General features: G+C 72.5%; 40 protein-coding genes, 2 tRNA genes and 1 pseudogene. 19 read left to right on the forward strand and 24 right to left on the reverse strand.

Translation table 11 applies throughout. The features are described from left to right. Together mobF and QM641_RS04390 are read left to right on the forward strand one after the other, a co-directional pair. A pseudogene (mobF, locus tag QM641_RS04385) lies at positions 1–3,069 on the forward strand (MobF family relaxase); the annotation flags it as partial. Positions 3,070–3,229: 160 nt separating this feature from the next. Then, a complete protein-coding gene (locus QM641_RS04390; protein WP_415113919.1) occupies positions 3,230–3,601 on the forward strand; it encodes a sulfate permease in 372 nt (123 codons plus the stop codon). A gap of 299 nt (positions 3,602–3,900) precedes the next feature. Here QM641_RS04390 and QM641_RS04395 read toward each other — a convergent pair whose 3' ends face one another. Continuing rightward, positions 3,901–4,461 (reverse strand): PadR family transcriptional regulator, encoded by a 561-nt coding sequence (locus tag QM641_RS04395; protein ID WP_415113839.1) that lies wholly within the window; start codon positions 4,459–4,461, stop codon positions 3,901–3,903. Between the two features lie 63 nt (positions 4,462–4,524). Here QM641_RS04395 and QM641_RS04400 point away from each other — a divergent pair, with 63 nt between their 5' ends. Beyond that, the gene (locus tag QM641_RS04400; protein WP_415113841.1) at positions 4,525–5,649 is read left to right on the forward strand and encodes an FAD-dependent monooxygenase; all 1,125 of its coding nucleotides are present in this window, start codon (positions 4,525–4,527) and stop codon (positions 5,647–5,649) included. A 48-nt stretch (positions 5,650–5,697) separates the two neighbouring features. On the opposite strand, the gene QM641_RS04405 is transcribed toward QM641_RS04400, so the two are convergent. Both QM641_RS04405 and QM641_RS04410 read right to left on the reverse strand, forming a co-directional pair. Then, complete coding sequence (locus QM641_RS04405; protein ID WP_415113843.1) at positions 5,698–6,366, reverse strand: ATPase, T2SS/T4P/T4SS family; 669 nt, start codon at positions 6,364–6,366, stop codon at positions 5,698–5,700. Positions 6,367–6,502: 136 nt separating this feature from the next. Continuing rightward, positions 6,503–6,874: a hypothetical protein gene (locus QM641_RS04410; RefSeq protein ID WP_415113845.1), complete on the reverse strand. Its 372-nt coding sequence runs from the start codon at positions 6,872–6,874 to the stop codon at positions 6,503–6,505. A gap of 102 nt (positions 6,875–6,976) precedes the next feature. Between QM641_RS04410 and QM641_RS04415 the strand changes: the two genes are divergently transcribed. Next, positions 6,977–7,058 (forward strand) — tRNA-Leu (locus QM641_RS04415). Positions 7,059–7,116: 58 nt separating this feature from the next. After that, the gene (locus QM641_RS04420; RefSeq protein ID WP_415113847.1) at positions 7,117–7,827 is read left to right on the forward strand and encodes a DedA family protein; all 711 of its coding nucleotides are present in this window, start codon (positions 7,117–7,119) and stop codon (positions 7,825–7,827) included. 3 nt (positions 7,828–7,830) lie between these two features. Here QM641_RS04420 and QM641_RS04425 read toward each other — a convergent pair whose 3' ends face one another. Further along, positions 7,831–8,715 (reverse strand): Ku protein, encoded by an 885-nt coding sequence (locus QM641_RS04425; protein WP_415113849.1) that lies wholly within the window; start codon positions 8,713–8,715, stop codon positions 7,831–7,833. A gap of 157 nt (positions 8,716–8,872) precedes the next feature. Here QM641_RS04425 and QM641_RS04430 point away from each other — a divergent pair, with 157 nt between their 5' ends. Next, positions 8,873–11,299, forward strand: a complete 2,427-nt coding sequence (locus QM641_RS04430) for an ATP-dependent DNA ligase (protein ID WP_415113851.1) — start codon at positions 8,873–8,875, stop codon at positions 11,297–11,299. 6 nt (positions 11,300–11,305) lie between these two features. Here the strand turns inward: QM641_RS04430 and QM641_RS04435 are convergent, their stop codons facing one another. Genes QM641_RS04435 through murI form a run of 4 tightly spaced genes read right to left on the reverse strand, consistent with a single transcriptional unit; the run spans position 11,306 to position 14,194 of the window. After that, positions 11,306–11,968 carry a cation diffusion facilitator family transporter gene (locus tag QM641_RS04435; RefSeq protein WP_415113853.1) on the reverse strand — a complete coding sequence of 221 codons (663 nt, stop codon included), beginning with the start codon at positions 11,966–11,968 and terminating at the stop codon, positions 11,306–11,308. A 47-nt stretch (positions 11,969–12,015) separates the two neighbouring features. Then, positions 12,016–12,675, reverse strand: a complete 660-nt coding sequence (rdgB, locus tag QM641_RS04440; RefSeq protein ID WP_415113855.1) for an RdgB/HAM1 family non-canonical purine NTP pyrophosphatase — start codon at positions 12,673–12,675, stop codon at positions 12,016–12,018. Beyond that, positions 12,624–13,364 (reverse strand): ribonuclease PH, encoded by a 741-nt coding sequence (gene rph, locus QM641_RS04445; protein ID WP_415113858.1) that lies wholly within the window; start codon positions 13,362–13,364, stop codon positions 12,624–12,626. The genes rdgB and rph overlap by 52 nt, the downstream gene beginning before the upstream one ends. Continuing rightward, entirely contained in the window at positions 13,361–14,194 is an 834-nt protein-coding gene (gene murI, locus QM641_RS04450) for a glutamate racemase (protein ID WP_415113860.1), read from the reverse strand. Before murI ends, rph begins: the two co-directional genes overlap by 4 nt. A 61-nt stretch (positions 14,195–14,255) precedes the next feature. Between murI and QM641_RS04455 the strand changes: the two genes are divergently transcribed. After that, positions 14,256–15,578, forward strand: coding sequence for a nicotinate phosphoribosyltransferase (locus QM641_RS04455; RefSeq protein WP_415113862.1), 1,323 nt, complete (start codon positions 14,256–14,258; stop codon positions 15,576–15,578). A gap of 39 nt (positions 15,579–15,617) precedes the next feature. On the opposite strand, the gene QM641_RS04460 is transcribed toward QM641_RS04455, so the two are convergent. The 3 genes from QM641_RS04460 to QM641_RS04470 are packed head-to-tail and all read right to left on the reverse strand — an operon-like array spanning position 15,618 to position 18,761. Next, positions 15,618–15,884, reverse strand: coding sequence for a DUF3039 domain-containing protein (locus tag QM641_RS04460; RefSeq protein ID WP_415113864.1), 267 nt, complete (start codon positions 15,882–15,884; stop codon positions 15,618–15,620). Positions 15,885–15,924: 40 nt separating this feature from the next. Continuing rightward, the gene (locus QM641_RS04465; RefSeq protein ID WP_415113866.1) at positions 15,925–17,466 is read right to left on the reverse strand and encodes a hypothetical protein; all 1,542 of its coding nucleotides are present in this window, start codon (positions 17,464–17,466) and stop codon (positions 15,925–15,927) included. Then, on the reverse strand, positions 17,442–18,761 hold the full coding sequence (locus QM641_RS04470; RefSeq protein ID WP_415113868.1) for an ABC transporter ATP-binding protein: 1,320 nt from the start codon (positions 18,759–18,761) through the stop codon (positions 17,442–17,444). The genes QM641_RS04465 and QM641_RS04470 overlap by 25 nt, the downstream gene beginning before the upstream one ends. A gap of 197 nt (positions 18,762–18,958) precedes the next feature. Between QM641_RS04470 and QM641_RS04475 the strand changes: the two genes are divergently transcribed. Together QM641_RS04475 and QM641_RS04480 are read left to right on the forward strand one after the other, a co-directional pair. After that, entirely contained in the window at positions 18,959–19,651 is a 693-nt protein-coding gene (locus QM641_RS04475) for an NTP transferase domain-containing protein (RefSeq protein WP_415113870.1), read from the forward strand. 39 nt (positions 19,652–19,690) lie between these two features. Beyond that, positions 19,691–20,719, forward strand: coding sequence for a hypothetical protein (locus QM641_RS04480; protein WP_415113872.1), 1,029 nt, complete (start codon positions 19,691–19,693; stop codon positions 20,717–20,719). A gap of 109 nt (positions 20,720–20,828) precedes the next feature. Here QM641_RS04480 and QM641_RS04485 read toward each other — a convergent pair whose 3' ends face one another. Both QM641_RS04485 and QM641_RS04490 read right to left on the reverse strand, forming a co-directional pair. After that, the gene (locus QM641_RS04485) at positions 20,829–22,280 is read right to left on the reverse strand and encodes a DUF222 domain-containing protein (protein WP_415113874.1); all 1,452 of its coding nucleotides are present in this window, start codon (positions 22,278–22,280) and stop codon (positions 20,829–20,831) included. 327 nt (positions 22,281–22,607) lie between these two features. After that, positions 22,608–22,814 (reverse strand): hypothetical protein, encoded by a 207-nt coding sequence (locus tag QM641_RS04490; protein ID WP_415113876.1) that lies wholly within the window; start codon positions 22,812–22,814, stop codon positions 22,608–22,610. 145 nt (positions 22,815–22,959) lie between these two features. Between QM641_RS04490 and QM641_RS04495 the strand changes: the two genes are divergently transcribed. Both QM641_RS04495 and QM641_RS04500 read left to right on the forward strand, forming a co-directional pair. Next, positions 22,960–24,441: a hypothetical protein gene (locus QM641_RS04495; RefSeq protein ID WP_415113878.1), complete on the forward strand. Its 1,482-nt coding sequence runs from the start codon at positions 22,960–22,962 to the stop codon at positions 24,439–24,441. 164 nt (positions 24,442–24,605) lie between these two features. Next, positions 24,606–25,955 carry a maltokinase N-terminal cap-like domain-containing protein gene (locus tag QM641_RS04500; RefSeq protein ID WP_415113880.1) on the forward strand — a complete coding sequence of 450 codons (1,350 nt, stop codon included), beginning with the start codon at positions 24,606–24,608 and terminating at the stop codon, positions 25,953–25,955. An 18-nt stretch (positions 25,956–25,973) separates the two neighbouring features. Here QM641_RS04500 and QM641_RS04505 read toward each other — a convergent pair whose 3' ends face one another. After that, positions 25,974–27,209 carry a hypothetical protein gene (locus QM641_RS04505; protein WP_415113882.1) on the reverse strand — a complete coding sequence of 412 codons (1,236 nt, stop codon included), beginning with the start codon at positions 27,207–27,209 and terminating at the stop codon, positions 25,974–25,976. 55 nt (positions 27,210–27,264) lie between these two features. Here QM641_RS04505 and QM641_RS04510 point away from each other — a divergent pair, with 55 nt between their 5' ends. Then, positions 27,265–28,356 (forward strand): glycosyltransferase family 2 protein, encoded by a 1,092-nt coding sequence (locus QM641_RS04510; RefSeq protein WP_415113884.1) that lies wholly within the window; start codon positions 27,265–27,267, stop codon positions 28,354–28,356. Positions 28,357–28,677: 321 nt separating this feature from the next. On the opposite strand, the gene QM641_RS04515 is transcribed toward QM641_RS04510, so the two are convergent. Genes QM641_RS04515 through QM641_RS04525 form a run of 3 tightly spaced genes read right to left on the reverse strand, consistent with a single transcriptional unit; the run spans position 28,678 to position 32,761 of the window. Then, the gene (locus QM641_RS04515) at positions 28,678–30,132 is read right to left on the reverse strand and encodes a CDP-glycerol glycerophosphotransferase family protein (protein WP_415113886.1); all 1,455 of its coding nucleotides are present in this window, start codon (positions 30,130–30,132) and stop codon (positions 28,678–28,680) included. Beyond that, positions 30,129–31,409: a CDP-glycerol glycerophosphotransferase family protein gene (locus tag QM641_RS04520; protein ID WP_415113888.1), complete on the reverse strand. Its 1,281-nt coding sequence runs from the start codon at positions 31,407–31,409 to the stop codon at positions 30,129–30,131. Before QM641_RS04520 ends, QM641_RS04515 begins: the two co-directional genes overlap by 4 nt. A 44-nt stretch (positions 31,410–31,453) precedes the next feature. After that, entirely contained in the window at positions 31,454–32,761 is a 1,308-nt protein-coding gene (locus tag QM641_RS04525; RefSeq protein ID WP_415113890.1) for a S1C family serine protease, read from the reverse strand. Here QM641_RS04525 and QM641_RS04530 point away from each other — a divergent pair. Together QM641_RS04530 and QM641_RS04535 are read left to right on the forward strand one after the other, a co-directional pair. Beyond that, positions 32,754–32,945: a hypothetical protein gene (locus tag QM641_RS04530; RefSeq protein ID WP_415113892.1), complete on the forward strand. Its 192-nt coding sequence runs from the start codon at positions 32,754–32,756 to the stop codon at positions 32,943–32,945. The two genes, QM641_RS04525 and QM641_RS04530, sit on opposite strands and share 8 nt — an antisense overlap. 138 nt (positions 32,946–33,083) lie before the next feature. After that, positions 33,084–34,292 carry an aminotransferase class I/II-fold pyridoxal phosphate-dependent enzyme gene (locus QM641_RS04535; RefSeq protein WP_415113895.1) on the forward strand — a complete coding sequence of 403 codons (1,209 nt, stop codon included), beginning with the start codon at positions 33,084–33,086 and terminating at the stop codon, positions 34,290–34,292. 237 nt (positions 34,293–34,529) lie between these two features. Here the strand turns inward: QM641_RS04535 and QM641_RS04540 are convergent, their stop codons facing one another. Then, positions 34,530–35,342 (reverse strand): carbon-nitrogen hydrolase family protein, encoded by an 813-nt coding sequence (locus QM641_RS04540; RefSeq protein ID WP_415113897.1) that lies wholly within the window; start codon positions 35,340–35,342, stop codon positions 34,530–34,532. A 207-nt stretch (positions 35,343–35,549) separates the two neighbouring features. Here QM641_RS04540 and QM641_RS04545 point away from each other — a divergent pair. After that, a tRNA-Met gene (locus QM641_RS04545) sits at positions 35,550–35,623 on the forward strand. A 232-nt stretch (positions 35,624–35,855) separates the two neighbouring features. Here the strand turns inward: QM641_RS04545 and QM641_RS04550 are convergent. Both QM641_RS04550 and QM641_RS04555 read right to left on the reverse strand, forming a co-directional pair. After that, positions 35,856–38,747, reverse strand: a complete 2,892-nt coding sequence (locus tag QM641_RS04550) for a UPF0182 family protein (protein ID WP_415113899.1) — start codon at positions 38,745–38,747, stop codon at positions 35,856–35,858. Positions 38,748–38,790: 43 nt separating this feature from the next. Then, positions 38,791–39,915 carry a PDZ domain-containing protein gene (locus QM641_RS04555; protein WP_415113901.1) on the reverse strand — a complete coding sequence of 375 codons (1,125 nt, stop codon included), beginning with the start codon at positions 39,913–39,915 and terminating at the stop codon, positions 38,791–38,793. 125 nt (positions 39,916–40,040) lie between these two features. On the opposite strand from QM641_RS04555, the gene QM641_RS04560 reads away from it, so the two are divergent. Further along, a complete protein-coding gene (locus tag QM641_RS04560; protein WP_415113903.1) occupies positions 40,041–41,423 on the forward strand; it encodes a zinc-dependent metalloprotease in 1,383 nt (460 codons plus the stop codon). A gap of 807 nt (positions 41,424–42,230) precedes the next feature. Here the strand turns inward: QM641_RS04560 and QM641_RS04565 are convergent. Together QM641_RS04565 and nudC are read right to left on the reverse strand one after the other, a co-directional pair. Continuing rightward, complete coding sequence (locus QM641_RS04565) at positions 42,231–43,994, reverse strand: ATP-dependent helicase (RefSeq protein ID WP_415113905.1); 1,764 nt, start codon at positions 43,992–43,994, stop codon at positions 42,231–42,233. Continuing rightward, a complete protein-coding gene (gene nudC / locus QM641_RS04570) occupies positions 43,991–44,896 on the reverse strand; it encodes an NAD(+) diphosphatase (protein ID WP_415113907.1) in 906 nt (301 codons plus the stop codon). The genes QM641_RS04565 and nudC overlap by 4 nt, the downstream gene beginning before the upstream one ends. A 65-nt stretch (positions 44,897–44,961) precedes the next feature. On the opposite strand from nudC, the gene QM641_RS04575 reads away from it, so the two are divergent. Then, positions 44,962–46,167 carry a phosphotransferase gene (locus QM641_RS04575; protein ID WP_415113909.1) on the forward strand — a complete coding sequence of 402 codons (1,206 nt, stop codon included), beginning with the start codon at positions 44,962–44,964 and terminating at the stop codon, positions 46,165–46,167. Positions 46,168–46,197: 30 nt separating this feature from the next. On the opposite strand, the gene QM641_RS04580 is transcribed toward QM641_RS04575, so the two are convergent. Beyond that, entirely contained in the window at positions 46,198–49,497 is a 3,300-nt protein-coding gene (locus QM641_RS04580) for a UvrD-helicase domain-containing protein (protein ID WP_415113911.1), read from the reverse strand. Then, complete coding sequence (locus QM641_RS04585) at positions 49,494–52,667, reverse strand: ATP-dependent helicase (protein WP_415113913.1); 3,174 nt, start codon at positions 52,665–52,667, stop codon at positions 49,494–49,496. The genes QM641_RS04580 and QM641_RS04585 overlap by 4 nt, the downstream gene beginning before the upstream one ends. Before the next feature lie 130 nt (positions 52,668–52,797). Between QM641_RS04585 and QM641_RS04590 the strand changes: the two genes are divergently transcribed. Continuing rightward, entirely contained in the window at positions 52,798–53,022 is a 225-nt protein-coding gene (locus QM641_RS04590; RefSeq protein WP_415113915.1) for a DUF3107 domain-containing protein, read from the forward strand. 8 nt (positions 53,023–53,030) lie between these two features. Continuing rightward, positions 53,031–53,318, forward strand: a complete 288-nt coding sequence (locus tag QM641_RS04595; RefSeq protein ID WP_415113917.1) for a hypothetical protein — start codon at positions 53,031–53,033, stop codon at positions 53,316–53,318. Positions 53,319–53,493 lie beyond the last annotated feature (175 nt).

The following is a 53,493-nucleotide window of genomic DNA, read 5'->3' on the forward strand; positions in this document are numbered from 1 at the left end:
CCCTGATCGGGCAGGCGCATCATGCGGCGGTTGCGGAGGTGGTTGCGTTCATGGAACGGGAGGTTGCGGCCACCCGCACGGGCGCAACCGGCCGCAACGGCGCGGTTGCACAGGTCGACGTTCACGGGCTGATCGCCACCGCCTACGACCACTACGACTCTCGGGCGGGTGACCCGCACTTGCACACGCATGTCGTCATCTCGAACAAGGTGCAGACCGTCCTCGACGGCAAATGGCGCTCCCTCGACGGTCGTCCGATGCACGCGGCGACGGTCGCCTTGTCGGAGCTGCACGAGGCGGTGTTCGCCGACCACCTGACCCGGATGTTCGGCGTGGAGTGGGAGGCCCGCGAGATGGGACGGGACCGGAATCCGGCGTGGGCGATCGCCGGGGTGCCGGAGGAGCTGGTGGCCGAGTTCTCCACCCGGTCACGGCACATCGACGCCGAGACCGATCGCCTCATCGAGCAGTACGTCACCGAGCACGGACGCAGGCCCTCGCCGGCGACGATCGTGAAGCTCCGCGCCCAGGCCACCCTCACCACGCGACCGGAGAAGGAGGTCCACTCCCTCGCCGACCTCACCGCCGATTGGCGGCAACGCGCCGGCCGCATCCTCGGAGCAGACGCGACCTCCTGGGCGCGCGGGGTTGCGGCGAAAGAGGAGCCGCTGCTGCTGCGCGCCGACGACATCCCCTTGGACGTGATCGCATCCCTGGGGCAGTCCGTGATCGAGACGGTCGGCGAGAAGCGCTCCACCTGGCGGCGGTGGAACCTGACCGCCGAGGCGGCCCGGCAGACGATGAGCTACCGATTCGCCTCAACCGAGGATCGGGAGACGATCGTCGGCCTGGTCGTGGACGCGGCCGAGGCCGACTCGTTGCGGCTGACCCCGCCCGAACTCGCATCCAGTCAGGCGGTGTTCCAGCGGCCAGACGGAACCTCGGTGTTCCGGCCGAAGCACTCGACCGTGTTCTCCTCCGAGGTCCTGCTGGCCGCCGAAGACCGCCTCCTCGAGCGCGCACGCACCACGACCGGCCCGACCGTCCCCCTCGCGGTGGTCGAGCGGATCGCAACGCGGCCCGACCGGAAGGGGCACACGCTTGGCGACGACCAAGCAGGAGCGTTGGCGAAGATCGCCGTCTCCGGCCGCATCGTCGATGTCCTGGTCGGCCCCGCCGGGGCGGGCAAGACGACGGCCATGTCGGCGCTGCGCCGGGCGTGGGAGCACGAGCACGGCCCCGGAAGCGTAGTCGGGCTCGCGCCGTCCGCAGTCGCGGCGCAGGTCTTGGCCGACGACCTCGGCATTCAGACCGAGAACACGGCGAAGTGGTGGGAGGTCCACGAGCGCACCGGCGCCACCTTCCACACGGGGCAGCTCGTCATCGTGGACGAGGCATCCCTGGCCGGAACGCTCTCCCTCGACCGCATCACGAATCTCGCGGCCGAGGCCGGGGCGAAGGTGCTGCTCGTCGGAGACTACGGCCAGCTCCAGTCCCCGACCGCCTCCGGCGCGTTCTCGCTCCTCGTTCACGACCGGAGCGACGCACCCGAGCTGGTCGACATCCACCGCTTCACGAACCCGTGGGAGAAAACCGCCTCCCTCGGCCTTCGCCACGGCCGCACCGAGGTCATCGACACCTACATGAAGCACGGCCGGGTTACCAGCGGGGACACCGAGGCGATGATCGACGCCGCCTACGCCGCATGGCGGGCCGACTGGCTCGCTGGACGAGCGACGGTCCTGGTCACCGACTCCAACGAATCCGTCCTCACGCTGAACCAGCGCGCCCGCACTGACCTGATCCTCGACGGCACAGTGAACGCGCTGCGCGAGGTCGAACTGCACGACGGCACCAGAGCCGCAGCCGGGGGATTCGGTCATCACTCGGCACAACGACCGGCGCCTGCGCGCCGGCCGCGGCTGGGTCCGCAACGGCGACAGGTGGACAGTCACAGAGGTCCGCGACGACGGCTCCCTCACGCTCCGCCGGGCAACCCGCAAGCGGGGTGGGTCGGTCGTCCTCCCGGCCGACTACGTGGCCGAACACCTCGACCTCGGCTACGCCGTCACCTCCTACCGAGCGCAGGGCATCACCATCGACCACTCGCACGTCCTGGTCGACGCGGCCATGACCAGGGAGAACCTGTACGTGGCCCTCACTCGCGGCCGCGACGCGAACCTGGCATACGTCGCCGTCGACAAGCCCGACGATTCGCACGAGGGACCGCACCCCGGCGACAACAGCGAAGCCACCGCCCGATCCGTGCTGTACGGGGTGCTCCAGCACGTCGGCGCCGAGCTCTCCGCCCACGAGACAATCACCGCCGAACAAGACACCTGGGGGTCGATCGCCCAGCTCGCCGCCGAGTACGAGACCATCGCCGCCGCTGCTCAGCACGACCGCTGGGCGAGCCTCGTCCAAGCCTCCGGGCTCACCGAGGACGAGGCGGAGGCCGCGATCAGCTCCCCGGCGTTCGGTGCGCTGACCGCCGAGCTGCGCCGGGCCGAGGCCAACCACCACGACATCGACCTGCTGCTACCGCGCCTCGTCGCCGCACGCGGGTTCACCGACGCCGACGACATCGCCGCCGTCCTCCACTACCGCGTCGCCAAGGCCACACAGCGGCCCGCCGGCTCCGGGCGCGCCCGCAAGACGTCGCGACTTATCGCCGGGCTGATCCCCGAAGCGACCGGCACCATGAGCGCCGAGCTCCGGCAGGCGCTCTCCGAGCGGCGCGACCTCATCGAAGCCCGCGCCGCCGCGCTCCTCGACGCCGCACTCACCCAGGGCCAGACTTGGACGACGACGCTTGGGGCTCAACCGAAGCAGACCCGTACCGCGGCTGCCTGGCGACAGGCCGCGCACACGGTCGCTGCCTACCGCGATCGCTACAACGTCACCGATGCCTCGCCGCTCGGAGCACCGGCCGAGGGCGACGCACAGAAGATTGACGCCGCCCGAGCCCGTGCGGCCCTCGACCGAGCTCGGAGCCTTGCCGACGCCGAACGGCAGTCACAGGAACCGAGCCGTCGCACCGGGCCAGAGCGGGTCGGGCCGGCCCTGTAGGCGCAGCCGGCGCACCTCTTACGAATGTCGCCATCAAGTCGTACCCTTGAAGCAGAGGCAGCGTTCCAATCTCTGCGGGTCCTTCGGGACAGTCCCTTCGGGGCCACTCATCATGTTCTGCCTCCTCGACGGAGAGACACGTCTGATGAGAGGCCCGACCATGCTTCGACTGCTCTGGGCGGCAAGCGTCCACACCCGCTACTTCCTTCGCCGCTACATGCCGACGAACATCCTGCTCGACCTGATCCGCACACGCCGCGGCCTCAAATGGGGCGTCCCGGCGATGCTCCTGGCTGTCCCGTACCTGCTCACCGCGAGCATCTGCACCAACGTCATCACAGATGGAGGCCCTGGCTGGCTCAATCTGCTCGTGATCCTGTTCATCTGGAACGCACTCAAGTTCCTCATCATGGGGCCGGTCAGCCTCATCCTCCTACTCCGCGTCCGCATCCATGAGGCCGGCGAGCGACGCCGCGTGCGCCGACAAAGCGAGGCCATGAAGTCGGCTCGCTACGAGGCCATCGGAGCGTAGACGCAACAGCATGACTGAGGGGGTGGGCGGCGTAGCCGCCCACCCCCTCAGTCATGTCCGGCGAGGTCACCCACTCGCTCTCGCAACGGTCATGCCCTGTGCGTCAGAGATTCCATGTGGTATTGCCAGTTTGTGATCCCTGACAGCATGCGGTTCAGTCCTGCGCGTGATGTGACGCGTTTGCCGGCCTTCGCTCGCCGGCTATGACGGCACGCCGACTGCGCCCGGCGAGATTCGCCGCGCGGCCGCCGGCCGCAACTTGCCACCCGGACCGTTGGCGCGTCGCTTCGGGGCCGGACTCACTGCGGCCAGTCCAGCGTGCCGCTGTCGAGCTCAGCGAGGAAGCCGGCAAGCCAGTCGCGCTCGGCACGCCGGCGGGCAAGCTGGTATCGGTGCTCTGAGACGAAGATGGGGTTGACGGATACCGCGCAGGTCAGTGCGCGTTCGTCGGCGTCGATGGCCTCGGTCATCCGCTGCTCGCGGGCCCGGAGCACCGTGACAGCGCGGTCGCGGCCGAGCGAGTACATAAACGACAGCGCGGCGGGAAGGCCGTCCGGGTCGGCATCGTCGGCAAGCGTGTGCTCGATCCAGCTCAGCAGCGCCTCCAGGCCCGCCGGGGTGATGGCGAACGTAGTGCGCTCCGGACGGTTGCCGGTACGCGCGGGCTCATTCGCGCGGATGAGGTCCTCGACGGCGAGGCGGCGCACGACGTCATAGAGCGAGCTCACCTTCACTCCGGGCAGCCGGTCATAGGCGCGCTCCTCGATCCGCCTCCGCATCGCATACGGGTGCAGCTGCTCTTCGCTCACCATCCCGAGAACGACGACGGAGAGCGCAGTGCGAAGATGCGCGGCTTGCATCCGGCCATCATATCTGCGCATAGTTGAATTCAACTGGTTGAATTCAACTAATCGAGGTCACCCATGCAATCGCTCCGTACTGCGCTCATCGTCGGCGGCGGCATCGCCGGCCCCGCTGCCGCATTGGCCCTGGCAAGGATCGGAGTCCGTTCCACGATCGTCGAATCGCATCCGGGCCCCGCGGACGGCGTCGGCGCGATCCTCACCCTTGCCGCCAACGGCCTCGACGTGCTGCGGACGCTGGGCGCCGAAACCCCGGTCACGGATGCCGCCCAGCTCATCACCGAGGTCCAGATGGCCGACGCGGCCGGCCAGGTGTTCGCCCGGCATCCGGGAGGCGGATACGTGCTGCCGCGGGACCTGCTCGCTCGCATCCTGTCCGAGCACGCCGCCTCCACCGGTGCCGAGATCCGGTACGGCGCCGCCGTGACGGACATCTCCAGCTCGGCGCACGCGGTCACGGCCCGGCTCGCGGACGGCTCCGTCCGGGAGGCGGACCTGCTCATCGGCGCCGACGGGATCCACTCGACCATCCGGACCCTCATCGACCCGGATGCCCCGGCCCCGGTATTCGAAGGCGTGCTCGGCTTCGGCGCGGCGACCGACCCCGACGGGGTGCACGCCGAACCCGGGGTCATGCACTTCGCCTTCGGCCAGCGGTTCCTCGGCTACTGGCGACTGCCGGACGGCCGTATCTGCTGGTACGCCGCACTCGCGAGCGAAGCGCTCACGTCGAGAGAGATCGCCGCCATCCCCACCGCCGAATGGCTCGCCCGGCTCCGCGCCGACTACGCCGGAGATGCCCCGGCTGCGACGCTGCTCGCCCGCACATCGCTCGATGACCTCATCAGCACCGGGCCCACCCTCAGGATGCCCCCGGTCCCGCACTGGCATCGCGACCGCGTCGTCCTGGTCGGCGACGCCGTGCACGCCCCGTCCTCCACCTCGGGCCAGGGTGCCTCCCTCGCTCTGGAGAGCGCAATCGAGCTCGCCCGAGCCTTGCGCGACCTTCCTGATATCGCCGATGCCTTCACCGCCTACGAGCAGATCCGCCGGCCCCGCGTCGAAGCCATCGCAGCCATGGCCGCCGCCGCCAACAACCGGAAAGCCGGACGGGCTCCCGAGGCGGGGGTGCCGGCCTTCGATCCCACCGAACACCGCATCGACTTCGACCGGACCATCGAGTGACGGAGTCAGAGTCCGATTGGCCGACAGAGCGGTCGCCGATCGCTAGTGTCAGAGATTCCATGTGGTATTTCCGGCGTGGGTCGGGCCCGACACCAGGATGCTGCGGCCCTGGGCCATCGCGTCGCGCAGGAGTGCGGCCGCCTCCGCGTCGAGCGCGCCGATGCGCACGAGGTCGTCGAGCGTGCGATACGCGGTGAGGAAGCGGCGGACGTTGACGGCCCAGTGGGTGCGGGTGATGTCCGGGATCACGACGTGCAGGCGGCTCCCGTCCGGCAGCGACGCGTCGACGAACGGCTGGCTGAGGTCGATCCGCCGGCCGGTGGCGTGCAGCATCCGCTCGACGAGGTCGCGCACCTGTGCAGCGGTCAGCGTCAGCGGGATCCGTTCGCTCCGGCCCTGCCGGGCGACGAAGATCCGGTCGGGCGCGTTGATCCACAGCTCCTCGACTGTCGGATCGTCGAGGTAGGCCTGCAGCGGCCCGTAGCCGGCGACGCTCGCGATCACCTCCCGCACGCACGCGGCCTCGTCGTCGACGAGCTCAAGGCCACGCGCCAGAGCGAAGTCGTTGTGCCTGCGCACCTCGTCACGCGCGACCTGCGCCGCGCGGTCGGGGTCGCGCGCGGGGTCGGCCTGTTCCGCGCGCAGCCGTTCGCGCACGCGCGCCGCCACGCGGTCGGTCGCCGTCATCACCGGGTCGGACGCGTACGCGAGGCTCACGTCAGGCATCCTGCCCGGTACGGCGGAGGCGGCTCAGAAGTTATCCACAGGCAGGCGAAGACGAGCGCCGTCAGCGCGCTCCCACCCCCGGTTCACTTGTCCTGGATGTACGCCGACCGCACCCCTGCGCGTACATCTAGGACCAGTGAACCCGGGGATCGAGGGGACGCAGGCCGACCTGAAGCGGCAGCTCGAACTCCCACCGCTGGAGGTCGCGCGCATCGACGTTCTGCGCGGCGCCGAAGTCGTCGTCGACGACCACGACGCGCGCGGGCGAGACCTCCACGACGCGCACGCGCCGCGGCGGCTCCAGCTGCAGCACGAGCGGCTCGGCCAGCCACGACAGCCCACGCTCCTCCACCGCGGCCTCGGCCTCGTCCCACTCCACCGGACCTGCGAGCGGTCGGCCGAGCAGGTCGTGCGGCACGAAGAGGTCGCCGTCGAAGACGATGAAGCCGACGGTCTCCCCGTCGGCGCGGCGATGCGGCATCCAGCTGTCCGGGATCATCGCTCCACGCTAGACCCGACGCCCACGAAGCTGGCAAGTCGCCGGGACGGAGCCCACGCAGCCGGGAGCGGTCGGCGGGCCCTCGGTAGACTGAAGCGGCCCGCGGGAGTGGTGGAATTGGCAGACACGCAGGATTTAGGTTCCTGTGCCTCACGGCGTGTGGGTTCAAGTCCCACCTTCCGCACGATGCCCGCTTCGCGGCATCCCCATCCGCCGACCCAATCGCGACCGACGGGACCCCTGTGCACTCGCTAGCTCTCATCCCCTGGCTCGACCCGGAGACCATCATCGGTGCCGCCGGCCCCTGGGCGCTGCTCGTGGTGTGCTTCATCGTGTTCGCCGAAACCGGGCTCCTGGTGGGGTTCCTGCTGCCCGGAGACACGCTCCTGGTGATCTCCGGTCTCCTCTCCCACCCGCAGGCCTACGCCCCGGGCGGCGTCTTCGGGCTCAACGTCTGGGTGGTCGCTCTCCTGATCGGCCTGTCCGCGTTCCTCGGCGGTGAGGTCGGCTTCTACCTCGGCCACAAGGGCGGTCCCGCGGTGTTCGAACGGCGCGAGTCCGGGCTGTTCAGCCGCAAGAACGTCGAGCGCACCAACAGGTTCTTCGAGCGCTACGGCGGGTTGACGATCATCCTGGCGCGATTCGTGCCGATCGTCCGCACCTTCGCCCCGGTGGCCGCCGGCGTCGGGCACATGCACAAGGGCAAATACACGTTGTACAACCTGGTCGGGGCGATCCTGTGGGGCTTCGGACTCACGATCTTCGGCTACCTCATCGGATATATTCCGCCGGTGGCATGGTTCGTGCAGAAGTACATCGACCTGATCCTCCTCGCCGCCGTCGGCGGCACCGCGCTTGTGACGGTGTGGCACTACTTCCGCGAGCGCGCGAAGGCCAAGCGCGAGGCGGCTGCCGGTGAGGCCCCCGTCGCCCCGATCACCGAGATCGACTGACCCTCACGACGCCTTCCGACCCTTCTTCGGACTTTTGACGGCGGGCTCGTCCTTCGCCGATCCCGAGTCCGGCCCATCCGCATCGGAGCCGGCCGCCCGTGCCGCGCGGCTGCGCTCGACGCTCGCCCGAAGCGCCGCCATGAGGTCGATCACCTCGCCGCCGGCGGCATCGTCCTCCGGAGCACCGAAGGTCTCCGCGGTGTCGACCGCCTCGCCCTTGTCGAGCTTGGCCTCGATGAGGGTGCGCAGCTCCTCCTGGTACTCGTCGGCATACTCCGACGGGTCGAAGTCGCTGGAGAAGCTCTCCACAAGGGTCGCCGACAGCTCCAGCTCCTTGTCGGAGATCCGCACCGGGTCGTCCAGGGCCGCGAACGCCGCCTCGCGGACCTCGTCCGCCCATAGCAGCGTCTGCAGCACGAGCACGTCGTCGCGCACGCGCAGGGCCGCCAGCCGCGTCTTCTGCCGCAGCGAGAAGCGCACGATCGCGGTGCGATCGGTCTCCTCCAGCGTGCGCCGCAGCAGGACGTAGGCCTTCGGCGAGGAGGAGTCCGGCTCGAGGTAGTAGGCCCGGTCGAGCGTGAGCGGATCGATCTGGTCGCTCGGGACGAACTCCACGACCTCGATCTCGCGGCTGCGCTCGGCCGGCAGGGCCGCGATGTCGTCGGCCGTGAGCACGACCGTGCGCTCCCCGTCGTCGTACGCCTTGTCGATGTCGGCGAAGGGCACGACCTCGCCGCACACCTCGCACGTACGCCGGTAGCGGATGCGGCCGCCGTCGGCTCCGTGCACCTGGTGCAGAGGCACGTCGTGGTCCTCGGTGGCCGAATAGACCTTCACCGGGACGTTGACGAGGCCGAAGGTCAGGGCGCCTTTCCAGATCGCTCTCATCACCCCAGTACACACCCGTCACACCCGCGCCGACCAGTCTCGGCGAAATCCGTCCCGCTTACAGGGCCGATCGGGCCGGTGGCGCCCCGGGACGCCAGGAACGGGCGATCCGCCCTGTAAGCGGGACACGAACCGGCCCGGACGGCAGGATGGAGGCATGGCCGAGGGCGAGCAACTGGTGCGCGTCGACGGTCGGCGGCTGCGCCTGACCAACCTCGACAAGGTCCTCTACCCCGAGACGGGCACCACCAAGGGCGAGGTCATCGACTACTACACCCGCATCGCGCCGCTGCTGGTCCCGCACGCCGCCGGGCGCCCGGTCACCCGCATACGGTGGCCCGAGGGCGTGGAGCGTCCGCCGTTCTTCGCGAAGGACCTCGAGCCCGGGGCGCCGGCGTGGGTGCCGCGCCGCCCGATCGACCACGCCGGCGGGGCGAAGGACTACCCGCTGGTCGATGATGTGCCGACCCTCGTCTACCTCGCCCAGGCCGCGAGCCTGGAGCTGCACGTGCCGCAGTGGCGCTTCACGCCGCGCGGCGACCGCGCGAACCCCGACCGGCTCGTCCTCGACCTCGACCCCGGGCCCGGCACCGGGCTTGCCGAGTGCGCCCAGGTCGCGCGGTGGGCGCGCGAGATCCTCCAGGGCATGGGCATGGACCCCGTGCCGGTGACCAGCGGCAGCAAGGGCATCCACCTCTACGCGCGCCTCGACGGGACCCAGACGAGCGACGACGCCTCGGCGTTCGCGCACGAGCTCGCCCGGCTCATCGAGGCCGACCACCCGGAGCTCGTCGTCAGTCAGATGGCCAAGCGGCTGCGGGCGGATAAGGTGTTCCTCGACTGGAGCCAGAACAACGGCGCGAAGACCACGATCGCGCCGTACTCGCTGCGCGGACGCCCCGAGCCCACCGTCGCCGCGCCCCGCACGTGGGACGAGCTCGACGACCCGGCGCTGCGCCACCTGCTGCTGGGCGAGATGCTGGAGCGGACCGAGACCCTCGGCGACCTGTTCGCGCCGCTGCGGCCGGATGCCGCCGCGCACGGCCCCCTCGCCGCCTACCTGGCCAAGCGCGCCGCCGGGCGTACCCCCGAGCCGATGCCCGACTCCCCCGCACCAGCTCCCCCGCCGCGCGCCGAGGAGCTGCCGCGCTTCGTCATCCAGGAGCATCACGCCAGCCGCCTGCACTGGGACCTGCGGCTGGAACACGGCGGGGTGCTGGTGAGCTGGGCGGTTCCCCGCGGCATCCCGGACTCGCCCGATCGCAACCACCTCGCGGTCATGACCGAGGACCACCCGCTGTCGTACGCGACGTTCGAAGGCGAGATCCCGCGCGGCCAGTACGGCGCGGGGATCATGACGATCTGGGATGCCGGCGTGTACGAGCCGGAGAAGTGGCGCGACGACGAGATCATCGTGACCGCGACCGGGAGGGCGGGCGGGCCGCTGGGCCGCGCACGGCTCGCCCTCATCCGCACCGACGGCGCGGGCGAGAAGTCGACCTGGCTGCTGCATCGCATGAGGACGGTCTCCACGGGCGGCCCGCCCGCCGCGGCGTCAGACCCGGAGAGCCCGGGGACCCCGGTCCGGCCCCGCGCGGCGCCGTCGACTCGCGCCGCGCCCGGCCCCATGCTCGCGACCGCCGCCACCCCGGCGCTCGCCCGGGAGGCTGCAGCGCGCTGGGGACGCGCGTGGGCGGAGGTCAAGTGGGACGGCATCCGCGCGCTCGGCGTGTGGGACGGCTCGGCGCTTCGCCTGTACGCGCGCAGCGGCACTGACGTCACGGCGCGCTACCCCGAGCTGACCGCCGGTGACCCCGGGTTCGGGTCTGAGCCGGCCGTCGTCGACGGCGAGCTCGTGGCGCTCGACGCGCAGGGCCTGCCGAGCTTCACGCGCCTGCAGAACCGCATGCATCTGACGAAGCCGCGCGAGATCGCGCACGAGGCGCCACGCACGCCTGTGCGCTACCACCTGTTCGACGTGGTGTCGCAAGCGGGTCGGGATGCCGCCTCCCTCCCGCTCGCGCAGCGCCGCGAGATCCTCGAATTCCTCGCCCGGAACACGATCGCCGCCATCGAGCTGCCGCCGGTCTTCGACGACGTCGACCACGCCCTCGCGATGAGCCGCCGGTTCGGGCTGGAGGGGATCGTCGTCAAGAACCCCGCATCGCGCTACCGGCCGGGCGCGCGCTCGGCGGACTGGCTCAAGGTCAAGCTCACACACGCGCAGGAGGTCGTCATCGGCGGCATCCGTCCGGGAAGGGGTGGGCGCGCCGGCACGATCGGGTCGCTGCTGGTGGGCATTCCCGGCGCCGATGGACTGCGGTACGCGGGCCGCGTCGGGACGGGCTTCAGCGACGTCGCGCTGCGCCGGCTCGACGCACTGCTGCAGCCGCTGCGCACCGACGAGAACCCGTTCGTGGGCGTGCCGGATGCCGACGCCTCGGACGCGCTGTGGGTGCGACCCGAGCTCGTGGGAGAGGTGGAGTTCGGCGAGCTGACCCCGGCCGGGATCCTGCGTCATTCCCGCTGGCGGGGCCTGCGCCCGGACAAGTCGCCCGCCGACGTCGAGCCGTCGCCGGACTGACACGCTCTAGGCGTGTTCGCGGCGGCGGCGCGCGGGCTCGCCGAGCGCCGAGAACCCCTGCGCCAGCAGGACGAGCGCGCGAGGCAGGATCATCGCGGCGAGCACGAGCGAGGCGAACGCATCGGCCGGTGCCCACCCGGTGGCCCAGACCAGCACGGCCGCGGCGATCACGATCACGAAGCCGTACAGGTCACCCACGACCTCCCGTTGCGCGCCGCGCACAGTCCGGCTGCCGCGGCGCGGCGGTGTCGAAAGGCGCCTCGCGATGCCGGTCGCGACCAGGCCCACGACCGCGATGAGCAGCATGCGCCCGCCGTCGACCGGGTGCTCCGCGGGAGCCCCCAGTCGCCGGATGCCCTCGCCGGCGATCCACACCGACAGTCCGGTGAGCACGACCGCGCTCCCCAGGGTGGCGTGCACCTCCGCGCGCCGGTGCCGCGCAGCGGTGCGCTCCTCGACGGGCCGGGAAGCGGCGATGCCGGACACCAGCGCTATGGCGGGCGCCGAGGCCTCGGCGAGCAGGAGCGCGGCGGCGGCGAGGAGCGCGAGGGATCCGCTCATGCCCGCCCCCACCGCCGGCACGACGATGGCGGCGGCGGTCAGGCTCAGCGCGATCGCGAGCAGCCGGCGGTCGCTCGGGTCGCCGAGGCTGTGCGCGTCATCGTGCATGACTTCATGCTAGGCGGCACAGGGGCCGGTGGCGGCGACGCCAGACGCTACAGTGCGGCCAGGAGCGGGGCGAGCGCGACGAATGCACGGGCGCGGTGGGATGCCGCGTTCTTCTCGGTCACGGACCACTGCGCCACGGTGCGCTCCGCTCCCGCGACCTGCCCGTCCGGGATGAAGACCGGGTCGTAGCCGAAGCCGCCTGCGCCTGCGGGCGCCGTCGCCAGACGTCCTGGCCACACGCCCTCCACGACGTGCTCGGCACCACCGGGGAGCACGAGCGCGATGGTGGAGACGAACCGGGCCGTGCGGTGCGGGTCGGCGACATCGGAGAGCTGGTCGAGCAGCAGCGACCGGTTGGCGACGGCATCCTTCGCGTGCCCGGCCCAGTACGCGGAGAACACGCCGGGCGCTCCGCCGAGGACGTCCACGCAGATGCCGGAGTCGTCGGCCAGCGCCGGGAGCCCCGTGTGCGCGGCGGCGGCGCGCGCCTTGATGAGCGCGTTCTCGGCGAACGTGACGCCGTCCTCGACCGGCTCGGGGCCGTCGTAGCCGACGACCGTCAGGTCGGGCCTGGTCGCCGCGACGATGCCGTGGAACTCTTCGACCTTGTGCGCGTTGTGGGTGGCGAGAACGATGCGACCCGCCCCCGACCCGCTCACCGCACCCCCGCCAGCGCGGCGGACTGCAGCTCGCGCAGCGACGCACATCCGGCGACGCCGAGGTCGAGCAGGGCGTCGAGCTCGCTCTTGTCGAACGGAGCCCCCTCGGCGGTGCCCTGCACCTCGACGAACTGCCCGCGACCGGTGACGACGATGTTCATATCGGTCTCTGCGCGCACGTCCTCGACGTAGGCCAGATCGAGCAGTGGCACCCCGTCGACGATCCCGACCGAGACCGCGGCGACCGAGTCGAGGAGAGGCGTCGCACGCTGCCCGATGAACCGCTTGCCCCGTCCCCACTCGATCGCGTCGGCGAGTGCGACATAGGCGCCCGTGATCGCCGCGGTCCGCGTGCCGCCGTCGGCCTGCAGCACGTCGCAGTCGATCACGATCGTGTTCTCGCCGAGCGCCTTGGTGTCCACGACAGCCCGCAACGCGCGCCCGATGAGGCGTGAGATCTCGTGCGTGCGACCGCCGATGCGTCCCTTGACCGCCTCGCGGTCGTTGCGAGAGTTGGTCGCGCGCGGCAGCATCGCGTACTCCGCGGTGACCCAGCCCTTGCCTTTGCCGGCGAGCCAGCGCGGCACGCCGCCGGTGAACGACGCCATGCAGAGCACCTTCGTGCCACCGAACGAGATCAGCGCGGAGCCCTCGGCGTGCGCGCTCCAGCCCCGTTCGATCGTGACCGGCCGGAGCTCGTCGGGGGCGCGCCCGTCGGCACGGGTGAGGTCTGTCATCGTGGGTCCTCTCGAAGGGGAAGGTCGATCGCGCCGGTGTTCACGAGCTGCACCTCGCGCACCTCCGGCCCGAGCAGGCGCTGCGCGAGCCGGACGAAGTCGTCGGATGAGGAGCCGGTGGCCTCGTAGACGCGCGTGCCGACGGCATCCGCGTCGGCCAGCAGACGCCGGCTCACGAGCTGCCGGTAGACGTCGTTGGCGGTCTCGGTGTCGCTGGAGACGAGGGAGACCTCGGGGCCCATGACGTAGCTGATCGCACCCTTGAGGAACGGGTAGTGCGTGCAGCCGAGCACGAGCGTGTCGACGCCGGCGTGGCGCAGCGGCGCGAGGTACGCCTCGGCGGCCTCGAGCAGCTCGGGCGAGTCGGTGACGCCGGCCTCGACGTACTCCACGAAACGCGGGCAGGCGGCCGTGAAGACGGTGAGCCGCTCGTTGACGCCGAGCATGTCCTGGTAGGCGCCGGACCCGATGGTCCCCTCGGTGCCGATCACCCCGATCCGCCCGTTGCGGGTGGTGGACATCGCCGTGCGCACCGCAGGGCCGATGACCTCGACGACCGGCACGTCGTAGCGTTCGCGCGCGTCGCGCAGCATGGCGGCCGAGGCCGTGTTGCACGCGATCACGAGCATCTTGACGCCCTGGTCGACGAGCGTGTCGAGCACCTCGAGCGCGTAGCGGCGGACGTCCGCGATGGGCTTGGGCCCGTAGGGCGAGTGCGCGGTGTCGCCGACGTAGAGGAGCGACTCGCGCGGCAGCTGATCGCCGATCGCACGGGCCACGGTGAGCCCCCCGACCCCGGAGTCGAAGATGCCGATGGGAGCGCGGTTCACGATGCCCCAGCCTACGACAGACGTGCCGGGTCGACGCGGCACGGACGGCTAGAGTGACGACATGCCCGCCTCGTCCCTGCTCACCGACCGCTATGAGCTCACGATGCTCGATGCGGCGCTGCGCGACGGCACCGCGCAGCGCCACTGCGTCTTCGAGCTGTTCGGCAGGCGCCTGTCCGGCGGCCGGCGGTTCGGCGTCGTCGCAGGCACCGGGCGGCTGCTGAGCCTCATCCGCGACTTCCGATTCGGCGACGACGAGCTGCGGTTCCTGCGCGACGAGCGGGTGGTGGATGCCGAGACCCTGGCCTTCCTGGAGGGCTACCGCTTCAGCGGCACGATCACGGGCTACCGCGAGGGGGAGCTGTACTTCCCCGGCTCGCCGATCCTCACTGTCGAGGGCACGTTCGCCGAGGCCGTGGTGCTGGAGACCCTCGCCTTGAGCGTCCTCAACCACGACTCGGCGATCGCGACCGCCGCCGCGCGCATGGCGATCGCCGCGGGAGACCGGCCGCTGGCCGAGATGGGGTCGCGCCGCGCGGCGGAGGAGTCCGCGGTCGCCGCGGCGCGCGCGGCGTACATCACCGGGTTCGCGGCAACGAGCAACCTCGAGGCGGGCCGCAGCTGGGGCATCCCCACGATGGGCACCGCCGCGCACGCGTGGACGCTGCTCCACGACAACGAGGAGGACGCGTTCCGCAGCCAGGTCGACGCCCTCGGGGTGGGCACGACGCTCCTCGTGGACACCTACGACATCGTCGAGGGCGTCACAACCGCGATCCGCGTCGCCGGGACCGGCCTCGGCGGGGTCCGCATCGACTCCGGCGACCTGCCCACCGTCGCCGCGCAGGTGCGCGCGCAGCTGGACGAGCTCGGGGCCACGGGAACCCGCATCACGGTCACCAGCGACCTCGACGAGTTCGCGATCGCAGCGCTCGCGGCATCCCCCGTCGACGCGTACGGGGTCGGCACGTCGGTCGTGACCGGCTCGGGAACCCCGACGGCCGGCATGGTCTACAAGCTCGTCGCACGGCAGGCCGGCGACGGCTCGTGGGTCGCGGTCGCGAAGGCGTCCACCGACAAGGGCTCGAAGGGCGGGCGCAAGGCCGCGTTCCGCACCCTCGACCATGGCGTCGCGACCAGCGAGCTCATCGCGGTCGCGGAGGGCTTCGAGCGCGTGCCGGGCGCCGCCGATCATCCCGATGCCCGACCCCTGCAGGTGACGCTGGTGGATCACGGCGAACCGGATGCCGCGGCCGAGCGACCAGCCGGTGTGGCGTCCGCGCGCGCCCATCATCTGCGCGTGCGCGAGGAGCTTCCGGTGCGTGCGCTCGCCCTCAGCCGTTCGGATCCTGCGATCCCGACCGTCTACGTCGACGTCGACTGACGCGACCGCCGTCGGCGGCGCGGTCGCACCGCCCGCGCGTCACCACATCATGCGGTCGTAGATCTCTTTGCAGGTCGGGCACACCGGGAACTTCTCCGGGTCGCGACCCGGCGTCCACTTCTTGCCGCACAGAGCGCGCACGGGTTTGCCGGTGATCGCCGACTCGAGGATCTTGTCCTTCTTGACGTAGTGCGAGAACCGCTCATGATCTCCTGGCTCGAGCTGCTCCTCGCGCAGCAGCTCTTCGAGTTCGCGGTCGAGGGTCGCCAGGCCCCCCTGATCCGGGCTGTCGAGTGGGGTGCTCATGTGGCCGAGTCTAGCGGCGCCGCCGACATCGAGGACCGTCTCAGGCCGACTCGGCGAACTCCATGAGGCGGCTCCCGTGACGATCGAACACCCGGCCGCCCACGGCGATCCCTGCCCCGCACACGAGGAGGCCGATCCCGAGCCCCAGCGACAGGGTGAGCCATGCGAACTGCCCGGGGCGCTCGACGCTGAGCCAGCCCCACCACACCACCGGTGCGCTCAGCACCAGCGCCCCCAGCAGCACGCCCGCGGCGGCGAAGCTCCCGCCGGTGCGCTGGGGCTGCCGGAAGGGGTTCTCGCCGGGTGGGGTGACGGCGTAGGGCGCCAACACCGACGACACCGACGAGAGCCCGAAGCCGCACAGCAGCAGGCACAGCGAGACGCCCACGAGCGCCGGCGCGATCGCGCCGTCGCGATGCAGCCAGCTCGTGATCGGCACCAGCACACCCAGCAACGCGACCGCGACCAGCGCCGGCGGCACGAGCCGGCCCCAGCGATCGACCGTGCCGCGCACGCCGCCGGCCAGCTGTATCCACAGCGCCGTCGAATCGTAGGCGAGGTCGTTGTGCGGTATCCAGCCGAGGAACAGGCACAGCATCGGCGCACACAGCAGCGCAGCCGTCGACAGCGGCACCCCTACGACCACCAGAGGGACCACGGCGACGACGGCCGCCACCGGTACGACGACGAGGTTCGCGAGATAGCGCGGGTCGTGGGACCAGACGACGAGGCTCCGGGCGGCGATCGCGCCGCCCTGCGTGGCCGGGGTGAGGGCGAACCACCCCCGCCCGCGCCGGGTACGAGCGGATGCCGGGCGCTCCACCGTCGTCAGGAGCAGGTCGACGAGCCGGAACCACGCGAGCACGAGGGCGGCCACCACGAGGAGGGCCGCCACAAGCGCACCGGCGCCCGAGTCCGGCACGGACCACGCCGCGCCGAAGGGGGTCAGCGCCAGCACGTCGATGACCGCCGTCACCCGCTGCGGTGGCCGTCCCGGCCAGACCGGCAGGAGCAGGAACAGGGCTGCCGACACCGCGAACACGATCAGCGCGGCCCAGAGCAGCCCGGTCAGCTCGCGAGACCGGCGCTCGCGCAGGACGAGCGAGGAGAACGCCGCCGAGACCCGCCCCCACAGGAGGCACGTCACGACCCCGAGTGCCGCCCCGGAGCCGGCGAGCCAGGGCGACGCGCCGTGCGAGACCCGCAGAAGCGCCACCGCGACACCGCCCGCGACGAGGGCGAGCGCGGGCACGCTCACCAGGCTCGCCGGGAGCAGCCCGGCCGCGAGCCGCCGCGGTGCGACGGCCAGCACCGCGAACCGGCGCGGATCAAGGGGGTCCTCGGCGCCGGAGACGGCCGGGACGAGGGCGAAGCCGAGCGTCACGGCCGTGCCGCCGAGCACGACCGCGGCCGTCGCGACCCCGGCGGGGGCCGCCGCGAGGCGTTGCAGCCCCACGCACGCGGCGCTCACGACGACGGCTGTGACCAGCAGCGCCGCGACGGCGCGGGTCACGCGCCTGCGGTCGCCGCGGAACCCGCCGAGCAGGAGCGAGAGCCTCAGTCGGAGAAGGTGTGCAACCACTCCAGTCCCTCCGGATCGCCCTTCGCGCCGGCCAGCTCCACCATGCGCTGCTGCAGCGTGCGCTCGCCGCGGACCTCCTCGACGGTGCCCTGCGCGAGGATCCGCCCGGCGACGATCACCGCGACCCCGCTGCACGTGCGCTCCACGAGCTCCATACCGTGGCTGGAGAGCACCACGGTGCCGCCGTGAGCGACGAACCCCGCAAGCAGGTCGAGGATCACGGTGCTGGAGTGCGGATCGACCGATTCGAACGGCTCGTCGAGCACGAGCAGCCGCGGCGCATGGATCAGGGCGCCGGCGAGCATGATCTTCTTCGTCATGCCGGCGGAGTAGCCGATCACCGGCCGCGCGAGCGCCTCGGAGAGCTCGAGGGTGCGCGTGAGCGCCGTGACCCGCGCTTCGACAGCCGGCGCCGGCACCCCGCGCAGCAACGCGTAGTAGTAAAGCAACTGGCGCCCGGTGAGCCGGTCGAAGGTGCGAAGCCGATCCGGCAGCACGCCCATGAGCGCCTTCGCGCGGGCCGGTTCGGCGGCGAGATCGACGCCGGCGATCTCGATGCTGCCGGCATCCGGCCGCAGCAGTCCCGCGATCATCGAGAGTGTCGTGGTCTTGCCTGCACCGTTCGGGCCGACGAGGCCATAGATCGTCCCGGCCGGGATCGCCAGCTCGACGTCGACGACGGCGGCCGTACCGCCGAACGACTTGGCGACACCGCGCAGGCGCAGCGCGCACGCATCGTCGACGCCGTCGGGTGCTGCCTGTTCGACGCGGGATGCCGCCAGCACGGCCATCACGTCGTCCGGCGCGGCCGCGGCCTCGTGCTCGGCCGGATCGGGAACCGCGGTCTCCGCGGGCGGGTCGGCCTCCTCGGGGATGCCGGACTCGGCTGGCGCGACGACCTCCGCGGGCGGGTCGGCCTCCTCGGGGATACCGGACTCCGCTGGCGCGACGGACTCCTCGGGCACCGCCCTCCGCACACGGCGGCGGCGCCGTGGCCGATCGGGCGACGCGCCGTCGCGCGACGGGGCCTCCAGCCCTTTGCCGGCCGGTGAGGGCGACGGCTCCTCCACGTCTGCGACGAAGCGCGCCGCCACGACGGCGGCGGGGATCTCGGGCAGCGGGGGCGGCTCGACCGCGTCCGCCGCGCTCGCTCTCGTCCGCGACCGAGAGCGTCGCGCGCCGGCGGCGGCACCCGGTCGGGAGGCCGCGGCATCCGCTGCCGAGAGCGAGGGCAGCGGCGGCACCGTGACGACACCCTGCGGGTCGTCGGCGTCGGGCGGCTTCGCTGCGCTCACGCGACCAACCTAGCAAGGTGCGCCCTACCACCTGACGGCGAATCCAGACGCGGGCTGGGACGTTTTTGTCACGAATCGACAACGGAGACGCCGTGTTCGGCGGGTTCTCAGGCGGAACTCGCTACCCTGGTCAAGGCACGAAGGGGTGTCATCGCGGTAAACCAAATCCCAAGAAACACTTCCTTCAGGAGAAACCTGTGACTGTTCAGACCGTCATCCTCGCAGCCGGTATGGGCTCGCGGCTCGGCCGCAGCCTTCCCAAGCCGCTGACCGAGTTGAGCGACGGCCGGAGCATCATGCAGCAGCAGCACGAAAACATCCGTGCCGCGTTCGGCTCCGCGGCACGCATCACGACCGTCGTGGGCTACCGCGCCGAGACGATCGTGGAGGCGTTCCCCGACGTCGACTACGTCTACAACGACCGCTACGACCAGACGAACACGTCCAAGAGCCTCCTGCGTGCGCTCTCGGCCACCGGCCGCAGCGGCGTACTCTGGATGAACGGCGACGTCGTCTTCGACCCGCGCGTGCTCGGTCGGGCCATCGAGTTCATCGAACGGGACCAGTCGTTCGTGACCGTCAACACCGCGAAGGTGAGCGACGAAGAGGTCAAATACACCGTGACCGCCGAGGGCTACATCAAGGAGCTCTCCAAGACCGTGCGCGGCGGCATCGGCGAGGCCGTGGGCATCAACTACGTCTCCAGCCGCGACAAGCGCGCCTTCATGGCCCAGCTGAACCGGGTCGATGACCAGGACTACTTCGAGCGCGGCCTCGAGCTCGCCATCGCCGAGAACGGTGTGCTGGTGGAGCCGCTCGACATCTCCGACCTCTACGCGGTGGAGGTCGACTTCGCCGAGGACCTCGAGCGAGCGAACCTCTTCGTCTGACCGAGGCGCGCGGGCCGCGATCCGCCTAGGATCACACCTGTGGCCAAGGTTGCGCGCATCCACTCCCTCCCGAACGACGCTCCGTGGGAGGGCGGGCTGCCGCCCGTGGGCTCCGACGAGCATCCGCGGGTGATCCGGGCACTCGACCGCGTGCTGGCGATCCAGCGCCCGGTCGTGGTCGCGCACCTGCGCAGCATCCGCCTGCGGCACCCGCATGCCTCGACCGCCGACATCGCCCGGATGCTCGAACGGCGCTACCTCGCCGCCGTCACAACGGGCGGAGCGGCGGTGGGGGCGACGGCGGTCGTGCCCGGCATCGGCACCGGCGTCACGCTCGCCCTCAGCGGTGTGGAGACGGTCGGCTTCCTGGAGGCCACCGCGCTGTTCGCGCAGTCTCTCGCGGAGCTGCACGGCATCCGCGTCGAGAACCCCGACCGCGCCCGTGCGCTGGTGCTGACTCTCATGGTCGGCAAGGAGGGCGTCGACCTCGTCTCGCAGTTCGCCCGGCAGGCCGCCGGCAAAGGGCCGGGGCGCGACGCGTACTGGGGCGAGCTGATCACCAAATCGCTCCCCCGTGCCGCGGTCGGTCCGCTCGTCGACCGGCTCAAGCACGCGTTCGTGCACCAGTTCGCGGCCAGGGGCGGGGCATCGGTGCTCGGCAAGGCCCTGCCCTTCGGCATCGGCGCGGCCGTGGGCGGAGCCGGAAACAATCTCCTGGGACGCCGCGTGGTCGTCGGCTCGCGGAAGGCCTTCGGCGCACCGCCGGTCGAGTATCCCGCCGAGCTCGAGCCGCTGCCCGGCGCCACTCGCCTGGAGCACGCCGCCGCGCGCGGAGCCCACCGTGCCGGCTCCGCGGTCGCCGCGGCGGGTCGCAAGGCGGCGGATGCCGTCGGCACCGCAGGCCGCAAGACCGTCGACGTCGTCGGAACCGCGAGCCGCAAGGCCACAGACGCGGTCGGAACCGCGAGCCGCAAGGCCACAGACGCGGTGAGCAGCACGGGCCGCAAAGCCCTGGGCCGGCGCACAGAGGAGCCCGTCGGGCTCACGCCCGCCCCGACGGACGACTGACGTCGGCGACCCCACCACCTCCCTCGCGGGTCCCTTACGTCTCCTGTTCTCCTTCGTCGCCCCGTCGGACGGCTGAGGTCGGCGACCCCACCACCCCGCGGAATGCCCGTCACCAGGGAGGCGGGTCGGCCTCCACGACCTCCGCGGTCGGGCTGATCCACCACGTCGCGCCCGTGACGGGACAGCGGTAGGGCCTCCAGAGGCTCTTCGTCTTCAACACGTGATGGGGCTCGCACTGCGGAGCGAGGTTGGCGTCGGTCGTCGTGCCGCCGTACTGCCAGTCGAGCCGGTGGTCGAGCTGACACGTGCGCGCCGGACGCGAACAGCCCGGAAAGATGCAGACCGGATCGCGCACCCCGAGCCATCGGCGAAGCGCTTTCGGAACGCGGTAAGTGCGGCGGTCGAGATCGAGCACCGTGCCGGTGACGGGATGGGTGAGGATGCGCACCCACGACGACGCCTGACCGGCGAGGCGGCGGGCGGTGTCGAGGTCGATCGGTCCGTACCCATCCAGCGTCGCCGGCTCGTCGCCCTGACCGAGGAGGGTCATGACCGGAACCGTGATCGCGACCGCCGGTTGTGGCCGGGCGGGCCTGGTCGCACAGGTGCATGCGGCCGCACCGGTCGGTGCGTCCAGCGCGGCCGATGCGGTCGCACCCGCGTTCACGAGGTCGATGAGCACGTCGGCGCGAAGCTGTGCGAGCGTGCGGGTCTCACCCTCGTGCTGTCGTAGATGGCGGGCGGTGGCATCCGTCTGACCGTACATGGCGTAGACGTCCGCCGCGGACGACATGATCGTGACGCTCGCCATGCCGTCCAGTTCGGGAGTGAGCCACACTCCGCGGTCATTCCGTGCACGACGGTGCCGCTCGGTGACGGACTCCGCGTGCACGCGTTCGCGCAGTGCACGGGCGTAGATGCGGAGCTTGCCCGGAGGCAGTGTCTGCGCCGGCCCGGCCACGGCGTCGTCGAAGGCCGCCCAGGAGTCCGGCCGGTCGTCGGGCAGCGAGGCGGCCAGCAGCGCGGTCGCAACCGCGTTGCGCTCATCGATGTCGCCGGCCGTGAAGGCCAGCCACAGCCGTGGGCACCGCTCCTGCAGGATGTCTGCGTGTGCTGCCCGCGTGCGGATCATCGTCTCAGACAGTCGAATGCGCACCGCGAGGTCGGCTGTGGCGGCGCGTACCGCGATGTCGCTCCGCTCCCGCCGGAGGCGAGCGACGGAACGCTCCTGCGGATCGACCCACGTCGGATCGAGCGTGGGGTCGGGACCGATCCACGGGTCAGGGCACTCGGCCGCGTCGCGCAGCACCGCGGCGATCATGGCGTACTGGTCGGCGATCAGCGCCCGTCCGCGCCGAGTGACGTCCTGCAATCGGTCGACCCAGTCGTCGTGCACCTCCCCAGACGCCCACGGGTCGGGCTCCGACGGCAGATCGACGCCCGCTCGGAGCGCGGTCGCCTCGTCCCAGAAGCGCTCCGGGTCCGCCTCGATCTCGCACCATCCGGCGTCGCTCACGACGGGCGCGGCGGGTGCAGGTCGTGATGCCGCCGAATTGCTCATAGAACAAATATACTATGTATGCGGAACTTGCGCAACCCGAACGAGCAGAGAGCTCCGCCACACTGCGACCGCCGCCAAGATGCTGCGCGGGCCGGCATCGCTTACGCAACTCTCCACAATCCACCCTTCAGCCGGCCTTTCCACGGAACGGGGCTCTGGTCCGATGCACACGAAACGAATGTCCGAGATCGCCGCTATGTTCGATTCATGCGTCGCATCATTGAGCTCGCCCGAGCACAGGCCGCCCGCATCCCGTGGCGCGTCGGGTGCGCACGTCGGCTCCATCCGCTCGTCGCCCTGTGGCTGCGGCGCGGTGGGCTGCGAGATCTACTGCTCGCGGTGCTCTGCCCCACGCACGGGGCCGCGGTTGGTCGCGCCGCCGCGAGCGCGCATGACGAAAGCCAGGCCGATGCTGATCGCCAGGATGCCGGCCACGAACACCAGCGCCGGCAGCACCGTCGCCTCCTGAGCGAGACCGAACAGCCAGAACCCGCCGATCAGACAGATCAAGAAGAACGCGAACTCGATGATCATCGGACACCTCCCATGCTCGGCTTCATCCTCCCACCCGATGGCGCGCCTGACCAGACCGCCCGGCACGAGCGGGCCACCCTGAACTACACTCCTGACCACCGCGGAACGGCGACCGCGAACGCGAACGACGATGACGGGGGCAGTGATGATGTCAGCCGGTCCGCGCGCCCGCCCCGCGTTCGAGGCGGCTGTCGTCATCGCCGCCGCGGTCCTCCTCGTGCTCGTCGAGGTGCAGGGCATCGATCGGCCGTCGTTCTGGTACGACGAGGCGGCGACCTATTCGGGCGCTTCCCGGCCGTGGGCGAGCCTGTGGGCGATGCTCGGCGCGATCGACGCCGTGCACGGCCTCTATTACGCGCTCATGCACCCGGTCGCGATCGCCTTCGGACCAGACCCGTTCGCACTGCGACTGACATCGACGCTCGCCGTGGGCGGCGCGGCGGCGCTCGTCTACGCTCTCGCGCGCCAGTTCGGCACGCGGTGGTCGGCGGCGGCCGCGGCCCTCCTGTTCGCCGGACTCGGCCGCACCTCGTGGATGGCCACCGAGGCGCGTTCGTTCGCCTTGACGACCCTGCTCGCAACACTGCTGACCCTCCTTCTGCTCCTGGCCGTGCGCGCGCGCCGCCCCCTGCCGCTGCTGGTCGCCTACGCCGTCGTCGCCGTGGTCGGCATCCACGTGTTCCTCTACGTGGTCCTGGTCGTCGCCGCCCACGTCGTCACGATCGCGTGGCTGCCGCTGGAGCTACGCCGCAGGCGACGGCTGCTCGTCGCCACGGGGGTCGCGGCCGTCCTCAGCATCCCGCTCGGTATCGTCGTGCTCACCCAGCGCGGCCAGCTCGGCGGTGTCTTCCCGATCGACGCCGATGCCGTGCGGCACGTGCTCGTCGGCGAGTTCTTCCACCGCGAGCTCGGCCAGGGTGCCCTGGCGTGGCTGCTTCTGGTGGCGGCGCTGCTGGTCGCCTTCGTCCGCCGGCGACTTGACGGCTCGCACGAACCCTCCCCCTGGCGGGTGCTCGTGCCGTGGCTCGTGCTTCCCACCGCCGTGATCCTGCTCGTGTCGGTCGTCGGGCCCTCGGTCCTGCAGCCACGCGCGCTCGTGCTCTCGGCCCCGGCGTTCTGCGTGGTCTTCGCCGAGGCTGTGCGCCGCGCGTTCGGCGGCGTCGTCGCTGCGGTGCTCGCCGTCGCGGTGGCGTTTGCGGGCATCGGCGCCTTCGCGGCGAACCGGGAGCTCACCGCGAAGAACGCGGACTGGCCGGCCCCGGTCGCCTATCTCGCCGAGTACAGCCTGCCCGGGGACGGCGTGCTGTACTCGACGCCGATCGACTACCGCACGTGGCCGAGCCTCATCGGCCTCATGCATGAGCGCGAGGTCGGCGATCTCGTCGACGTGACCCTGCTGGTGCCCGGGCGCGACCGTGCCGCGCTGTTCGCGGAGCGCTCCACGAGCGCCGCCGCCATCCCCCGCCTCGAGCGGCTCGAGCGCGTCTTCTACGTCCGTGCGCAGGCTCTGGCGCCGGCCCAGATCGCCGCCGACGTGGCCGCCCTCACCGCGGCAGGCCTCGTGCGCGAGACGGTTTGGACGGGTCCCCTCACCGACGTCGAGACCTGGGTGCGCACCACCCTGTGACCAAGTGGCACCCTCGCGGGAGCAAGTGGCACTCTCGCGGGAGCAAGTGGCACTCTCGCGGGAGCAAGTGGCGCCCTCGCGGGAGCAAGTGGCACCCTCGCGGGGGCAACTGGCACCCTCGCGGGGGCAAGTGGCACCCTCGCGGGGGCGGGTACGCTCGCGGTATGGATCGGACGCTGGCGTGCCTCGCCGCCTGGATGCCTCAGCAGCGCTGGTACGCCGCGAAGGGCGCACGCCCCGCACTCAGGCTGGTCTCGTGGTGGGACCTCCCCGTCGGCGACACGGTGGCGCGCACGTACCTCGTCGCCGACGAGGGCTCCTCCCCCGCGATCACCTATCAGGTGCCCACGATCCTCCGGCCTGCCGAGCAGGCCGATCCGGGCGCCGTGATCGGCCACCCCGAGCCGGGAGTCGCCCTCCTCGACGCCCCGCGCGACCCCGCCTTCGCCGCGGCGCTCCTGCGCCTGATCACCGCGGGCGGGCGGGCGACCGGCTCCGGCCTGGCCGCGGTCGGACATCCGGCCCTGCCCGCGCCGCCGGTCGGCAGCGCCCACACCGCGGCCGTGCTGTCCGGCGAGCAGTCCAACACGTCGATCGTCTACCGCCCCGCGGGCGAGGGCATCCCGATCATCGCAAAGCTCTTCCGCCAGGTGCACGCCGGGCTCAACCCCGACGTCGAACTCACCTCGGCTCTCGCGGCCGCGGGCTCGCCCTTCGTCGCGCGGGCGATCGGCGCGATCGAGGGCGAGTGGACGGATGCCCTCTCGCACCGGCCCGCGGGCGGATCCCTCGCGTTCGCCCAGGAGTTCCTGCCCGGCGTCGAGGACGCCTGGCGGGTCGCGCTTCGCGCCGCCGCGGCCGACGACGACTTCTCCGCGCGCGCCCGCGCCCTCGGCGGGGCCACGGCGAGGGTGCACGCGGGGCTGGCCGACCTGTTCCCGACACGGGCCGTCGCGGATGCCGATCGGGAGGCCACCGTCGACGGCTGGCGTCGCCGGCTCGCCGCCGCCATCGACGATGTCCCGGCGCTGGCCGCGCACGTCCCCGCGATCGAGGCGGTGTACGCCGCCGCCGCGGCCGCCCCCTGGCCGGCCCTGCAACGCGTGCACGGCGACTACCACCTGGGCCAGGTGATCCTCGTGCCGGGGCGCGGCTGGGTGCTGCTGGACTTCGAGGGCGAGCCGATGCGCCCGATGTCGGATCGGCTCCGGCCCGACCTCGCGGCGCGCGATGTGGCCGGCATGCTGCGCTCGTTCGACTACGTCACCGGCGCCCTGCTGCAGGACGAACAGCACCCGCCGGTCGCGCTCCTGCGGGAGTGGACGGACCGCGCTCGCGCAGCGTTCCTGGCCGGGTATCGGGATGCCGCCGTCACGACCGCCGCAGACACGCTGCTCAGCGCGCTCGAGCTCGACAAGGCGGTCTACGAGACGAGCTACGAGGCGCGCAACCGTCCCGCATGGGTCCCGATCCCGCTCGGCGCGGTCGCCCGGCTCGCCGGTGGGCGCAGCTGAGGCGCGCTCCGCGTTCGGTCACGAGCCGTCCTGCTCCGCAGCGGCGCACCGGTCCCACTCACCCATGAGCCGTTCGATCGCGGCGTGGAACCGCGCCGTCGCGGCCCCGGGACTCGTGTCGCCGAAGTAGTGGCGCACCCAGCCGGCGAGCCGTTCCACCGAACCGGGGTCGGAGAGCACCCGCTCGGTCTCGTCGAGGATCGCACCGGCGCGCTCGGCAGTCAGCCACTCGGCATCCGAGAGATAACCGCCGGCATCGATCTCCGCCTCCGCACTCACCGGTCGCGTCACCAGCAGGGGCTTGTTCGCGGCCAGGCGGTCGTACACCATCGCGGAGATGTCCACGATCGCCAGGTCCGGGGAGCTCAGCTGCCAGCCGAGCTCGGGGCTCTCGTCGTAGACGTGGTGAGCCGTCGGGTCCGCCTCGTTCGCCGCGGCGATGGCGGCCACGATGCGCTTGTTCGCCGCGCCGTAGGCCGCGTCCACGACGCCCGAGCGCGGGTGCGGTCGGTACACGAGGCGGTGCCGCGGAGACGCCAGCACAGCGGCGGCGAGCGCCTCGCCGTGAGAGAGGATCGATCCGTACGCGGCCGCCGGGCGGTCGCCTTCCCACGTGGGCGCGTAGAGCACGACGGTGCGGGCGTCGAGCGGGTAGGGCAGGCTCCCGGTGAAGTGGTCGGCCTGCGGGCGGCCGATCGGGATCGTCCTGCGGTCCAGGTCGTAGTCCCACAGCGCGCGCGAGAGCCGTTCGCGGGCGGCATCCCCGGCGATCAGGGCGTAGTCGTACGCCTTGAACTGGTTCGTCGTCATGTACATCTTGTCCGACTCGCCGTGGTTGATGAACACGTGCCAGCGCCGGCCGTAGCGGAACATCTGGAAGTTCCGGGTGTTCTGGTTCACGTACAGGACGATGCGGATGTCCTCCTGCGCGAGGTAGGACTCCAAGTCGGTCACCGTGGGGACGAAGGCCACCGGAAGCGCGCCGTCCTCCAGCATCGCGAGCGCGCCGCGCGCGTTGCGGCTGAGCACGACGACCGGCCACGTGCGCGCCAGCTCGGCCAGCGGCCGGTACCACTGGCGGATCTGGTAGAGGTTCACCACGCCGTCGGCGAAGTACACCGCGATGCGGAACCTGCCCACCGGCAGCGGATCGCGCGCGTCGAGCCGCTGCCGCAGCCTGCGCACCGCGAAGCGGCCCCGCACCGCCCGGCGCAGGAGGGAGAGCACACGGGCGCCGTCGGAGAGCATCGTCACCCGTCCACACTACCGAGCGGGATGCCGTCGCCTCGCCCCGTGGGATGATCGACGGATGCAGGTGGACGAGCTCACCACGCGGGACGCGCCCCTTCCGCCCGCCGGTTCCGGGGTGAGCTTCGTGATGCCGGTCCTCAACGAGCGGGCCTACCTGGAGCGCGCGGTGCAGACCGTGCTCGCGCAGGAGTTCGACGGGCCGGGAGAGCTCATCCTCGCGCTCGGCCCGTCCACCGACGGGACCACGGCCCTCGCGCAGCGCCTGGCCGATGCCGATCCGCGCATCCGGCTCGTCCCCAACCCAGGCGCGCACATTCCCGAGGGCCTGAACGCGGCGATCCGGGCCGGGCGGTACCCCACGATCGTGCGGGTGGACGCGCACTCCGAACTCGCCGTCGGCTACACGCGCCGCGCGCTGGCCACGCTCGAGCGCGTGCGCGCCGGCAACGTCGGCGGCGTGATGCGCGCCGACGGACGCACGCCCTTCCAGCGCGCCGTCGCGCGCGCCTACAACTCCCCGATCGGCCTCGGCGGCGGCGCCTACCACGGCGGCACGCACGAGGGACCTGCGGAATCGGCCTACCTGGGGGTGTTCCGGCGCGCCGTGCTCGACGAGGTAGGGCTCTTCGACGAGTCGGTCCGCCGCGGCGAGGACTGGGAGTTGAACCTGCGCATCCGCGCCGCCGGCTACCGCGTGTGGTTCGACCCGGCGCTCGCGGTGACGTACTGGCCGCGCGAGAGCTGGACGCGCCTGGTCCGCCAGTTCCGCTCGACCGGCGCGTGGCGCGGCGAGCTCGTGCGCCGCTACGGCCGTCGCAACTCGCTGCGGTTCTTCGCACCGCCGCTGCTGGTGCTGGCCGTCGCCGCAGCCCTGGTGATCGGCGTGCTGCAGTCGTCCGGCGCGGTCTCGGGCTGGCCGTCGGCGGTGCTCTCCGCGGTGTACCTCCCCGTGGCCGCCTACGTCGCCCTCATCCTCGCGGTCGCGGCGGGACCGGCCGGCGGGCGCGGCTGGCGCGACCGGCTGTGGACGCTCGCGGTGCTGCCCTCGATGCACCTGGCCTGGGGCGTCGGCTTCCTCGCCGGCACCCTGCGCGGCGCGCACGACACCGTGGACACCTCTCGCCTTGACCGGAACACCCCGCTGCCCTGAGCCCCCGGCCTGAGCCCCCGGCCTGAGCCCCCGAACCCGCGGCATCCCAAGTCCCCGCTGCTCTGAACCCCCGGCATCCCGAAGCCCGAAGACTGAAGACTGAAGTCCGAAGTCCTCCCCTCCTCCCCCGCGAGACCTCCCGTTTGCACCGTTCTACGCCGAAAAACGTTGCAAACGCGAGGTCTCGCGAGGGTGCTGGATCGAGGAGGTTTCGCGAGGCCGCCCGATTGCACCGTTCTGCGCGGGAAAGCGTTGCAAACGAGAGGTCTCGCGAGGAGGAAGGATGCAGGTGCGGGCGCGGTCGGTCAGCGCAGGCGCGAGTCAGGCGCGCGAGACGAAACCCTGGTCGAGGATGCGGGCGACCACGCGCTCGGCGGCGTGCCCGTCGTCGCGCGCGTTGAACCGCGCCCGCCACGCCGCATAGGGTTCCGCGTAGCGCTCCGCCGTGCCGGGGTCGGCAAGGGCTGCCACCAGCTCGTCCTGCGTGCGCACGAACGGCCCCGGCGCGTGCGCGGCCAGGTCGAAGTAGAACCCGCGCAGCTCGCCCCGGTAGTGCTCCAGGTCGGGCACGAGGAAGTACATCGGCTTTCCGGTCGCGCTGTAGTCGAACATCACCGAGGAGTAGTCGGTGATCAGGGCATCGGCGACCACGAGCAGCCGGGACACGTCAGGGTAGGCCGTCACGTCGATCACCCGCGGGCCGGTCGCATCACTGCCGGGCAGGAGCGTGCGCGAGTGCCCGCGCACGAGCACGACGGCGTCCGCCTCGACCGCCAGGGCTGCCGGGTCGAGGAAGTCGACCATCTGCTCGCGGTCGTCGCGCCACGTGGGCGCGTACAGCAGCACCCGCTCCTCCGGCCCGATCCCCAGCGCCGCCCGCGTGGCCGCACCGTCGTCGGTGCGCAACACGTCGTTGCGCGGATACCCCTCCACCCAGATCGGCCGGCCGAGGAACGCGTAGGCCTTCTTCAGGATGCGCGCCCCGTACGGGTTCTGCGCGAGCAGCACGTTCCAGCGCCGGCTCTCCTTGATCACCGCCGCGGCGCGGCGCGGATCGAACCCCGGTCGGTGCAGCGCGAGCCGTTTGAGCGCCGTGCCGTGCCACGTCTGCAGCACCACCTGACCCCGGCGGCGCACGAAACGGCGCCGCAGCCAGTCGTTGACCACGAGCAGGCGCGCCGCGCCGCGCGCACGCCACCACTCCGGGCTCCCCTCCACGACCCGCACGGCGCCGTCGGGAGCCTGCACGGACAGGTCCACGACGCTCCAGTAGCGCGTGATGCCGGGTGCGACGCGGGCCAGCTCCCGATCGATCGCCAGCGGGTTGCAGCTGGCGTTGCGTCCGTAGAAGCTCTCGAAGAACACCGCGTTCTCCACGCCGCCGGGGCGCGTCGCGTAGCGCCGCTCCAGCGCCGCCTGCCCTTCGCCGGAATCGTAGGCGGGATCCAGCGGCGGGCCGATGCGCAGCGTCCCGTCGGTCAGCGTCGCCCGGAGCGTTCCGAGCATCGTGAGCGGGACGGATGCCGCGACCGACCCCTGCTCGCCGTCGACGGTGACCTGCCGCACGGCGTAGTCCCCGGTCGGCAGGGGCAGCACGGGTCCGCCCCAGCGCGCCGCCTGCAGCGGCACGGTCGCCGACCAGCCCTCGTCGCAGGCAGTCGCAGAGGCGTGCGTCCGGGCGCGCGGCCCGACCACCTCGACGGCCGCCGGCACCGGCCCGTCCCCGGTCAGGACGAGCGCGGCAACCGGGTCGTCCTCGAAGCGCGCCTGCATCATCTGGCTCCCTTCGCGACGCGCCGTGACCGCGCCGCCGTCCCGGCGTCCAGCGCCGCCCGTATCGTCCGGTACACCCGGTCGGTGTTGCCCCCGTCGTCGTAGTCGTGCACGTGGGCGCTCAGCGCGCGCGAACGCTCGACCCGCCCCTCGCGCTCCCGCGCGTCGCCAAGCACCGCGGCCAGCTGGGAGACCGCATCCGACCACGACGTCGCCGGATCCGGCCCGGCCACCTCGGCATAGGTGCCGTAGAAGCCGCGCTCGAGCCCGTAGGCGTCGGCGTCGGGGGCGAGAAAGACCACCGGAAGCGGCACGAGGCCGACGTCGTAGAGCAAAGACGAATAATCCGTCACCAGGACGTCCAGGCCCGGCAGCAGTGGCGTGACGTCTGCCACGACGGCGCTGCCCAGCCCCCGCACGCGAGCGGTCGGCGCGGGCGGGGTGTAGTCCCCCGCGCCCAGCGGGTGCGATCGCACGAGCAGGACGGCGTCGTGCGCGTCGAGTGTCGCCTGCAGCTGCGCCCACTCCGCGGCGTCGGGGACCGCGGGATCCGGCGCGCCGTCGCGCCACGTGGGGGCGTACAGCACGAGGCGCACACCGGAGCCGCACGGGCCGACGAGCTCCTCGAGCCGGGCGCGAGCGCGGGTGCGGCGCTCCTCCCCGGATCCACGGGAGAGCACGTCTACGCGCGGCTCGCCGGTCACGCGCACCCGGTCGTCCGGCAGCCCGAAGGCCGACTCCAGCCGCCCGCGCACGAGGTGCGACGCGGCCGGCAGCAGCGAGATGCGGCGCTGGGCGCCGCGGTACAGCAGCCCGATCAGTCGGGCCAGCGTGCGCGATCCAGGAAGCACGTCGCTGCGGGTGGTCGCCGGCGAGTCAAGACCCAGGCGCTTGAGCGGGATCCCGTGCCACAGCTGCACGACGTACGCGCCCGCCGCGGCGTACCGGTTGACGTCGCCGAATCCGTGGGTGATCACGATGACGCGGGCGCGCGCGGTGCGCCACAGCCCGCGCACGGAGTGCTTTGGGATCGACGGGATGCCGTGGCGTGCGGCATCCGCTCGTTCGGTCTCGCTGCCGACCAGCCAGACCGCTCGCTCGCTCGCGTCGGCCGCACGCTGCCACAGCGCGAGCGCGCCGTCGCCGATTCCCGCCCCGCACCCGAACACCCACTCGTCGCGCGAGCGCGGCACGATCGCGGTCAATATGCACCCTGCGGCATACAACGGGATGCGGAGCAGCTTGGCCGCGTTGCCCGCACCGAACGAGAAGGACGCCACCCCGCGAGCCTATCGCGGTGTGGCGTCCTTCTCGGGTCTCGCGGCTACTGCGTCAGGCTCCCGAGCGTCACCTCCACGGTGTGGGACTGGCCGTCGCGGACGTACGTGACCTCCGCCTCGCTGCCGGCGGCGTGCGCACGCACCTGCGCGGTGAGGTCGACCGCCGCGGTGATCGGGATGCCGTCGAACGCCGTCACGATGTCGCCCTGCTGCAGACCCGCGCTCGCGGCGGGCCCTCCGCTGGTGACCTCGCGAATGAGCGCACCGGCGATGCTCGCGTCCTCCGCCGCCGCCGCGTCGCCGACGGTCGCGCCGAGGAGGCCGTGCGTGGCCTCGCCGTCGGAGATGAGCTCGTCGCTGACCCGCTTGACGATGTCGGAGGGGATCGAGAAGCCGACGCCGATGGAGCCGGCATCCGTCGAGGTGCCGCCCGCCGTCGCGATCGCCACGTTGACGCCGATCAGCTCGCCCTCGCCGTTGACCAGGGCGCCACCGGAGTTGCCGGGATTGATGGCCGCATCGGTCTGGATCACCGCGATCGAGATCGAGCTGTCCGCCTGCTGCTGCTGCTGACGCTCCTGCCCGAAGTCGAACTGGAACGGCGAATCCTCGCCGGAGTCGTTCTGATCCTGGCTGCTGTCGGGTGCTGCCGACGAGGCGATCTGGATCGACCGGTTCAGAGCGCTCACGATGCCGGTCGTGACGCTGTTGGAAAGACCCAGCGGCGCGCCCACGGCCACGGCCTGGTCGCCGACGTTGAGCTTCGCGGAATCGGCGAACTCGATCGGCGTGAGGTCGGTGGCGCCGGTGAGCTTGATCACCGCCAGGTCGTACACCGGGTCGGTGCCGACCAGCTCGGCGTCGTACACCTCGCCGTCCGAGGTGGTCACGCGCAGCGTCGCGTCGCCGGTGGCGCCGTCGAGGGTCACGACGTGGGTGTTCGTGACCACGTAGCCGTCGGAGGTCAGCACCACCCCGGAGCCGGTGCCGCCGGAATCGCCGCTCGTGGCCGAGATCGTCACGACACTAGGCACGACCTTCGCCGCGATCGCCGTGGTCGCCGTCACCGAGTCGGTGTTGTTCACCGTGATCGTCGAGGGGCCGCTGGCTGTCGAGCCGGTGCTGGAGGGGAACAACGACGCGCTCGCTGTGGACACCCCCAGGCCTGCCGCACCGCCGACGATCGCGGCGGCGACGAGGATGCCGACGATCTTGCCCGAGCCCACACGCGCGGAGCGCGCTTCGGCCGCCTGAGAGGTCGGCGGCGGATACGCCGCGGCACTCGTGCTCGCGCCGGGCGGCGCGGGCGGCAACGGCGGAGGCCCGGAGTACCCGCCAGGGGGGATGGGCACGGTCGAGGCAGTGGGCGCCGCGGGCGCGGTCGAGGCGGTCGGCGTGGTCGGCCTTGAGGCGGTCGACGTGCTGGTCGCGGCAGCGGCCGACACCAGTGCCGTCGGCGGCAACGGCTCCGTCGCGGCATCCGGCATGGGAGGTCGAGGCGGAATCGGTCCCGGCGCGGGGCCGTCGCCTTCCTGACGCTGGGACTGCTCGGGGACGGACGGGAGGTTCTCGCTCATGGTGCTCCTTCTGCAAAAGCCCTCTCAGGATGCCTCCCGATGCTGTGCTTTTCTTATGCTCGCACCCCGACACCCCTGTGCGTGTAACCTGAGCGCGATGCATGACATTCCTGGCGCCTGGCGACGCGCTGCCACCGGCGCGGGCCTGCTGTCGCCCGACGGCACGGCAGCGCCCACGATCTTCGCCGAGATGAGCTCGCTGGCCGCGGCCACCGGGGCCGTCAATCTCGGCCAGGGCTTTCCCGACGAGGACGGACCGGCCGTCGTGCTGGAGGCGGCGCGCGCGGCGATCTCGCACGGGGTCAACCAGTACCCGCCCGGGCGCGGCATGCCCGATCTCCTGCAGGCGATCGCCGAGCATCAGGAACGGTTCTACGGGCTCGCCCTCGACCCGCACCGCGACGTGCTGGTGACCGCGGGGGCCACCGAGGCGCTCGCGGCGACGCTCCTGGCCCTCGTCGACGGGCCGGACGACGAGGTGGTCGTCTTCGAGCCGTACTACGACTCCTATGCGGCGTGCGTCGCCCTCGCGGGCGCCCGGCTGATCACGGTGCCGCTGCGCTGGCCCGACTTCCAGCCGGATCTCGACCGGCTGCGCGCCGCCGTCACCGACCGCACCCGCGTGATCCTCGTGAACGATCCGCACAATCCCACCGGCGCGGTCTTCGCGCGCGAAGTGCTCGACGAGGTCGTGCGCCTCGCCGAGCGGCACGACGCGATCGTCGTGACCGACGAGGTCTACGAGCACCTCGTCTTCGAGGGCGCGCACACTCCGATCGCGACGCTCCCCGGGGCGTGGGAGCGGACGCTGACGATCTCGTCGGCCGGCAAGACGTTCTTCACCACCGGGTGGAAGATCGGCTGGATCAGCGGACCCGAGCCGCTCGTGCAGGCGGTGCTGGCCGTCAAGCAGTTCCTCACCTATGTCAACGGCGCACCGTTCCAGCCCGCGATCGCGACCGGGCTGCGCCTGCCCGACGACTACTTCACCGGCATCGCGGCGACGCTGCGCGCCAAGCGCGACCTGCTGGGCGCGGGTCTGCGCGCGGCCGGGTTCGAGGTGTCCACGCCGGCAGGCTCGTATTTCACCGTCGCCGATGCGGCGCCGCTGGGAGCGACGGATGCCGCGGACTTCTGCCGGGCCCTGCCCGCCCGCGCGGGCGTGGTCGCGATCCCGCTCACCGCGTTCGTGACCCCGGAGCACCGCGCGGATTACGCCGCGCTCGTAAGGTTCGCGGCGTGCAAGCGGACCGAGGTACTCGAGGACGCGGCATCCCGCCTCGCCACGGGCTTCTCCCTCCCCTGAACGCACCTCGCGTTCGAGGCGGCTGATCCCGCATCCCCCTCCACCTCTCCGAGTCACTGCTCCATCTTCGAGTCACTGCGCTGCAGAGCAGTGACTCGAACCTTGGGCAGTGACTCGGCACGGGAGACAGTGACTCGGCGCGGGGAGAAGGCGGGGCGCGCGAGCGGGCCGGAGCACCCGAGCGGGCAGGCCGGGGAGTCCGAGTGGGCGGACGCCGACGGGAGGGCAGCGCGCCGGTCAGTCGCGCGGGACGACCCGGTAGCGGCGCAGGCTCAGCGCCGGGTTGACCCGGCGTACGCGATCCACCGCCGCCGCGTCGAGGAACGCGACGGCCACGTCGGTGGCGGTCCCGACCGCGGCGATCTCGACCCCCTGCGGGTCGATGACCGCCGAGCGGCCGACGCCGACGGGCGGCGGGTGATCGGATGCCGCGACGAACAGGGTGTTCTCGATCGCCCGGGCACGCAGGAGGGTCTGCCAGTGGTCCTCCTTGAGCGGCCCGCGCACCCACTCCGCGGGTACCAGGATCACGTGCGCTCCGGCATCGGCGAGCACGCGCGCCGCCTCGGGGAACCGCAGGTCGTAGCAGGTCATGAGCGCGAACCGGAGCCCGTCGACCTCGAAGGTCTCCGGCGCGCCCGGCTGCCCCGGCTCGATCCAGTCCGACTCGCGCTGCCCGAACGCGTCGTAGAGGTGCTGCTTGCGATAGCCGGCGCGCAGCCCGTCGCCGTCGACCGCGACGACCGTGTTGCGTACGCGCCGCCCGTCGCCGGCCCGCTCGACCATCCCCGCGACCACATGCACGCCGTGCGCGTCGGCGATGCGCACGAGCGCGCCCACGAACGGCCCGTCGAGGTCCTCCGCCGCGGCGGCGAGCGTCTCGTCGAACGGGTCGACGAAGTAGCTGGAGTACTCCGGGAACAGCACCACGCGCGCACCGCGGCGCGCGGCCGTGGCCGCGAAGCCCTCGATCACCCGGAGGTTCTCGGCCGTGTCAGTGGTGGGAGCGAACTGGGCGACCGCGACGCCCACGGCATCCGTTGTCGTCATCGGCCGTCCCTCCGCGCTCGCAACCTGATCGGGATCACACCTCGCGGCGCTCGACGCCGCCGCGGCGATCCCCTTGAACCGTAGCCGACCGCGACGACGAACACGAAGGCGACCGGACCGAGGCCGACGGCGACGAACCTCCCCGTGGCCCCCTCGCTCCCTGCGTGCGCCGAGCCCCGAGACGCGTGCTAAGCTTGATTCTCGTGCCGCGGGGTGGAGCAGTTCGGTAGCTCGCTGGGCTCATAACCCAGAGGTCGCAGGTTCAAATCCTGTCCCCGCAACAAAATGAGGAAGGCGTCCCCGTCCAGGGGGCGCCTTCCTCATTTGCGTTCCGAGGCCGGCGCCGCGAGCCTGCTTCAGGGGGTCCCGCGCCGTCGGCGGCTCCGCGCGCCGCACCGCGGCGGGTGGAGGGACGGCGTGGCCAAATCCTGTCCCCGCAACGAGTGAGGAAGGCGTCCCCGTCCAGGGGGCGCCTTCCTCATTGCGTTCCGAGACCGGCGCCGCGAGGAGTTCCTACTCGGCCGACTCTTCGAGATCCAGGAGCTTCTGCACCGCGGCGGTCAGGCGCTCGTCGGCCTCGCCGAACGCGGCCCAGTCGCCCGCCTGCATCGCCGCGGAGCGGTCGAGCATCGCCTGACGGGCCTCGTCGAGCGCCGCCGTGTACGCGTCGCCCTCCGTGGCCGGCGTCTCCGGCGTCTCCGTCGTGTCCGGCTCGGTCGTCGTCACGTCCTTGTCCCCGGCTTCCACGCCCGAATAGCCGCCGAACAGCTTGTCCAGCGCCGCCTGCAGCGTGTCCTCGAAGGCGACCTCGTTGCCGAAGGCGACCAGCACCTTCTGCAGCGTGGGCAGCTTCGTGGCGCCGGAGGACTGCACGAACACCGGCTGCACGTAGAGGAGGCCCCCACCGACCGGCAGGGTCAGCAGATTGCCGTTGAGCACCTCGGACTGCCCCTGTTTCAGGATGTTGATGAACGCGGACACGCTCGGATCGGCGTCGAAGGTGTTCTGCACCTGGCCGGGGCCCGGCACCGGGGTCTCCGCGTCGATCACCAGCATGCGGAGCTTGCCGTAGTCTTCACGTTTCGTGCCCGCCTCGGCACCCGCGTTCGAGTCCACCGCCAGATAGCCCATCAGCACGTTCCGGGTGTCGTCGCCGCCCGGGATGAACGTCGTGAACATGGAGTAGGTCGGGGAGTCCTGACCCGGCATCTGCATCGTCAGGTAGTACGGCGGCTGCAGCTCCTCCTGCGTGGATGCCGGGTCGTCCGGCGTCTTCCAGGCGTTGTCACGCTGGTAGAACGACTGCGCGTCGTCGACATGGTAGGTGCCGAGCATCGCCCGCTGCACCTTGAACAGGTCGGTCGGGTACCGCACGTGGCTCATGAGCTCGGCCGACATCTCCGAGACCGGCTTGAGCGTGGACGGGTAGACCTTCTGCCACGCCTTCAGCATCGGGTCCTCGGCATCCCAGGCGTAGAGGGTCACCGAGCCGTCGTACGCGTCGACGGTGGCCTTCACCGAGTTGCGGATGTAGTTGACATCGTCGAGCGCCACGCGCGGGGTCGTGTTGGTGGTGTCGGAGATCGCGTCGCGCAGGCTCACGATCGACGAATACGGGTAGTTCGCGCTCAGCGTGTAGCCGTCGACGATCCAGACGATGCGCCCGTCCACGACCGAGGGGTACGGGTCGTTGTCGAGCTCGAGATAGGGCGCCACCTTCTTCACGCGCGTCGCCGGATCACGGTCGTAGAGGATCTGCGACTGCGAGTTGATGGCATCCGAGAACAGGATGTCGGTGGACTGGAACTTCAGCGAGTAGATGAGCCGGTTGAAGACGTTCCCCACGCTCGGGCCGCCGTCGCCGGTGAAGGTCGTCTTCGTCTCGCTGGCGCCGTCCGTGCCGCGCGGGTAGTCCAGCTCGATGTCACGCGCACCCTCCTCACCGCCGACGATCGAGTACGTCGGCGAGGTCTCGCCGAAGTACACGCGCGGCTCGAAGCCGCCTTCTGCGCTGGTCAGCGCGCCGGAGGCGGGGATGCCGCGCTCCAGGAACACCGGGTTGCCGTCGGTGGTGCGCTCGTTGCCCTTCGCCGCCACCAGCCCGTAGCCGTGGGTGTAGACGAGGGTCGTGTTGTACCACGACGCCGCGGTGCCCAGCTGGTCAAGGTTGAGCTCGCGCACCGAGACGACGGTGTCCTGCGAGGTCCCGTCGATCTGGTAGCGGTCCACGTCGAGCGGGTCGGTGAACTTGTAGTACGAGCGGTACTGCTCGAGCTGGCGCACGGTCGGGCTGATGATCGCGGGATCCATGATGCGCAGGGATGCCGTGGTCTCGGCATCCGCGCGCAACTGACCGGGCTCGGCGTCGGTGACCGCCTTGAAGTCGCTCTTGTCCAGGCCGTCGATGCCGTACGCGGCCTTGGTCGCGTCGATGTTGCGCTGGATGTACTCGCTCTCCAGCGCCAGCTGGTTCGGCCGCACCTGGAACTGGTTCACGAACCACGGGTAGGCCATGCCCACCACGAGCGAGGAGACGATCAGAAGCCCGGTCGCGATGAGCGGGAACCGCCAGCGGCCGATGACGGCGGTGACGAAGAAGAGCAGCGCGACGATGATCGCCGCGATGGCGAGGATCGTCTGGCCCGGGATGATGGCGTGCACGTCGACGTAGCTCGCACCGGTGATGCGGTCACCGGTCTCCAACAGGGTCTTGTACCGGTCGAGCCAGATGCTGGCACCCTGCACGAGCACGTAGAGCCCGGCGAGCACGGCGAGCTGGATGCGCGCCGCCTTGGAGATCCGGAGCTCGCGCTGACCCACCCGCACCGAGCCGTACAGGTAGGCCACGAGCGCGGTCATCGCCAGGCACACCAGCAGGATCGCCGAGACGAAGCCCACCGCGGCGGAAAGCAGCGGCAGCTCGAACAGGTAGAACCCGGTGTCCATGCCGAACTGCGGATCCTTGTCGCCGGTGGAGACGCGGTTCAGCCACAGCCACACCGTCTCCCACTGGGCGGAGGTGGTGAAGCCTGCGAAGAAGCCGAAGAAGAGCGGGATGCCCCACATCGCCAGGCGCCGCAGCGGCTCCACGACCTCCTGGTAGCGGTCCAGCTGCGAGCTCAGGCGCGCGTACACCGGCCGTAGCCGGTAGGCGAGCTGGATCGCGGCGAACACCGGCACCGCCATGGCGACGAACCCGATCGCGAACATCACGACGCGCGCCGTCCACTGCGTCAGCAGCACGCTGTCGAAGCCCAGCTGCTCGTACCAGAGCCAGTCGGCGAACAGTGTCGCGAAGACGAAGAACAGGCCCACCAGCGCGGCGATCACCGCGAGCGTGATGCCGACAGCGCGACGGGAGGAACTGGGAGGCGTGGCCTGATTCGGCACGGAGGTCGTGGTCACCCTCCCATCCTAAACGGAGGGGTTCCGGCGGGCTCCGCGCCTCTCACCCGGCGACGCACGTGGGGAGCGCGTCGAGGTCGCCCCCGTCGCGGAGCGCGGTGAGCACGGTGAGCGCGTCGTCGAGCGTGTCGACGGAGAACACCCGCAGGCCCTCCGGAATGTGCCCGACGACCTCGTCGCAGTTGCTCTGCGGTGCGAGGAAGTAGTCGGCACCGGCACCGCGGGCCCCGTAGAGCTTCTGACGGATGCCGCCGATCGGGCCGACCTGCCCGTCGGCGTCGATCGTGCCCGTGCCGGCGACCTCGCGCCCGTCGTTGAGCTCGCCGGGGGTGAGCTTGTCGATGATGCCGAGCGCGAACATCATGCCCGCGCTCGGGCCGCCGACGTCATCGAGCTGAATGGTCACCTGGATCGGGAAGTCGAAGTCCTGCATGATCGTGACGCCGATCGCCCACCGCAGCTCGCCGTCGATCTGCGCCTCGACCGGGGTGACGGAGACCGTCGAGGCGGCACCCCCGCGGACGATGTCGAGGGTCACCGGCGCACCGTCTCCTGCGGCGATCGCCGCACGCAGCGTCTCGGTGTCGGTGACCGCGGTGCCGTCCGCGGCGACGATCACGTCGTCGGGCTCCAGCACGCCGCGGGCGGGCGAGTCGTCGGTGAGCGCGTGCACGCGCACCAGGCGCGTCACGTCGTAGCCGAGCTCGTCGAGGGCCGCGGCGGTCGCCTCCTTCTGCGAGTCGACCATGAGCGCCGCGCTCTGCTGGTTGTGCTCGTCGGTGCTCTGCCCGGAGGGGAAGACGTCATCGATCGGCACCACGGCGCGGGAGGGGTCGAACCACGCGAGCGCCAGCTCGTACCACGACGGCGTGCGCTCGCGGTTTCCCACGACCTCGACGGTGAGCAGGTCGAGGGATCCTGCGGTCGGGTAGGTCTGCGCCCCCTCGATGGAGATCAAGGGCACCTCCTCGCCGTCGGCCGCGGTCGCCTCGCCGAGCGTGTCGTGCACGGGACCGGGCCGCTCGATCACGTACGAGGTGGGCAGCACGGTGAGTACCAGCAGCGCCGCCAGCGCCACCGTGAGCGCCCAGAGGCCGCGTGCCGCGGTTCGCGGCATCCGCCGTCGACGGACGGGGACCACCGCCACGTTCTCGTCGAACAGTGCCACGCGCACCTCTTCCGCCCGGTCGTTCGCGAGCGGCGTAAGCGAGTTGGCACGAAGCCCGGCCGTGCGGCGAACACGTGCGACTAGCGTAGAACGCGACGTCTCCTCCCCGCTGAAAGGCACCTGACATGGCCGATGACGAGCGCTCCCCCGAGGACGAGTTCCAGGAGCTGCTGCGCAACCTGCTGGGCGGTCAGGGCGCCATCGACCCGGAGCGGCTGCAGCAGCTGTCGAGCCTGGGCATCGACCCGGCTATGATGCAGACCGTCATGCAACACCTCCAGGGGGCGATGAGCGGCGACGGATCGATCGACTGGAACGCCGCGAAGACGCAGGCGATGCACCTGGCGAACAAGGACGACCACGGCGTGACCGCCGGCGCCCGGCAGGACATCGACCAGGCCTTCACGCTCGCCGCCCTCTGGCTGAGCGAGGCGACCGCGATCTCCGAGCTGGCCGTGCCGCCGCGCACGCTCACGCGCGGTGCGTGGGTCGAGGCCACCCTGCCGGTGTGGCAGGAGCTCGCAGAGCCGGTGGCGACCTCGATCGCCGACGCGCTCACCGCGGCGATCGACGCGCAGACGCCCGAGGAGATGAAGGGCATCGTCGCCGGCGCCGGCCGGCTGATGCGGGCGCTGGGCGGCTCGCTGTTCGCCGCGCAGCTGGGCGCGGTCGTCGGCCGGCTGTCGCAGGAGGTCGTCTCCGGCGGCGACGTGGGCATCCCGGTCATGCCCGCCGGCGAGGCGGCGATCCTGCCGCAGAACTTCGCCGACTTCGGTCGCGATCTCGACGTCGACGCCGACCAGCTGGCGCTGTACCTTGCCACGCGCGAGCTCGCGCACGCGCGGCTGTTCCGCCACGCCCGCTGGCTGCGCCTGCACGTGATCTCGCAGGTCACCGACTTCGCCCGCGGCATCCACGTCGACACCGACGCGCTGGAGGAGCTCGCCTCCCGCTTCGACCCCTCCGAGCCCGAGGAGCTGCGCAGGGCGCTGGAGAGCGGCGCCCTGATCCCGCAGCGCTCCGACGCGCAATCGGCCGCCCTCACCCGGCTGGAGAACCTGCTGGCCACGATCGAGGGATGGGTCGACGTGGTCACCGCGGCGGCCACGGCACGCCTGCCCGCCGCCGACAAGATCGGCGAGGCCGTGCGCCGGCGCCGCGCGGTGGGGGGTCCCGCCGAGGAGGCGATGGGATCGCTCGTGGGCCTGGAGCTGCGTCCGCGGCGGCTGCGCGAGGCCGCGGCGATGTGGCGGGCGGTGACGGATGCCGTGGGCGCCGAGGCCCGCGACAGCCTGTGGGACTACCCCGACCTCATGCCGACGGCCGAGGACATCGACGACCCCGCGGGGCTCGTGGCGCGCCTGCAGGCTCGAGCCCGCGGCGAGCTGCCCGAGCCGGACGAGCTGGATGCGGCGCTGGAGGCTCTGCTCAACGAGGCCGGCGGCAGCGCACCCGAGGCGCCCGCGTCCGGCTCGGACGACCGCCCGGACGACCCGCAGCCGGTCTGACCAGGCGGACGGGTTCGAGGATCCCTCCACAGCCGGGCGATCGGGCCGAATCCGGCCGTACCCTGTGGACAGCGCGACCACGCCTGCGCTCGGAGGCGCACAATCGTCAGATGCTGCGCATCGCCCCGTCCCAGCCGCCCGTGTGGCGCGACACCACCACCCTCCAGTTCGGTCCCGACGCGGTCGCCCTGCTCGAGGACGTGACCGCGTGGCAGCAGCACCTGGTCGACGCGCTCATGGACGGCATCCCCGACGCGATGCTCGTCCCGCTCGCCCGCGCCCACGGCGCCACCGCGCGCGAGGCCGCCGACTTCCGCGACCGCATCCGGCCCGCGCTCGTACCGGCCGCGCGCGGGCCGGGCCGCGTGCGCGTCGAGCTTCCAGACGACCTCGGCGCCACCGACGCCGAGGCGATCGTCTCCGCCATCGAAGGCGTCGGAGTCGACGTGGCCACCACGACCAGCTGGGTCGACGACGACTCCCGGCTGCCGGTGGTGGTGGTCGCCCACCGCCTGCTCGAGCCGCGCCGGGCCGCGCGACTGGTCTCGCGGGACATCCCGCACATACCCCTGGAGCTGTCCGGCGACCGGGTGACCGCAGGTCCCCTGGTGGTACCCGGCCGGACCGCCTGCCTGTCCTGTCTGCACGCCCATCGCAGCGACGCCGACCCGTCCTGGCCGCTCGTCGCGGCCCAGCTGCTGGGACGACCCGCGGTGCCGAGCGAGCGGGCCCTGATCCTGGAAGGGGCCCTCCTCGCCGCGCGGCTGCTGCGGGCCGGCGCGGGCACACAGACCCGTTCGGTGACGATCAGCGCGGCACGCGGCCACCGGACCTGGCACGTGCATCGACCGCACGCAGCGTGCCTGTGCCGATCTCCTGCAGGAACCGCGACGGCTGCCGCTCCCGCGCCCCTGAGGCGCGCGCCCAGGACACCGACAGCGTGCGCGCAGCCCGCGTGATGCCGACATAGGCGAGCCGACGTTCCTCGTCGACCTGCTCGAACGTGGTGGCGAACGAGATCGGCAGCAGGCCCTCGGCGAGCCCGACCAGATGGACATGGTCCCACTCCAGTCCCTTGGCCGCGTGCAGCGTCGACAGCGTCACGGTGCGCATCGCCGGCTCGTGCTGGTCCTTGGCCCGCGCGAGCAGCTCATCGCTGAAGGCGCGCAGGGACGTGCCCGCCGGAGCGTCCTCGGCCATGCGCAGCACGGCCGCGCGGGCCTCCCACACCTCGCGGGCGGCGCCCCCGGCAGCGGGCGGCTCGTCGGTGTGCCCTGCGTTTCGGAGGATGTCGCGCACGGTGGCCAGGAACGAGGTCTCCATCGGCGCCACCGACGCCGCGCGCAGCTCCATGATCGCCCGGCGCACCTCGGGCAGGTCGAAGAAGCGCCGGCCCCCCAGCACCGATGCCGCGATGCCACGCCGTGCCAGGGCCGCCAGCAGCGGCGCGGACTGCGCGTTCACGCGGTACAGCACCGCGACCGCGGACGGGTCGGTCCCGGCCGCCAGCTGCGCCGCCACGGACGCGGCGACCCCCTCGGCCTCCGCGGCGTCGTCCGGATAGGCGGTGACCGTAGGCGCGGCCGCTCCCGCCGGATCCGCCGCTCCTGCTCCCGTCGGCTCCGCGGCGTCCGCTCCCGCCTGACCGGCGGCGACGAGCACGAGAGCGCCCGGGCGCCCGCGCATGAGCGCGTTGGCGACGGCGAGGACCGCGGCATCCGATCGGTAGTTCTCCTCCAGCCGCACGACGCGCGCCTCCGGGTAGCGCTCGGCGAATCCGAGCAGCAGCCGGGGATCCGCCCCCGCGAAGGAGTAGATGGTCTGGCTGACATCGCCCACGACGCACACGTCGCGCCGATCGCCCAGCCACACCTCCAGCAGGCGCTGCTGCACGGGCGAGACGTCCTGGAACTCGTCCACGGTGAAGTGCCGGTACTGCTCGCGCACCGACGCCGCCACCCGCGGCTCGGACTCCAGCATGCCCGCACAGGCCAGCAGCACATCCTCGAAGTCCAGCTGGCGACGCTGGTCCTTCAGCCGCTCGTACCGGGCCTGCAGGTCGACGACGGCATCGTGTGCGTACCCGCCCACGCCCCCCGGGCGCGCCCGCGCCGCCTCCTCGATGCCTCGCATCGTGACCTTCCGCCACTCGATATGGGCGGCCACGTCGCGCAGCGCCGCGCCCTCGGCGGGAAGACGCAGCTCGTCGGCGGCCTGGGCCAGCAGGCGCACCTTGTTGTCGACCAGCGCGGGGGCGCTGTCGCCGGTCAGCTGCGGCCAGAAGTAGTTCAGCTGCGCCAGGGCCGCCGAGTGGAAGGTCCGCGCCGACACGCCCTGCACGCCCAGCGCCCGCAGCCGCCCGCGCAGCTCGCCGGCCGCCTTCGTCGTGAAGCTCAGCGCCATGACCCGCGCGGGTGAGAACGCCCCGGTGTCGACGCCGTAGGCGATGCGACGCGTCAGCACCCGCGTCTTCCCCGTTCCCGCACCGGCCAGCACGCACACGGGGCCGCGCACCGCGGTCGCCGCCTCGCGCTGCCGCTCGTCCAGTCCTTCGAGCGCGCGCTCGGTCATCCGGCCAGCCACCCCGCGATCAGCCGGTGCGCGATCGAGGAGGGCCCGGGCAGGCGCACGGGGCCCTCGCCCGCCAGCGCGTCCTCCAGCTCCGCACGGGCGAACCAGCGCACCCGAACGATCTCCTCGCCGTCCGGGCGGGCGTTGTGCTCGTCGATCGCGGTCGCCTCGAAGCCGAGCATGAGCGAGCGCGGGTACGGCCACGCCTGCGAGCCGCGATAGCGCAGGTCCGTCACCTGCACGCCCGCCTCCTCCTGGATCTCCCGCGCGACCGCCGCCTCCAGTCCTTCCCCCGCCTCGACGAAGCCGGCGAAGGCGGAGTAGCCGCCCTCGGCCGCCCACAGCGCGTTCTGGCCGAGCAGCAGCCGCTCGCCGTCGCGGCTGGCCACCGCGACGATCACCGCGGGGTCGGTGCGCGGGAAGTGCTCGCGTCCGCACCCGGAGCACAGGCGCGACCATCCCGCCGTGGCGAGCTCTGCCCGCTCGCCGCACGTGGTGCAGAACGCCGCGTCGTGGAGCCACCGGGCCAGGCACACCGCCGTCACGAGGGTGTCGGCCTCGGCGGCCGGCAGCACCGCCCCGAGCGTCCGCAACGACACACAGTCCCCGGCGTCGTCGGCGGCGGTCGCGTCCGACGGCAGCGCCGCGACGAGCACGCCCGCCCCGGCCTCGTCACGGCCCAGGAACGCCCACCGCGCGTTCGTCCTGACCTCGCGCGGGGCGACGAAACGCAGTCGTCCGGGGGCCTGCAACGCGGCGCGGTCGTCCTGGACGACCAGCACGCGCGTGTGCTCATCGGCGCGCAGCCGCCCGATCAGCCCCGGTTCGAAGCGCTCCGCGCCCGCACGATGCAGCGCGCCGGCGACGGATGCCGGGGGCCGGGAGAGCTCCTGGGGCGTCATCGAGGACCTCTCTTGCCGGGCGTGGCGCGGTGGTGGCGGGGCGCGCTCCCCCTACCCTGGGGGACATGGCCCGCTCACCGTTCACTCTAGCCGCGTCGGTCTCCTCCGCTCTTGCGCAGGTGAGCGTCGTGCGCGTCGCCGCACTCACCGAAGGGGCCGCCGGGCGCTACGACAGCGCCGTGGCCACGCTCGACGACGGCCGCAGCGTCGTCGTACGCGTCCCGACCGACGCCGAGGCCGACATGGAGCTGCGCGCCGAGATGCACGCGCTCCGCGCGCTCACGCCGGGCGTGCGCGGCGTGCTCCCCTTCGAAGCCCCCGAGGTGCTCGGCGAGTCCTCGGTCGGCGGCGCGCTCGCCCTCGTGCAGACCATGCTCACCGGCTATCGCGTCGACGGCGCGCACATCCCCGCCGGCCCTGGGGTGGCCACCGCGATCGCCACGGCCATCGCCGACATTCACGACCTGCCGCACACCGTGGTGCGCGACGGCGGACTCCCCCTGCGCAGCAGCGGCCAGCTGCGCGACGAGGCGGAGCGGCTGCTCGATCGCGCCGAGGCCACCGGACACCTGCCCTTCGGCCTGCTGCGTCGGTGGAGCCAGGCGCTCGCGACCGAGCCGCTGTGGCGGTTCGAGACGACCGTGACCCTGGGCGGCGCCGACCCCGCCTCGTTCGTCCTGACCGACACCGACGGCGTGCCGGCCGTGACGGGGCTGCTGGCCTGGGGCGGTCTCAGCGTCGGCGATCCCGCGATCGACCTGCGCTGGACCGCGGCGGCACCGGCCTGCCGTGACGACGTGCTCGCCGCATATGCGGCGCGCACCGGACGCGGCCTCGACCCGCTGCTGTCCGCCCGAGCCCGGCTGTACGCGGAGCTCGAGTTCGCGAAGTGGCTCGTGCACGGTCACGGCGCCGGCTCCGAATCGGTGGTGGCGGATGCCGTAGGCCTGCTCACCTCGCTCGACGAGAGCGTGCGCGACGAACCCCTGTTCACCCGCACCGACGTCGACGTCGACGATGCCCTCGCCCTCCTCGGCCGGGTGCCCGACAGCGCCGCCGAGCTCGTGGACACCTCGATGCAGACCGACGCCTACGATCCGGCGACGATGAGCGCGGCGCTGCCGAGCGAGCCTCCGACGGGCGACCGCGCCTCGCACGCGCACATCTCCACCGCGCCGATCGAGCTGTCCGACTGGTCCCCGCAGTCCGCCGAGGCGGAGAGCGACCAGGCCGCCCAGAACGCGCTGCGGCGCTGGACCGAGAGCGCCTGAGCCCCGTTCGACCCCGGGCAGCGGCCTGATTCAGCCGCGCAGCACGAGGTCGTCGGCGACGTAGTACAGCGCGACGTCGATCTGGTCGTACGGCACCCCGTGACGCGCGTGGTATGCCTGCCGGTACAGCTCCAGCTGCAGCATCCGCTCCTCTCGTTCGCGCGCGGTGCGCGGCGGGCGGCCCGTCTTCCAGTCCACGATCTCGATCCGGCCGCCGCGATCATGGCGGCGGTAGACGGCGTCGAGCTTGCAGATCACCACGTGCGGCCGTCCGTCGCCGAGCAGGTCGTCCGTCGTGAAGTCGATCTCGGTCTCGACCTCCAGCGGCTGCAACCGCCCCCACTCCGACGCGAGGAACGTGCGGATCAGCCCCTCCAGCGCCTCGGCGTCGCCGGCGGCATCGTCCTCGCCCTGCCACAGCGGGTCGTCGAGCGAGGCGCGCCCGCCGGTCAGGCCCGATCGCTGCTCCACCCAGGCGTGGAAGAGCGTGCCCAGCCGGGTCTGCCGGTACGGACGCTCCGGCATGGGTCGGGCGAGAGCGGCCACAGCCCCGTCGAGGTCGGCCGCGAACTCCTTGTAGCGTGACGCGGGGATCCGCGTCGGCGCCGCCGCGTGCCGCTCCGGCCTGTGGGCGGCGCGCTCGGCCAGCAGCAGCTCGAGGTCGCGGTCCGGCTCGGCCGGTGCCGCCTCCTGTGCGCGCCGGACGGCCGCGGCGGCCGCCCGCACCACCTCGCGTCGCGCGCCGAGCGGGTCCAGCGGCCAGCGCAGCGTCTGCCGCCGGTCCGCGTACGGGTTCTCGGCCGTCACGGTGTCCGCGACGGCCGGCAGCCCGAGCGCACCGGCGATCTCCGCGAGGAACCGGCTGGGCGGTCGCGGGCGCTTCGTTCCCGCCCAGGGGGCCGCGCTCAGCAAGAGCCGCTCGCGCGCGCGTGTCACCGCCACGTAGGCGAGCCGCCGCTCCTCCTCGATGCGGCGGTCGCGCAGGGCGCCCGCGAAGTCCTCGAACGCCGCCTTGAGGTCCTGCTGGGTGGGGGCCTCGGCCCGCTCCCAGCGCAGCCGGGGCAGCCAGCGCGCGTCGCCGCGGAACTCGTAGGGCAGCACGCCGAACCCGAGCCAGCCGCGCCCGTCGGCGAATCGGGCGGGAAGCTCGTCCTCCACGCAGCGCACGATCGCGACGGCATCCCACTCCAGCCCCTTGGCGCCGTGGATCGTGAGCAGCTGCACGACGTCGTCCTCGGGCGGCTCGGTGCGGGGCGCGAACTCGTCGAGCCGCTCGGCGCGGTCGAGCCACGCGAGCAGGTTCGACAGCGACCCGCTCTCGTCGGTGGCGAGGAATCCCTGCAGCTCGTCGACGAAGGCGCGCAGCTGATCGCCGGCCACGCGCACCGGACCGCGGGCCTCGTTCGCGGCCAGCTCGATGTCGAGGTTCAGCTCGTCGACGATGGCGCGCACGAGCTCAGGGATCGGCAGACCCACCGAGCGGCGCAGGCCCGCGAACACCGCGCCCGCCTCACGCAGCCGTTCGCGCCCCTGTGCGGTCAGCCCTGCCAGCCAGCCGTGGTCAGCCGGATGCCGCAGCACGAACTCCAGCGCCTCGACGAGCACGCCGCGATCCTCGCCCCGGCCGACCAGCTCGGGGGCCAGCGGCTGCAACGCCGCGTCGTGGCGAGCGATGCGGCGGGCCAGGTCCCCCAGGGCGCGCAGGTCGGCGAGGCCGATCGCCCAGCGCGGACCGGCGAGGAGCCGGATCAGCGCCGACCCGGCCCGGGGATCGCTCAGCACGCGCAGCGCCGCCACGACGTCGACCACCTCGGGCGTGGACAGGAGCCCCCCGAGGCCCAGCACCCGATGCGGCACGCCGCGCCGGCCCAGCGCCTCGGCGAAGCGGCCCATGTGCCGCTTGCCGCGGAACAGGATCGCCCCGGTCGCGGTCGCGCCGGCCTGCGCGCGCTCGGCGCGGAGGCGCGCGAACCACTCCGCCACCCGGTCGGCCTCGGCGTCGAGATCGTCGGCCACGACGATCTCGACGCTCCCCTGCGGCGCGTCCGGTCGAGCGCGGAGCGGTTCGACGGAGTGACCGGAGGCCAACGGCGCCAGCACGGCCTCGGCGGCGCGCAGCACGCCGACGCCGTTGCGCCAGCTCGTCAGAAGCGTGTAGCGCGCACACGCGGCATCCTCGCTCTCCGCGCCGGATTCAAGACCCGCACGGAACGCGTCCGGGAACCCGTCGAGGTTGCCCGCGCTCGCGCCGCGCCAGCCGTAGATGGACTGGTGCGGATCGCCCACTGCCATCACCGCAGTGCCTGCGAAGGCCGCCGCCAGCAGCTCGGTCTGGGCGACCGAGGTGTCCTGGTACTCGTCCAGGAGCACGACCCGATACCTGTCGCGCAGCTCCGCGGCGACGGCGGCGTGCCCGCGCACGAGCTCGTGCGCACCGGCGACCTGGTCGGCGAAGTCGATCACGCCGAGGCGGCGCTTGCGGTCGCGGTACTCGCGGGCGAGGCAGGCGAGCACCTCGAGCCCCCCGACGCGCGTAGCCGCCTCGGCGACAGCCCGGTAGACGGTCACGCCCCTGCGCTCCGACGGGCGCTCGCACACGTCCGCGAAGCGGGCCGGGAACGCGGCCAGCGCATCGAGGTCGACACCGTGGTCGGTGCTGTCGCGGGCGATGCGCAGCGCGGCGTCGACGATCGTACGGACCGCCTCGTCGCGGAGGTCGAGCCGCGGGTCGTCACTGTCGAACACGACGCGCCGCATGAGCAGCCACGCCGCCGGCTCGCTGAGCACCGACGCGTCGGCGTCGCGCCCGGCCCGCACCGCGTGCTCGCGCACGACCGCATCGGCGAACGCGTTGTAGGTGGTCACGGTCGGCCGGTCCAGCAGGGCGTCTGAGGCCTCGTCGGGGCCGCCGTCGGCGCCGACGAGGCGCGCGAGGGCGTCGAGTCGGGCGCGGCGGGCGCTCTCGGGCGCGCCGGCGCGCTCGAGAGCGCCGAACACGTCGAGCTCCCCCGCCGCATGCAGCCGCGGCAGGTGCGGGACCAGCCCGCGACGCTCGAACTCGTCCAGGCGCGCGAGCCGCTGCCGGATGCGCTCACCGAGCTCGCCCGCGGCCTTGCGTGTGAACGTGAGACCCAGCACCTCATCGCGTCGTACGAACCCGCCCGCGACGAGCCACACGACCCGCGCGGCCATGGTCTCGGTCTTGCCGCTGCCGGCCCCGGCCACCACGAGGGCCGGGGCGAGCGGGGCGGAGATCACGCGCGACTGCTCGGCGGTGGGGGGGAACCGGCCGAGAGCGGCCGCGATCGCCTCCGGGGACGGCGCCGTCATGCCGAGCTCACCGCCCCCACGGTGTGGATGCGGCACAGCGCGTGACTGTGCTCGTCGCGGCAGTGCTCCTCGTAGGGGGCGAGGAACTCGTGGCCTGTCATGACGGATGCCGCCGCCAGCACGCGATCGACGAAGCGCGCCCGCGTCTCGTCGTCGAACGGCGGCTGCCGTGGCGTCGCCGGCGCCCGCCCGGCCCGCAGCACGAGCAGCTTCGCGCCCCCGGCCGGGAGCCCCGCGACCTCGGGGATGGCGCCGCGCTCGAACGCGAGCTGGTAGGCCGCGAGCTGGGCGTGGTCGGCGACGGCCCTGTCGGTGGTCGGCTCGTACCGCCCGGTCTTGAGATCGACGATCTCCACGGTGCCCGCGGCGGTGAGTTCGACGCGGTCGATCGTGCCGCTGAGCACGACGCCGTGCGCGTCCGTGGCGCCGTCGCCGGCGCCCGCATCGCCGTCCTTCCACGCGCCGTCACCAGCGCGTCCGCCCTCGCCCTCGCCCTCGCCCTCGCCCTCGCCCTCGAACGGCAGGGTCACCTCGAACCGCGGCTCGGCGCTCACGAGTCGCCCTCCCGCCGCGGCGAACTCGCGCAGGTAGCCGGCGAGACCGACGACCAGCTCGCGCGCACGGCGGCGCTCGGCCCGCTCGCGCCAGGGCGCGTCGAACTCCAGCTCGCCCCAGCGCGCCTCGACCACGCGCCACAGCGACTCCTCGTCCACCCCCGCCGCGGTCTCCAGCGCCGCATGAATGATCGTGCCGAGGCCGGCCCCGCCGCTGCCCGGGTCGGCACCGAGCTCCGCCAGGAGCCAGTTCAGCTCGCACTCCTCCAGCTCGTGCAGCCGCGAGGGCGACACCCGCACGTCCTCGCGGGCGAGGTCGCGAAGCGGCGCCGTCGACGACGAGTCCCGCATGCCGTACCACTGGCCCGGATCGGCGCCGCGCACGCCCGCCGCGGCCAGAAGTGCGAGCTGGCCGGGCGCGCCGGCACGATCGGCCGCGCTGGAGCGTGGATCGGTGAGCGCCCGCCGATGCTGCGCGACCAGCCCCTCCAGCGACAGCGGGTGGCTCCCCGAGGGCGCTGCCGGCTCGGGCAGGAACTCGAACAGCCCACTGGGGCCGGTGTCGTCATCGTCCACCGCGGTGATCACCAGCAGCGACCGCGCCCGCGACACCGCCCGGGCGAACAGCCGCAGCTCGTCGTGCAGTGCGGCGCGCCGGCGGTCCACGGCATCCGCTTCGTCGGCCAGCCGCCAGGTCTCTAGCAGGCCCCCGCGCACCCGCAGGTTCGGCCACACGCCGTCCTGCACCCCCGCGACAACGACTGTGTCGAACTCCGCGCCCAGGGCGCCTGCGGGGGTCACGACCCGCACGACCTGCTCGGGCACGCCCGGCTCGAGCCGGTCCTCGGCGACGTCGGAGTCGAGGACCCCGCGCACGAACGTCAACGCCGTGCCGTCTCCGGTGCGCTCCCCGTGCCGCTTGGCGGACTGGAACAGCGCCACGACCGCGTCGAGGTCGCGGCGTGCGCGCTCGGCCACCGGTCCGTGCCCGGCCGCCGCGCTCGCCCAGGGGCGCTCCTGTCCCGACCTTTCCCACGCGGTCCACAGCAGCTCGTGCGCGGTCGCGCCCTGCGCGAGCTGCTCTCGCAGCCGCGCGATCGTGCCTGCGACGCGCGATGCTCGACGTGCCTCGCGCGTATCGATCAGATCGAGCTCGAGCGGGTGGGTCAGCGCCGAGACCACCAGCTCGTCGCCGGAGCGCTCACCGCCCGAGCGCAGCTCGGCGTGACGCAGCGCGGTGCGCAGGCGCCGCAACTCGATCGCGTCGAGGCCCCCCGCCTCCAGCAGGTCGACGGCTGCGGCGCGATCGGGCATGCCGGTCGCGGCGAGCTCGACGAGCCGCAAGAGGCTGCGCGTCGCGGGGATGCTGCCGAGCGGCGCCCCTCCGCCTCCCGCTCGGGTCGGCACCTCGCGCGCCGCCAGCTCGGCCTCCAGGGATGCGACCTGGGCCGAGTCGTGCGCGATCACGACGCACTCCGACCACGGCACACCGCCGTGCACGTGACGCTCCCGCAGCACGCGCGCGACGACGTCGCACTCCTCGCCCGCCGACCGGACCGCGAACGCGCGCACCGAGCCGTCCGGGTCCGCCCCCGAGGGCCTCCGCCGGTGCGCGACGACGCCGACCGCGCCGATGTGCGCGGTCACCGCAGCCACGAGGTCGTGCTGCGCGGGCGTGCCGCGGTGCACGCGCCTGAGCACGTGCAGCGGCATCCCTCGCGTCAGCCGCGCGAAGTTCTCCGGCGTCGCACCGCGGAACGCCCCCGACCCGACGTCGGGGTCGCCGAACGCGAGCACCGCGATGCCGCGTGCGCGGCACGCCTCCAGCAGTTCCACGCCCCCGAGGGTCAGCTCCTGCGCATCGTCGACGAGGATCGCCCGCAGCCGGTCGACGCCGCCGAGTCCGGGCGAACCGGACGGGAGCCTGCGCACGAGACCCGCGGCCTCGCGCACGAGACCCGCCGCGTCGCGATGCGCCCCGCGCATCCCGTCGCGCACCCGGTGGTACTCGCTGGCGAACGACGCGAGCGCCCCCCACACCGGCACGCCCCGCTCCCGGGCCAGCTCGGCGAGCCGGTCGGGGTCGATCCCCAGACTCGTGCACTCGGCGAGGAACGCGCGTACCTCCGCCCGGAACCCGCGCGTGGCGCGCACGGCCGCAGACACCGCCGCAGGCCACCGGGATGGGCCGGATGCCTCGTCCTCGGCATCCCCGTCGAGCAGGTCGCGCACGAGCTGGTCCTCGTCGGGACCGGTCAGCAGCTGCGGCGGCTCGGCACCCGCGTGCACGCACGCCGCGCGTACGATCTGGAACGCCACGGCGGCGAGCGACCGCGCCAACGGGCCCCCGGTGGCGACCCCGACCGCCAGCGCGAGCCGGTCGCGCAGCGCCGTCGCCGACTGCCGCGTGGGAGTGACCACCACCAGCGCACCCGGGTCGACGCCGGCCGCGACCAGCCGCGCCACGCGGGCCACGATCGTCGCCGTCTTTCCCGTGCCGGGGGCCCCCACCACCGCGCCGGATGCCTCGACGGGCAGCGCGCACACAGCCTCTTGCGCACCGTCCAGCACGATCTCCGGCGCGCGCTTCACGGCGGGGCGCGCGGGTCGATCCATGCGGTCCACGCTAGCCGCCGGCTCCGACACGCCCGCCGCGCGGGTCGGCGCTGCGGGCGCACCCGACCCGCTCCGGCGTGTCGTAGAGTCGAAGGGCGCCCGGGAGGCCGGGCGGGAGAGGCAGTCATCCGTGGAGATCCGCATCGGCATCGCCAACACCGGCCGCGAGCTCAGCTTCGAGTCCGCCGAGTCCGCCGAGTCCGTCCGCACCGCGGTCACGACGGCGCTCGACTCCGGCGCCGCCTCGGTCGCCTTCGCCGACGCGAAGGGCAACTCCTACATCGTGCCGACGGCGGGCATCGCGTTCGTCGAGATCGGCACCGAGGAGTCGCGCCGCATCGGCTTCGTCGCCTGAGGCGCCGCGTGGAGATCCTGCTCGCCTACCTCGTGGGCGCCGCCGTGGGCGCCCTGCTGCACTTTCTGATGGCCGGCCGCGACACGCGCGGCGCGGCGCTGGGCCCGGTCCTCGGCGCGCTCATCGGCGCGGCGGTGTGGCTGGCGATGACCTGGACCGGCGCCACCACGCTGGAGCCATGGATCTGGCTGGCGTCGTTCGCCGCGCCGCTGCTGGTCGCACCGCTGATCCTGATGCTCCGGCGCGTGCGCGCCGCCCATGACGAGCGCGAGCGCGCCCGGCTGGGCCTGGTCTGACGCCTGGCCGCAATCCGGCCTCGCGAGACCTCTTGTTTGCAACGGTTTTCGTCGAAAACCGTTGCAAACGCGAGGTCTCGCGCACCCCAAGCGGCATGTTGAGGGTCTCCGCTGCCTAGGTGTTCTATGCAGCGAGGTTGGTGACGGTGTGGTGGGGGCAGCGGCTGATGGGTGG

Source organism: Microbacterium sp., from assembly GCF_047605725.1.
Classification (GTDB): Bacteria; Actinomycetota; Actinomycetes; order Actinomycetales; family Microbacteriaceae; genus Microbacterium.

Excerpts from the sequence above, each read along its gene's own strand:
- QM641_RS04390 (WP_415113919.1), top strand. The coding sequence starts at position 3,230 with ATGCTTCGACTGCTCTGGGCGGCAAGCGTCCACACCCGCTACTTCCTT.
- QM641_RS04395 (WP_415113839.1), bottom strand. The coding sequence starts at position 4,461 with ATGCAAGCCGCGCATCTTCGCACTGCGCTCTCCGTCGTCGTTCTCGGG.
- QM641_RS04400 (WP_415113841.1), top strand. The coding sequence starts at position 4,525 with ATGCAATCGCTCCGTACTGCGCTCATCGTCGGCGGCGGCATCGCCGGC.
- QM641_RS04410 (WP_415113845.1), bottom strand. The coding sequence starts at position 6,874 with ATGATCCCGGACAGCTGGATGCCGCATCGCCGCGCCGACGGGGAGACC.
- QM641_RS04425 (WP_415113849.1), bottom strand. The coding sequence starts at position 8,715 with ATGAGAGCGATCTGGAAAGGCGCCCTGACCTTCGGCCTCGTCAACGTC.
- QM641_RS04430 (WP_415113851.1), top strand. The coding sequence starts at position 8,873 with ATGGCCGAGGGCGAGCAACTGGTGCGCGTCGACGGTCGGCGGCTGCGC.
- QM641_RS04435 (WP_415113853.1), bottom strand. The coding sequence starts at position 11,968 with ATGCACGATGACGCGCACAGCCTCGGCGACCCGAGCGACCGCCGGCTG.
- rdgB (WP_415113855.1), bottom strand. The coding sequence starts at position 12,675 with ATGTGCGTCGCTGCGCGAGCTGCAGTCCGCCGCGCTGGCGGGGGTGCG.
- rph (WP_415113858.1), bottom strand. The coding sequence starts at position 13,364 with ATGACAGACCTCACCCGTGCCGACGGGCGCGCCCCCGACGAGCTCCGG.
- QM641_RS04455 (WP_415113862.1), top strand. The coding sequence starts at position 14,256 with ATGCCCGCCTCGTCCCTGCTCACCGACCGCTATGAGCTCACGATGCTC.
- QM641_RS04460 (WP_415113864.1), bottom strand. The coding sequence starts at position 15,884 with ATGAGCACCCCACTCGACAGCCCGGATCAGGGGGGCCTGGCGACCCTC.
- QM641_RS04485 (WP_415113874.1), bottom strand. The coding sequence starts at position 22,280 with ATGAGCAATTCGGCGGCATCACGACCTGCACCCGCCGCGCCCGTCGTG.
- QM641_RS04490 (WP_415113876.1), bottom strand. The coding sequence starts at position 22,814 with ATGATCATCGAGTTCGCGTTCTTCTTGATCTGTCTGATCGGCGGGTTC.
- QM641_RS04495 (WP_415113878.1), top strand. The coding sequence starts at position 22,960 with ATGATGTCAGCCGGTCCGCGCGCCCGCCCCGCGTTCGAGGCGGCTGTC.
- QM641_RS04500 (WP_415113880.1), top strand. The coding sequence starts at position 24,606 with ATGGATCGGACGCTGGCGTGCCTCGCCGCCTGGATGCCTCAGCAGCGC.
- QM641_RS04510 (WP_415113884.1), top strand. The coding sequence starts at position 27,265 with ATGCAGGTGGACGAGCTCACCACGCGGGACGCGCCCCTTCCGCCCGCC.
- QM641_RS04515 (WP_415113886.1), bottom strand. The coding sequence starts at position 30,132 with ATGATGCAGGCGCGCTTCGAGGACGACCCGGTTGCCGCGCTCGTCCTG.
- QM641_RS04530 (WP_415113892.1), top strand. The coding sequence starts at position 32,754 with ATGGGCACGGTCGAGGCAGTGGGCGCCGCGGGCGCGGTCGAGGCGGTC.
- QM641_RS04535 (WP_415113895.1), top strand. The coding sequence starts at position 33,084 with ATGCATGACATTCCTGGCGCCTGGCGACGCGCTGCCACCGGCGCGGGC.
- QM641_RS04540 (WP_415113897.1), bottom strand. The coding sequence starts at position 35,342 with ATGACGACAACGGATGCCGTGGGCGTCGCGGTCGCCCAGTTCGCTCCC.
- QM641_RS04560 (WP_415113903.1), top strand. The coding sequence starts at position 40,041 with ATGGCCGATGACGAGCGCTCCCCCGAGGACGAGTTCCAGGAGCTGCTG.
- QM641_RS04565 (WP_415113905.1), bottom strand. The coding sequence starts at position 43,994 with ATGACCGAGCGCGCGCTCGAAGGACTGGACGAGCGGCAGCGCGAGGCG.
- nudC (WP_415113907.1), bottom strand. The coding sequence starts at position 44,896 with ATGACGCCCCAGGAGCTCTCCCGGCCCCCGGCATCCGTCGCCGGCGCG.
- QM641_RS04575 (WP_415113909.1), top strand. The coding sequence starts at position 44,962 with ATGGCCCGCTCACCGTTCACTCTAGCCGCGTCGGTCTCCTCCGCTCTT.
- QM641_RS04580 (WP_415113911.1), bottom strand. The coding sequence starts at position 49,497 with ATGACGGCGCCGTCCCCGGAGGCGATCGCGGCCGCTCTCGGCCGGTTC.
- QM641_RS04585 (WP_415113913.1), bottom strand. The coding sequence starts at position 52,667 with ATGGATCGACCCGCGCGCCCCGCCGTGAAGCGCGCGCCGGAGATCGTG.